Annotated in this window: 49 protein-coding genes, 1 tRNA gene and 2 pseudogenes (1 of these 52 only partly in view); 23 read left to right on the plus strand and 29 right to left on the minus strand. The window is 60.9% G+C overall.

Annotation, left to right across the window (positions count from 1 at the left end; genetic code table 11):
* Positions 1-15: 15 nt before the first annotated feature.
* From era to rpoZ, 8 genes are all read right to left on the minus strand, one after another.
* Complete coding sequence (gene era, locus QN222_RS13630; protein ID WP_283961713.1) at positions 16-945, minus strand: GTPase Era; 930 nt, start codon at positions 943-945, stop codon at positions 16-18.
* A gap of 8 nt (positions 946-953) precedes the next feature.
* Positions 954-1,670: a ribonuclease III gene (gene rnc / locus QN222_RS13635; RefSeq protein ID WP_283961750.1), complete on the minus strand. Its 717-nt coding sequence runs from the start codon at positions 1,668-1,670 to the stop codon at positions 954-956.
* Positions 1,670-2,413: a signal peptidase I gene (lepB, locus tag QN222_RS13640; protein ID WP_283961712.1), complete on the minus strand. Its 744-nt coding sequence runs from the start codon at positions 2,411-2,413 to the stop codon at positions 1,670-1,672. The genes rnc and lepB overlap by 1 nt, the downstream gene beginning before the upstream one ends.
* A 144-nt stretch (positions 2,414-2,557) precedes the next feature.
* Positions 2,558-2,977: a holo-ACP synthase gene (gene acpS / locus QN222_RS13645; RefSeq protein ID WP_283961711.1), complete on the minus strand. Its 420-nt coding sequence runs from the start codon at positions 2,975-2,977 to the stop codon at positions 2,558-2,560.
* Positions 2,974-3,531 (minus strand): DUF2062 domain-containing protein, encoded by a 558-nt coding sequence (locus QN222_RS13650; RefSeq protein ID WP_283961710.1) that lies wholly within the window; start codon positions 3,529-3,531, stop codon positions 2,974-2,976. The genes acpS and QN222_RS13650 overlap by 4 nt, the downstream gene beginning before the upstream one ends.
* A gap of 189 nt (positions 3,532-3,720) precedes the next feature.
* Positions 3,721-3,873, minus strand: coding sequence for a DUF3563 family protein (locus tag QN222_RS13655; protein ID WP_136504102.1), 153 nt, complete (start codon positions 3,871-3,873; stop codon positions 3,721-3,723).
* A 332-nt stretch (positions 3,874-4,205) separates the two neighbouring features.
* Positions 4,206-6,431 carry a bifunctional (p)ppGpp synthetase/guanosine-3',5'-bis(diphosphate) 3'-pyrophosphohydrolase gene (locus QN222_RS13660; protein WP_283961709.1) on the minus strand — a complete coding sequence of 742 codons (2,226 nt, stop codon included), beginning with the start codon at positions 6,429-6,431 and terminating at the stop codon, positions 4,206-4,208.
* A gap of 103 nt (positions 6,432-6,534) precedes the next feature.
* A complete protein-coding gene (rpoZ, locus tag QN222_RS13665) occupies positions 6,535-6,942 on the minus strand; it encodes a DNA-directed RNA polymerase subunit omega (protein ID WP_136504099.1) in 408 nt (135 codons plus the stop codon).
* Between the two features lie 469 nt (positions 6,943-7,411).
* Here rpoZ and QN222_RS13670 point away from each other — a divergent pair, with 469 nt between their 5' ends.
* Positions 7,412-7,990 carry an NYN domain-containing protein gene (locus tag QN222_RS13670; protein ID WP_180940553.1) on the plus strand — a complete coding sequence of 193 codons (579 nt, stop codon included), beginning with the start codon at positions 7,412-7,414 and terminating at the stop codon, positions 7,988-7,990.
* Between the two features lie 48 nt (positions 7,991-8,038).
* On the opposite strand, the gene smpB is transcribed toward QN222_RS13670, so the two are convergent.
* Positions 8,039-8,518, minus strand: a complete 480-nt coding sequence (gene smpB / locus QN222_RS13675) for an SsrA-binding protein SmpB (protein WP_136504097.1) — start codon at positions 8,516-8,518, stop codon at positions 8,039-8,041.
* Positions 8,518-9,402: a 4-hydroxy-tetrahydrodipicolinate synthase gene (gene dapA, locus QN222_RS13680; protein WP_283961708.1), complete on the minus strand. Its 885-nt coding sequence runs from the start codon at positions 9,400-9,402 to the stop codon at positions 8,518-8,520. The genes smpB and dapA overlap by 1 nt, the downstream gene beginning before the upstream one ends.
* Positions 9,403-9,699: 297 nt before the next feature.
* Here dapA and QN222_RS13685 point away from each other — a divergent pair, with 297 nt between their 5' ends.
* The 3 genes from QN222_RS13685 (at position 9,700) to QN222_RS13695 (ending at position 13,441) form a co-directional block, all read left to right on the plus strand.
* Positions 9,700-11,766 (plus strand): lytic transglycosylase domain-containing protein, encoded by a 2,067-nt coding sequence (locus QN222_RS13685; RefSeq protein WP_283961707.1) that lies wholly within the window; start codon positions 9,700-9,702, stop codon positions 11,764-11,766.
* Positions 11,767-11,924: 158 nt separating this feature from the next.
* Complete coding sequence (locus QN222_RS13690; RefSeq protein WP_283961706.1) at positions 11,925-12,425, plus strand: BA14K family protein; 501 nt, start codon at positions 11,925-11,927, stop codon at positions 12,423-12,425.
* Positions 12,426-12,568: 143 nt separating this feature from the next.
* On the plus strand, positions 12,569-13,441 hold the full coding sequence (locus QN222_RS13695) for an alpha/beta fold hydrolase (protein ID WP_336621027.1): 873 nt from the start codon (positions 12,569-12,571) through the stop codon (positions 13,439-13,441).
* A gap of 95 nt (positions 13,442-13,536) precedes the next feature.
* On the opposite strand, the gene QN222_RS13700 is transcribed toward QN222_RS13695, so the two are convergent.
* Positions 13,537-14,577: a porin gene (locus QN222_RS13700; RefSeq protein WP_283961704.1), complete on the minus strand. Its 1,041-nt coding sequence runs from the start codon at positions 14,575-14,577 to the stop codon at positions 13,537-13,539.
* 644 nt (positions 14,578-15,221) lie between these two features.
* Positions 15,222-15,311, minus strand: a tRNA-Ser gene (locus tag QN222_RS13705).
* Between the two features lie 253 nt (positions 15,312-15,564).
* Between QN222_RS13705 and QN222_RS13710 the strand changes: the two genes are divergently transcribed.
* From QN222_RS13710 to QN222_RS13720, 3 genes are all read left to right on the plus strand, one after another.
* Complete coding sequence (locus tag QN222_RS13710) at positions 15,565-15,921, plus strand: hypothetical protein (RefSeq protein ID WP_283961703.1); 357 nt, start codon at positions 15,565-15,567, stop codon at positions 15,919-15,921.
* 197 nt (positions 15,922-16,118) lie between these two features.
* Positions 16,119-16,544 (plus strand): PilZ domain-containing protein, encoded by a 426-nt coding sequence (locus tag QN222_RS13715; protein ID WP_283961702.1) that lies wholly within the window; start codon positions 16,119-16,121, stop codon positions 16,542-16,544.
* A 108-nt stretch (positions 16,545-16,652) separates the two neighbouring features.
* Positions 16,653-17,777 carry a pyridoxal phosphate-dependent aminotransferase gene (locus QN222_RS13720; protein ID WP_283961701.1) on the plus strand — a complete coding sequence of 375 codons (1,125 nt, stop codon included), beginning with the start codon at positions 16,653-16,655 and terminating at the stop codon, positions 17,775-17,777.
* 92 nt (positions 17,778-17,869) lie between these two features.
* Here QN222_RS13720 and QN222_RS13725 read toward each other — a convergent pair whose 3' ends face one another.
* Positions 17,870-18,136: a sel1 repeat family protein gene (locus QN222_RS13725; protein ID WP_136504089.1), complete on the minus strand. Its 267-nt coding sequence runs from the start codon at positions 18,134-18,136 to the stop codon at positions 17,870-17,872.
* Between the two features lie 671 nt (positions 18,137-18,807).
* On the opposite strand from QN222_RS13725, the gene QN222_RS13730 reads away from it, so the two are divergent.
* Entirely contained in the window at positions 18,808-19,149 is a 342-nt protein-coding gene (locus QN222_RS13730) for a DUF2147 domain-containing protein (RefSeq protein WP_283961700.1), read from the plus strand.
* Positions 19,150-19,175: 26 nt separating this feature from the next.
* Here the strand turns inward: QN222_RS13730 and QN222_RS13735 are convergent, their stop codons facing one another.
* Complete coding sequence (locus QN222_RS13735; protein ID WP_284005474.1) at positions 19,176-19,904, minus strand: glutathione S-transferase N-terminal domain-containing protein; 729 nt, start codon at positions 19,902-19,904, stop codon at positions 19,176-19,178.
* Between the two features lie 178 nt (positions 19,905-20,082).
* Here QN222_RS13735 and QN222_RS13740 point away from each other — a divergent pair, with 178 nt between their 5' ends.
* The 5 genes and pseudogenes from QN222_RS13740 to QN222_RS13760 all read left to right on the plus strand — a co-directional run bounded on the left by QN222_RS13740 (position 20,083) and on the right by QN222_RS13760 (position 22,764).
* Positions 20,083-20,256 carry a hypothetical protein gene (locus QN222_RS13740; RefSeq protein ID WP_136504085.1) on the plus strand — a complete coding sequence of 58 codons (174 nt, stop codon included), beginning with the start codon at positions 20,083-20,085 and terminating at the stop codon, positions 20,254-20,256.
* Between the two features lie 73 nt (positions 20,257-20,329).
* The gene (locus QN222_RS13745; RefSeq protein ID WP_283961699.1) at positions 20,330-20,503 is read left to right on the plus strand and encodes a hypothetical protein; all 174 of its coding nucleotides are present in this window, start codon (positions 20,330-20,332) and stop codon (positions 20,501-20,503) included.
* A gap of 173 nt (positions 20,504-20,676) precedes the next feature.
* Positions 20,677-20,814: pseudogene (locus QN222_RS13750) on the plus strand (hypothetical protein); the annotation flags it as partial.
* Positions 20,815-20,917: 103 nt separating this feature from the next.
* Positions 20,918-21,100 (plus strand): annotated as a pseudogene (locus QN222_RS13755) (hypothetical protein); the annotation flags it as partial.
* A gap of 161 nt (positions 21,101-21,261) precedes the next feature.
* On the plus strand, positions 21,262-22,764 hold the full coding sequence (locus QN222_RS13760) for an AMP nucleosidase (protein WP_283961698.1): 1,503 nt from the start codon (positions 21,262-21,264) through the stop codon (positions 22,762-22,764).
* Position 22,765: 1 nt separating this feature from the next.
* On the opposite strand, the gene QN222_RS13765 is transcribed toward QN222_RS13760, so the two are convergent.
* Positions 22,766-23,722: a lysylphosphatidylglycerol synthase domain-containing protein gene (locus QN222_RS13765; RefSeq protein WP_283961697.1), complete on the minus strand. Its 957-nt coding sequence runs from the start codon at positions 23,720-23,722 to the stop codon at positions 22,766-22,768.
* A 96-nt stretch (positions 23,723-23,818) separates the two neighbouring features.
* On the opposite strand from QN222_RS13765, the gene QN222_RS13770 reads away from it, so the two are divergent.
* Both QN222_RS13770 and QN222_RS13775 read left to right on the plus strand, forming a co-directional pair.
* On the plus strand, positions 23,819-24,838 hold the full coding sequence (locus tag QN222_RS13770) for a glycosyltransferase family 2 protein (protein ID WP_283961696.1): 1,020 nt from the start codon (positions 23,819-23,821) through the stop codon (positions 24,836-24,838).
* On the plus strand, positions 24,831-26,342 hold the full coding sequence (locus tag QN222_RS13775; RefSeq protein WP_283961695.1) for a glycosyltransferase family 39 protein: 1,512 nt from the start codon (positions 24,831-24,833) through the stop codon (positions 26,340-26,342). The genes QN222_RS13770 and QN222_RS13775 overlap by 8 nt, the downstream gene beginning before the upstream one ends.
* A gap of 122 nt (positions 26,343-26,464) precedes the next feature.
* Here QN222_RS13775 and QN222_RS13780 read toward each other — a convergent pair whose 3' ends face one another.
* Both QN222_RS13780 and QN222_RS13785 read right to left on the minus strand, forming a co-directional pair.
* Positions 26,465-27,364 (minus strand): diacylglycerol kinase family lipid kinase, encoded by a 900-nt coding sequence (locus tag QN222_RS13780; RefSeq protein WP_283961694.1) that lies wholly within the window; start codon positions 27,362-27,364, stop codon positions 26,465-26,467.
* 223 nt (positions 27,365-27,587) lie between these two features.
* On the minus strand, positions 27,588-28,061 hold the full coding sequence (locus QN222_RS13785) for an Lrp/AsnC family transcriptional regulator (RefSeq protein WP_283961693.1): 474 nt from the start codon (positions 28,059-28,061) through the stop codon (positions 27,588-27,590).
* A gap of 149 nt (positions 28,062-28,210) precedes the next feature.
* Between QN222_RS13785 and QN222_RS13790 the strand changes: the two genes are divergently transcribed.
* The gene (locus QN222_RS13790) at positions 28,211-29,122 is read left to right on the plus strand and encodes a DMT family transporter (RefSeq protein ID WP_283961692.1); all 912 of its coding nucleotides are present in this window, start codon (positions 28,211-28,213) and stop codon (positions 29,120-29,122) included.
* A gap of 159 nt (positions 29,123-29,281) precedes the next feature.
* On the opposite strand, the gene QN222_RS13795 is transcribed toward QN222_RS13790, so the two are convergent.
* The 3 genes from QN222_RS13795 to QN222_RS13805 all read right to left on the minus strand — a co-directional run bounded on the left by QN222_RS13795 (position 29,282) and on the right by QN222_RS13805 (position 33,714).
* Complete coding sequence (locus QN222_RS13795; protein ID WP_283961691.1) at positions 29,282-30,169, minus strand: proline/glycine betaine ABC transporter permease; 888 nt, start codon at positions 30,167-30,169, stop codon at positions 29,282-29,284.
* A gap of 115 nt (positions 30,170-30,284) precedes the next feature.
* On the minus strand, positions 30,285-31,283 hold the full coding sequence (locus QN222_RS13800) for an ABC transporter substrate-binding protein (protein WP_283961690.1): 999 nt from the start codon (positions 31,281-31,283) through the stop codon (positions 30,285-30,287).
* Between the two features lie 766 nt (positions 31,284-32,049).
* Complete coding sequence (locus QN222_RS13805; protein ID WP_283961689.1) at positions 32,050-33,714, minus strand: electron transfer flavoprotein-ubiquinone oxidoreductase; 1,665 nt, start codon at positions 33,712-33,714, stop codon at positions 32,050-32,052.
* 311 nt (positions 33,715-34,025) lie between these two features.
* Between QN222_RS13805 and QN222_RS13810 the strand changes: the two genes are divergently transcribed.
* From QN222_RS13810 to QN222_RS13830, 5 genes are all read left to right on the plus strand, one after another.
* The gene (locus tag QN222_RS13810; protein WP_283961688.1) at positions 34,026-35,318 is read left to right on the plus strand and encodes an Hsp70 family protein; all 1,293 of its coding nucleotides are present in this window, start codon (positions 34,026-34,028) and stop codon (positions 35,316-35,318) included.
* 40 nt (positions 35,319-35,358) lie between these two features.
* Positions 35,359-36,240 (plus strand): uracil-DNA glycosylase, encoded by an 882-nt coding sequence (locus tag QN222_RS13815; RefSeq protein WP_283961687.1) that lies wholly within the window; start codon positions 35,359-35,361, stop codon positions 36,238-36,240.
* 138 nt (positions 36,241-36,378) lie between these two features.
* On the plus strand, positions 36,379-36,558 hold the full coding sequence (locus tag QN222_RS13820; RefSeq protein WP_153442090.1) for a hypothetical protein: 180 nt from the start codon (positions 36,379-36,381) through the stop codon (positions 36,556-36,558).
* A 60-nt stretch (positions 36,559-36,618) separates the two neighbouring features.
* Positions 36,619-36,774 carry a hypothetical protein gene (locus tag QN222_RS13825; RefSeq protein ID WP_283961686.1) on the plus strand — a complete coding sequence of 52 codons (156 nt, stop codon included), beginning with the start codon at positions 36,619-36,621 and terminating at the stop codon, positions 36,772-36,774.
* 288 nt (positions 36,775-37,062) lie between these two features.
* Positions 37,063-38,355: an MFS transporter gene (locus tag QN222_RS13830; protein ID WP_283961685.1), complete on the plus strand. Its 1,293-nt coding sequence runs from the start codon at positions 37,063-37,065 to the stop codon at positions 38,353-38,355.
* Positions 38,356-38,475: 120 nt separating this feature from the next.
* Here the strand turns inward: QN222_RS13830 and QN222_RS13835 are convergent, their stop codons facing one another.
* On the minus strand, positions 38,476-39,414 hold the full coding sequence (locus tag QN222_RS13835) for a DMT family transporter (RefSeq protein WP_283961684.1): 939 nt from the start codon (positions 39,412-39,414) through the stop codon (positions 38,476-38,478).
* A 420-nt stretch (positions 39,415-39,834) separates the two neighbouring features.
* Between QN222_RS13835 and pepN the strand changes: the two genes are divergently transcribed.
* Positions 39,835-42,483 (plus strand): aminopeptidase N, encoded by a 2,649-nt coding sequence (gene pepN / locus QN222_RS13840; protein ID WP_283961683.1) that lies wholly within the window; start codon positions 39,835-39,837, stop codon positions 42,481-42,483.
* A gap of 623 nt (positions 42,484-43,106) precedes the next feature.
* Positions 43,107-45,440: a PAS domain-containing sensor histidine kinase gene (locus QN222_RS13845; RefSeq protein ID WP_283965865.1), complete on the plus strand. Its 2,334-nt coding sequence runs from the start codon at positions 43,107-43,109 to the stop codon at positions 45,438-45,440.
* Positions 45,441-45,503: 63 nt separating this feature from the next.
* On the opposite strand, the gene QN222_RS13850 is transcribed toward QN222_RS13845, so the two are convergent.
* The 8 genes from QN222_RS13850 to ccmI form a co-directional block, all read right to left on the minus strand.
* Complete coding sequence (locus QN222_RS13850) at positions 45,504-48,461, minus strand: bifunctional [glutamine synthetase] adenylyltransferase/[glutamine synthetase]-adenylyl-L-tyrosine phosphorylase (protein ID WP_283965864.1); 2,958 nt, start codon at positions 48,459-48,461, stop codon at positions 45,504-45,506.
* A 32-nt stretch (positions 48,462-48,493) separates the two neighbouring features.
* Complete coding sequence (locus QN222_RS13855; RefSeq protein WP_284005475.1) at positions 48,494-49,900, minus strand: HAMP domain-containing sensor histidine kinase; 1,407 nt, start codon at positions 49,898-49,900, stop codon at positions 48,494-48,496.
* Positions 49,897-50,595: a response regulator transcription factor gene (locus tag QN222_RS13860; RefSeq protein WP_283962649.1), complete on the minus strand. Its 699-nt coding sequence runs from the start codon at positions 50,593-50,595 to the stop codon at positions 49,897-49,899. The genes QN222_RS13855 and QN222_RS13860 overlap by 4 nt, the downstream gene beginning before the upstream one ends.
* A gap of 303 nt (positions 50,596-50,898) precedes the next feature.
* Positions 50,899-52,467 carry a Do family serine endopeptidase gene (locus tag QN222_RS13865; RefSeq protein WP_283962650.1) on the minus strand — a complete coding sequence of 523 codons (1,569 nt, stop codon included), beginning with the start codon at positions 52,465-52,467 and terminating at the stop codon, positions 50,899-50,901.
* A 344-nt stretch (positions 52,468-52,811) separates the two neighbouring features.
* Positions 52,812-53,267 carry a cytochrome c-type biogenesis protein CcmH gene (locus QN222_RS13870; RefSeq protein ID WP_283962651.1) on the minus strand — a complete coding sequence of 152 codons (456 nt, stop codon included), beginning with the start codon at positions 53,265-53,267 and terminating at the stop codon, positions 52,812-52,814.
* A complete protein-coding gene (locus tag QN222_RS13875; RefSeq protein ID WP_283962652.1) occupies positions 53,264-55,252 on the minus strand; it encodes a heme lyase CcmF/NrfE family subunit in 1,989 nt (662 codons plus the stop codon). Before QN222_RS13875 ends, QN222_RS13870 begins: the two co-directional genes overlap by 4 nt.
* Complete coding sequence (gene ccmE / locus QN222_RS13880) at positions 55,249-55,701, minus strand: cytochrome c maturation protein CcmE (RefSeq protein WP_283962653.1); 453 nt, start codon at positions 55,699-55,701, stop codon at positions 55,249-55,251. The genes QN222_RS13875 and ccmE overlap by 4 nt, the downstream gene beginning before the upstream one ends.
* Positions 55,698-56,791: the 3' portion of a c-type cytochrome biogenesis protein CcmI gene (ccmI, locus tag QN222_RS13885; RefSeq protein WP_283962654.1), read on the minus strand. The gene runs 52 nt beyond the window's last position; 1,094 of the gene's 1,146 nt are visible here — the last part of the coding sequence; its start codon lies beyond the right edge, outside the window; the stop codon is at positions 55,698-55,700. Before ccmI ends, ccmE begins: the two co-directional genes overlap by 4 nt.

Below are 56,791 nucleotides of genomic sequence, written 5' to 3' on the forward strand. Positions count from 1 at the left end.
CGCTGTAATCGGCAGTCATCGTGGGAATTCGAGCCCCATTTCGCGGAAGCGCTCCGGATCGTCGCCCCAGTTCTCGCGCACCTTTACGAACAGAAAAAGATGCACGGGTTGCTCGAGGATCTCCGAGATCTCCTTGCGCGCGGCCGTCGAGATCGCCTTGATCGCCTCCCCGCCCTTGCCGAGCGCGATCTTCTTCTGGCTCTCGCGCTCGACATAAATCACCTGCTCGATGCGCACGGACCCGTCCTTACGCTCCTCCCATTTCTCCGTTTCGACGTGGGAAGCATAGGGGAGTTCCTGATGCAGGCGAAGGAACAGTTTCTCGCGGGTGATCTCAGCGGCAAGCTGGCGCATCGGAAGATCCGAGATCTGATCCTCCGGGTAGTACCAGGGACCCTCCGGCAGTGCCTTCGCAAGATAGTCCATGACGTCGTCGCAGCCGGAGCCGGAAAGCGCCGAGATCATGAAAGTGCGCTCGAACTTGACCATCTCGTTTGCCGCAGCCGCAAGCTTCAGCAAATCCTCCGGGCGAACCTGATCGATCTTGTTGAGCACCAGGATCTTCGGCTGATGGACTTCCTTCAGGCCTTCGAGGATCGCCTCGGCGTCCCCCTTCAACCCGCGCTCGCTGTCGACCAGCAGCATGATCAGATCGGCATCCTTGGCGCCGCCCCAGGCAGTCGTCACCATGGCGCGGTCGAGCCTGCGCCGCGGCTTGAAGATACCGGGCGTATCCATGAAGACAATTTGCGCGTTGTCATGGATCGCGATGCCGCGCACGATGGCGCGCGTCGTCTGCACCTTGTGACTGACGATTGATACCTTCGCACCGACGAGGCGATTGACGAGCGTCGATTTACCGGCATTGGTGGCGCCGATCAGCGCCACGAAACCCGAGCGGGTCGGCGCGCCGGCGGCGGCCGTATCATGTTCCATATTTGTCATAGCTTCCGTCAAATTCCGGCAGATTTCTGCTGCCAAACGCCTTCACGCTCCAGCAATCGTGTCGCGGCCACCTGTTCGGCGCCGCGCTTGGAGCGATCGGTTCCCGTCTCCGGCTCCAGACCCGCAACCTCGACCGTCACGGTGAAGCGCGGCTCGTGATCGGGGCCGGAGCGATCATCCGTCCTATATTTCGGCGCAACACCAAATTTGGCGTGCGCCCATTCCTGCAATTCAGTCTTCGCGTCGCGACGGGCTCCGTCTGCGCTGGCCGCCCGAGCCGTCCAGTGGAGCAGCACGAAGCGGCGCGCCGCCTCCAAACCGCCATCGAGGTAGATTGCCGCGATCAGCGACTCTACCACATCGGCGCGCACATTCATCATGTGCTTGCCGGTGATCTTCTTCACGTCCGAACCGGTGCGGATGAACTCGTGCAGCGACAGATCGTCGGCGACCTTGGCGCAGCTTTCGGCGCTGACCAGTTGGTTCAGTCGGACGGAAAGCTCACCCTCGTTCGCGTCGCGAAAGGTCTGAAACAGCAATTCGGCGACGCACAGGCCGAGGACCCGATCCCCCAGGAATTCGAGACGCTGGTAGTTGCTGCCCTTGGCGTTGCGGGCACTGGAATGCGTCAGTGCCCGGTCCAGGCGTTCCTTCTCGGAGAACTGATAACCGATCACGGCCTCGAGTCTTGCCCGATCCTCCGCGCTCAGCGATCTCCCCTTCATCATTCGACGACCTTGAACAGGCGATCGTAACGCAGATTTGCCGGCCACTTCCAGACCTCGCGGAACGACGTATCGTTGCCGAGCGAGAAGAAGATCAGGCTCGCCCGGCCCACAAGGTTCTCCGCCGGTACGAAGCCAACGTCGAAGCGGCTGTCGGCGGAATTGTCGCGGTTGTCGCCCATCATGAAATAGTGGCCTTCGGGGACGATGAACTCACGCGTGTTGTCGCCGCGCGAATCCGGAAACTGATCGAGCGTGTCGTAGGAAACGCCGTTGTCCATTGTCTCGCGGTAGACCGGCACGTCGCCACCGGTATCGTACTGGTCGTCGGCGCGAAATGCGCCGGCCGGAACACGATCCACAGGCTTGTCGTTGACGTAGAGAATGCTGTTCCTCACCTGGATCCGGTCACCTGGAAGGCCGACGAGACGCTTGATGTAGTCGATGTCGGGATTCGGCGGAAAGCGGAAGACAACGATATCGCCGCGGTTGGGCTCGCTTGCGAAAATTCGCCCGCTGAAAAGATCAGGCGAGAACGGCAGCGAGTACTTCGAATAGCCGTAGGCGAACTTGTTCACGAAAATGTAATCGCCGACAAGCAGGGTCGGCATCATCGAACCCGAGGGGATGGTAAAGGGCTGGAAGAAGACTGTTCGGATGACGACCGCCAAAAGCAGCGCCTGGATGATGACCTTGACATTCTCCCAGAGGCCGCTCTGCTTCGTTTCTGTCTTTTCTGCCACGCTGCTGTCTTCCTTCATCCTGCGTCGGATGCCCGATATTGCGCTTCAGGCTCCGTGCTGCGCGTCGCCACGCAATTCGATCCTATATGTTGCCGGAACCGCGCGCTTCAAGCGACCGCCGGTCCGTCTTTTCTGCAGAATGCTCTAAACCGTTCCCTCAACCGGGGCAACGGGCAGCGCCTCGATAATCACGAAGGCTTGTGCGAGCGGGAAGTCGTCCGTGATCGTCAGGTGAATGGCGGCACGATGGCCTGCGGGTAGTATTTTCTGGAGCCGCTCGGCCGCGCCGCCGGTCAGTTGCATCGTCGGCTTCCCGCCCGGCATGTTGACGACGCCCATATCCTTCCAGAAAACCCCTTGAGCCAAGCCGGTGCCCAATGCTTTCGAACAGGCCTCCTTGGCGGCGAAACGCTTGGCATAAGACGCTGCGCGGTTCTTGCGGCCGTCCGATTTGGCGATCTCGATGTCCGTGAAGCAACGGCTGACGAAGCGCTCGCCGAAGCGTTCGAGCGAGTTCTCTATCCGGCGAATATCGATGAGATCGCTGCCGATGCCGATGATCATGATGATTGTTCGACCTGTTGGGAACGCGCGCGCCGGCGGCGCCTTTGGAAAAGGCGGGCCGCCTGGTACGCGAGCGGGTAGAAGACAAGCGCCCCGACGATGGCGAGTGGCAGTGACCCGATGAGCATCGGTTTGAATACCGGCCCCCAGAGTTCCGTGAGCTTCAGGCGTTCGACCATATCGCCGATCTCAGCGCCGCTGAAAGCAATACCATCCTGCGGCCCTGTCAGCACCGTGCCGATCTCGTAAGATGCCGTCAGGATGACTGGAATGGTGACCGGATTGGCGAGCGCCGTCGTGATCGCGGCCGCAACCAGATTGCCGGAGAAAATCGACGCAAGGGCGACGGCAAGAACGATGTGAAGGCCGAAGAACGGCGTAAACGACGATGCGGCGCCGGCCGCAACCCCGACCGCGATCGAGTGCGGAGACGACGACAGGCGCAGAATGCGCAGGGCAACGTAACGCAGCCCGCGCGAGAGGCCCTTGCGCGGCCACAGCAGCGCGCGAAGCCTTTCGGAAATCGTAACCGGTTTTCTGCGCCTGAATAACATTATGCCGTCATAATCGCGTCTCGAAGCAGCCGCGGGCGCGACTAAAGCGCCTCCGCTCCGTTGTGGGCCGCAAGATAGGCGTCATGTCCGCCACAGGCAAGTCACCGACGGCGCCGCAGGGATCTGCAACAGAGCTATTCGTTTGACGCATAGCTCGTCGCGCAGCCCGCCCTGCGGCTGGGCGGCAAATCAGAAGCTGTTGCGGAAAAGGCCACGATCGATCTGACGCTGGCGGTATTCCAGGTCGATACGGTCGACGGAACCGTTCAGATAGGCGGCCTCACGCTCTTGAACGGTCGGGATGTGCAGGGCACGGGTGAGTTTCTTCAACTGCTTGAACATGGCAAACCTCTTCGTTTACCTCCCGAGCAGAAGATAGTTTGGCGACCATCGCCCCACCAGCGCCAGGATGAGGCGGCAGCCATGCAGACGACGCATGACAAGTGATCTTTCGCCCCCTCCCTGCCCATTCCGCGGGCAGATGCACAGAAAACATGTCGTTCCGAATGCGGCATCGAGGGTGGCCTGATCCAGGCGCGACTCAATGACACGAACCGCCAACCATCGCGGTTGAAAAATGCCGATGGTTGATGGACGTCTCCTACAGCACCGCGCCTCTTATCGAACGCGCAAAGGATGCTGTAGCGCTTTGAATTGTTGCAGGCTTTACGTGGCTATTCGAACAGCCGCTTGACCATGGAAATGCTCGGCAACTCCTTGAGCTGGGTGATCAGATGGTTCAACTGACGCAGATCCCAGACTTCCAGGTCGAATTGCAGTTCGCTGAAATCCGCCGCAACACGTCCCATCGAGAGCGAACGGATGTTGACGTCGGTCGTCGCGATCGCTTGGGCGATCTCCGCCAGAGTGCCGGGTTCGTTCAGCGCACTGACCGCGATCCTGGCTATGAACCGGCTGTTGTTCGCCTCGTCGAGATCCCAGCGCACATCGATCCAGCGCTCCGGTTCGTCATCGAACTTTTGCAGGATCGGCGACTGGATCGGATAGATGGTAATCCCCTTGTCGCTGTCCATGATGCCGACGATGCGGTCGCCCGGAACGGCACCGGCCGGACTAAAGTGCACCTCGGCATTGCCGGAAAGGCCGCGGATCGGCAATGCTTCCGGCCCTTCGGCCTGTTGCTCTGCGACCGTCTCTTTCGTGCGGCCGGGCAGCTTGAAGACCATTCCTGCGGCGCTGCGCATATTGAACCAGCCGTCGTCTGCGCTGGGCTTGACCGTGACGCGCTCGTCCTGATGATCAGGGAAAACCGCACGCAGGACGTCGAGCGAGGACAGCTCGCCCCGTCCGACCGCGGCGATTGCGTCCTCGACCTCTTTCTGCCCGAGCCTGTGCAAGGCCGGCTTCAGCGCCTCCCGCGAAAAATTCTTGCTTGCGCGTTCGAAGGTTCGCTCCAGAATGCGGTAGCCGAGACCGGCATATTGCTTGCGGACGGCCGCTCGGGTCGCGCGACGGATCGCAGCGCGCGCCTTGCCGGTGACCACGATTTCCTCCCAGGCGGGCGGCGGCACCTGAATGCCGGAGCGGATGATCTCGACCTCGTCACCGTTGTTGAGGCGTGTGACCAGCGGCATGATGCGGCCGTTGATCTTGGCGCCGACGCAGGTATCGCCGATATTCGTATGCACGGCGTAGGCGAAGTCGATCGGCGTGGCGCCGCGCGGCAGTGCGATCAACTGCCCCTTGGGGGTGAAACAGAAGACCTGATCCTGGAACAGTTCCAGTTTCGTGTGCTCCAGGAACTCCTCGGGATTGTCGCCTTCGGCCAACGATTCGATCGTGCGGCGAAGCCAGGAATAAGCGTTCGACGTCGGTGACCGCGGCGCATCCGTCGCCACGGCGTCGCGATCCTTATAGAGCGCGTGCGCTGCGATGCCGTATTCGGCGATATCGTGCATGCGTTTCGTGCGGATCTGCAGCTCGATGCGCTGGCGCGACGGGCCGATGATCGTCGTGTGCAGCGATTGGTAGTCGTTCTGCTTCGGCGTCGAAATATAGTCCTTGAAGCGACCCGGGACGACACGCCAGCGTGTGTGCACGATGCCGAGTGCCCGGTAGCACGAAGGGATATCATCGACGATGATGCGGAAGCCCCAGACATCCGACAGCTGCTCGAAGGAAAGCGATTTCGACTGCATCTTGCGAAAGACCGAATAGGGCTTCTTCTGGCGTCCCTTGACCAGCGCCTCCTTCAGGCCCTCGGCCTGCAGCAGTTCGCTCAACTCCTCCTCGATCTTCTTGATGAGGCCTTCGTTGCGCTCGGACAGTTCCTGCAGCCGCCTGGTGACGGTTTCGTAGGCCTCCGGGTTGATATGGCGGAAAGCGAGGTTCTCGAGCTCCTCGCGCATGTCCTGCATGCCCATGCGTCCGGCCAGCGGCGCGTAGATGTCCATCGTCTCTTCGGAGATGCGTGCGCGCTTCTCCGGCGACATGTGGTCAAGCGTGCGCATGTTGTGCAGGCGGTCGGCGAGCTTGACGAGCAGAACGCGGACGTCGTCCGAGATGGCAAGCAAAAGCTTGCGAAGGTTTTCTGCCTGTTTCGCCTTCTTGGTGACGAGATCGAGCTTCTTGATCTTCGTCAGCCCCTCGACCAGCGCACCGATGTCCTCACCGAAGAGATCGTCGATCTCCTGCCGCGTCGCGGTCGTGTCCTCGATCGTATCGTGCAGCAGCGCAACCGCGATCGTGGACTCGTCCAGGTGCATTTCCGTAAGGATGGCCGCCACTTCGAGGGGATGGGAGATGTAAGGGTCGCCGCTTGCCCGTTTCTGCTGGCCGTGCTTCTGCATGGCATAGACGTAAGCCTTGTTCAGCAGGGCTTCATTGACGTCGGGCTTGTATTTCTGCACGCGCTCAACGAGCTCGTATTGGCGCATCATCCGCTGGCGGCTCCGTGGGAAAAGGCAAACAAAAAAGTGCGCCAATCATAGGAGTGGCGCACTGCTTTGAAAACACGTTGGAACAAACGTTCCGGAACGGATCTTAGTAGTCGTCGCTCTTTTCCGGGGGCACAAGACCTTCGATGCCCGCAAGCAGTTCCTCTTCGGACATGCGGTCGAAGGTCAGCGCTTCCGGCTGATCTTCCTCTTCCGCCGCGTCCGCGAACGCGGCCGCCGCTTCCGGCTGGGTCAGCGAAGCCGGATCGGGCTCGGGCTCGTCCACCTCGACATGCTTCTGCAGCGAGTGGATGAGGTCTTCCTTCAGATCGCCGGGCGAAAGGGTCTCGTCGGCGATCTCGCGCAACGCGACGACGGGGTTCTTGTCGTTGTCGCGGTCAACGGTGATCGCAGCGCCCTGCGAAATCAGGCGTGCGCGGTGGCTGGCGAGCAAAACAAGTTCGAAACGGTTGTCGACTTTGTCAATGCAGTCTTCGACGGTGACGCGGGCCATAGCCTGTCCTTTGCAACTCAAGGCGCGGCGGCGTTGCCGCTGCACGGATTAAACGACACGAGACCGGAACAGCCGTCATTTGACAGCCTCATCGGCTCCGATTTCTGGAATTAGCCGCCCGGATACAATCAAAACGGCATAAGTTCAAGTTTTTCCTGCATTCGGTGCTCACATCGACCAATGACACATGGTAGAATATAGTGTCTTGCGGGCCGCAAGTATGGGCCACACATGGTGATTGCCTTGCACAATGCAATGGTCGAAAGTGCAGCAGCAATCGGAAATTGAAGTGTGGACGAACTGCAGCAACTGCTAAAACTAGCTATATGCGCCGTGCGCTGCTTGGATTAATGCGTGGTATAACCTACATTATTTGCAATATCAGCAATTATTAATGTAATCCACCTATTTTCTGCGCACCCTCCCCCGGGAGGTCGAAGCTGCGCCGGGCATGGAAAAGGAAATTACGATGTTCGATCCCCGCGAGAAAATCGCACTTTTCATAGACGGCGCCAATCTCTACGCCGCATCGAAAAGTCTCGGTTTCGACATCGACTATCGCAAGCTGCTGAAAGCATTCCAAAAACGCGGGTATCTGCTCAGGGCCTACTATTACACCGCGCTTATCGAAGATCAGGAATATTCGTCGATCCGTCCATTGATCGACTGGCTGGACTACAATGGCTACAAGGTCATCACCAAGCCGGCCAAGGAATTCACGGACTCGCTCGGACGACGCAAGATCAAGGGCAACATGGATATCGAGCTGGCGATCGACGCCATGGAGCAATCCGAGACAGTCGACCATCTCGTCATCTTCTCGGGCGACGGCGACTTCACCACGCTCGTCGAAGCGCTGCAACGCAAGGGCCGCAAGGTCTCGGTGGTCTCGACCATGTCGACCCAGCCGCCGATGATCGCCGACGATCTGCGTCGCCAGGCGGATCACTTCATCGACCTCGTGACGCTTAGAAGCGAAATCGGCCGGGAACCCTCGGAACGCACACCGCGTGCCGTCGAGCCAGTGGCGGACGACGTCGAACTTTAAGATCAGGAGTTCATGCGAGGCAGCGCGAGCGCCCCCTCACCGGCTGGATCAGCCGCGCTCCTTGAGGAGCCGGTTCTTCTGCCGGTTCCAATCGCGTTCCTTGGAAGTCTCGCGCTTATCGTGCAGTTTCTTGCCCTTGCCGAGCGCAAGTTCCAGCTTGGCCCGCCCGCGATCATTGAAATAAATCCGCAACGGAATCAGCGACATGCCTTCGCGGTTGACGGCACCCTGCAGCCGGTTCACTTCCCGCTTCGACAGCAGCAACTTGCGACGCCGGCGCGTTTCGTGGTTGAAGCGGTTGGCCTGCAAATACTCCGGCAGGTAGGAGTTGATCAGCCAGATCTCGCCGCCTTCGTCGGTCGCGTAGGATTCGGAGATGTTGGCCTTTCCTTCGCGCAACGACTTGACCTCCGTGCCGGTCAGGACAAGACCGGCTTCGTAAGTATCGACGATCTCGTAGTTGAAGCGGGCCTTGCGGTTCTCCGCCACGACTTTCTTGACCGTGCGCTGGCTGCCTTTGGGGGCCATCAGTTCATCAATCCCGCATGCCTAAGCGCGGCATCGATCGCCGCTTCGGTACCCGGCTCAAGCGTCGCCAAGAGCGGCGAACGAACGGCACGGCTCATCCGCCCCAGGCGATGCAGTGCGTATTTTGCGCCGCAGAGGCCAGGCTCCATGAATATAGCCTTGTGGAGCGGCATCAGTTTGTCCTGGTACTTGAGCGCTTTGGCGTATTCACCGGCAAGCGTCGCCTCCTGGAATTCCGCACAGAGGCGCGGCGCTACATTCGCGGTAACGGAGATGCAGCCGACACCACCATGCGCATTGAAACCAAGAGCTGTCGCATCCTCCCCGGAGAGTTGTACGAACTCCTTGCCGCAGGCCATACGCTGCTCGGAGACACGCTCGATCCTGCCGGTCGCATCCTTGACGCCGATGATCGTCGGATAGGCATTTGCCAACGCGGCCATTGTCTCGACGCCCATGTCGACGACTGAGCGACCGGGAATGTTGTAGATTACGATCGGTAGCTTCACGCTTTCGGCGATTGCTCCATAGTGAGCAAAGAGACCCTTCTGCGTGGGCTTGTTGTAATAGGGCGTCACTACCAGGAGGGCGTCAGCGCCCGCCTTTTCGGCATGCTGCGCAAGCTCGATCGCTTCGGTCGTATTGTTGGAGCCGGCACCGGCAATGACGGGCACGCGTCCGGCCGCCGCTTCGACACAGAGTTCGACGACCTTCTTGTGTTCGTCGTGGGACAAGGTCGGCGACTCCCCGGTCGTGCCCACCGGCACCAGCCCGTGGCTGCCCTCTTTTATCTGCCATTCCACATGCGCGACGAAACTATCCGCGTCCACCGAGCCGGTGGCGGTGAACGGTGTTACGAGTGCGGGAATGGAACCCTTGAACATGCACAACTCCTGACGGCCGCAAGGAGCAGGAAACTCCCACGCTTTGGCCGCAATCGACGGTTAAAAAACTGCCGCACCATAATCATGTGACGTGGTTGCGGCAAGCGTCGTGAAGACGCATTTCATGTCGGTTTTCACCCAAGCGATAGCGCGAGAGGCGGTTCGGCCAGCTCGAAGCGATGCTGGAACGGGCCCCCGTGGAAATACCGCACCCATGATTTGCGGCCATCGACAAATGCAGCTAACTTTTCGGCAGGCGATCCGGCGGAGAATGAACGGGGACACACGGGGCTCTTGATGCGCGGACCACTCCTTCTGCCCGTCGCCGCCATGGTCGGCGCCGTGATGCTGTCTGCCTCGGTTCTGGCGAGCGAGGCGCGGGCACCGGTACCGGCGAACAAGCCAGGCTCAGCCGGCAAAGCGGGACGGGTCGCGGCCAAGGACCACACCAGCGCAATACCCGCGGCCGTCACGCCGATCGACGCAGACTTGAAAGCAGGCCTCGACGCGCTTTCCAGTCGCCAACCCGCCAAAGCAATCGCCGTTCGCGACGGGATGCCCTCTGGAACACTGGAGCGCCACATCCTCACCTGGGCCATCGTCGTTTCTGGGCAAAAGGGCATTCCATCCTACGAAATCGCCGAGGCACAGCGGGAGCTTCAAGGCTGGCCCGGCTTGAAGTCGCTGCGGGCGCATTCGGAAAGGGCGCTCTATCGCGAAAATCCGCCTGCATCAGATGTGATCGCCGCCTTCGGCGCGACCGAGCCCGAAACGGCGGAGGGCGCCATCATCCTCGCCCGGGCACTCGCGGCCGAAGGACAAAAGGCAACAGCGGCGACGCATCTGCGCGGCATCTGGTTGAAAGACGCGCTCGATAAGGACACCGAAACGAAGATCCTCGCGGAATTTTCCAGTCTCCTGACGACCGCCGACCACGAGCGCCGTATGGAGATGCTTCTCTACCGCAGCCGCGTCGAGCAGGCGGGACGCTTCAGCGATCTTGGCAAGGCGCAATCGCTTTATCGGGCTTGGGCTGCCGTTATCCGTGGCAACGGCAACGCGGCATCGCTGATCGAGACAGTCGATTCGTCGTGGCGTGACAGCCCCGCCTTTCTGTTTGTCCGCATCGAGCATCTGCGCAAGCAGGAGAAATACCAGGAGGCCGCCAAGCTCCTCGCTAAAACGCCCAAGGATCGCGAAGCCCTGGTGAACCCGGGCGAATGGTGGACTGAGCAGCGGATCGTCAGCCGCGGGCTGCTCGACGCAGGGGATTTCCGCAGTGCCTACCGCATCGCCGCCAACCACGCGGCAACCGACGCGACCGACATTGTCGACGCGGAGTTCCATGCCGGCTGGTACGCGCTGCGAGGCTTGGAAGATCCGGCAACGGCGGCAGGACATTTCCGGAAGATCCTGGAGGCGTCGAGCCGGCCGATCTCGGCCTCACGCGCCTGGTACTGGCTGGGACGCGCCGCCGAGGCGGGCGGCCCCGGCGATTCGAGCGAATATTTTGGCAATGCGGCGCGCTACCCGGGCACGTTCTATGGGCAACTTGCCGCAGCCAGGCTCGACCGCCCGACGCTTGACGTAAGCTACCCCTCCCCGACGCAGGAGGATCGAACACGATTCGAACACCGCGAAGCTATCAGGGCCATTGCCCGGCTGGACGCCGCGGGCCACGGTTGGCGCGCGGACAGCCTTTATCGGTCGCTGGCGGAAGAATTGACCAGTCCCGGCGAGCTCGCGATGCTTACGGCGCGCGCGGAAAAGACGGGCGATCATCAGCTTTCGCTGCAAATTGGCAAAATCGCTTTCGCCCGAGGCATCGATGTCGCCGCGCTTGCCTTTCCCATCGGCGTCATCCCGTCCAGCGCCGATATCACGGGCGCCGGCAAGGCGCTTGCCTATGCGATTGCCCGGCAAGAAAGCGCCTTCAACCCGGCCGCCGTCTCCGCCGCCAATGCCCGCGGCCTGCTGCAACTTCTGCCGGGTACTGCCAAAGGCGTCGCAAGCCGCTTCGGCCTTGCCTATTCCAAGGATCGCCTGACGACCGACGCAGGCTACAACGCGACTCTCGGGGCGCACTATCTCGGCGAGCAGATCAGCAGCTTCGGCGGCTCCTACATACTGACATTCATCGCTTACAATGCCGGCCCTGGCCGCGTGCCGGAATGGCTCGAGCGTTATGGCGATCCACGCGGCAAGCCGATCGATGACGTCGTGGACTGGATCGAACGCATCCCCTTTCAGGAGACGCGCAACTATGTCCAGCGGGTGATGGAGAATTACCAGGTCTACAAGTCCCGTTTGGGAGAGCCCGCAGACATCGTCTCGGACTTGAGAACAGGGCGACAATTGCCCTGAGGTCAGATGACTTCCAGCGTTCAATCCCAAAGCCATCGTGAGGCAGGGCGCGACGATCAAATGATCGTGATTGCCCGCCGGAACATGGCACAAAATGCGAACTTAGCCATTTTCCTGTGAAAGGAATCGGTTTGTCCAGAAAGGAAATGGTGAAGCCAATGAAGACGTTAGCAATTGTCGCTCTGTCACTGGCGACGGCAATCAGCAGCGTTCCGCCCGCGGAAGCATTTCCTGTCATTCCGGTGGTGAAGCCGCAAGCCACGGACATTCAACGCGTGCAGTTTCCTTATGAGCGTGGCGAGGAACGGAAGGGCCGCGCGTGTAGTTTGCCGTATTGCGTATCTGGCCATCGGTACAACCGGCGCAGCTATCGCGACTATCGCCGCAGCTACTATCGCGATCGCTACCGTAACCGCTACCACCGCCGTTACTATCACGATGATGACGACAATGATTTCGGCGCGTTCATCGGCGGCCTGGCGACCGGCGCGATCGTCGGTGGCCTGTTGAGCCAGCCGAGATATTCCGGCCCGAGATACGGCGGCGGCAGCTCTCATACCCGCTGGTGCTATGCGCGCTATCGATCATATCGCGCCTGGGACAACACTTATCAGCCGTATGGCGGCCCCCGTCGCCAGTGCTATTCGCCTTACAGCTAACGCACCCAGCTCGGCAAGCCACGCCTCTTGAGGTGACAAGCCGTTCTGTCGGCACAAACCGTCGTGCCGGCCAAGCATCCGCCCACTTGCCGTTGCGAATCCAGACGTTACGATTTCACTCTTCTCGAGCGAACGGAGTAATGATGGATCGGAGTGATTTTAGCGAGCATCTCTTTCGGATACAGGACGGCTTGCAGCTCTATGCCAGATCCTACGGCGATCGGCGGTCCAGACATACCCCAGTCGTCTGCCTCCCCGGCCTTACTCGCAACAGTCGCGACTTCCACGAACTCGCGGGCTTTCTTGCCTCTCCGGCGGGAGGCGGGTTTTTCGTCCTCTCTCTTGATTCCCGTGGGCGCGGCGGCTCGGAGCGTGACCACGACAGGACTCGTTACACGATCGCGGTCGAAACCTCGGACCTCATTGCCGCCTGTGCCCATTTTGATATCGAGAGGTCGATCTTCATCGGCACGTCGCGCGGCGGCCTGATCCTGCATCACCTCATCGGCCTTGCCCCCGCCTTGATCGCAGGCGTCATTCTCAACGACATCGGTCCCGTCATCGAAATCGAGGGCCTGCTGCGAATCCGGGACTATCTCAACGCAGCGACAGCGCCCAAGGATTGGGCCGCCGCGCCTCGTTACTTGCGGTCCATGCACGGGAAAGATTTTCCAATTCTTGGCGAGCACGATTGGCAGGAGATGGCGAAGGCGATCTATCGCGACGAAGGCGGCGTCCCGGTCGCGGACTTCGATCCGGCGATCGCGGCACCATTGCAGACGCTCACGGTCGATACGTCACCGCCGGACCTTTGGCCGCAATTCGAAGCCTTCGCCGGCCTGCCGCTGATGGTCGTTCGTGGGGAGCGTTCCACGCTGCTATCGGAGGCCACGGTCGAGGAGATGAAGCGTCGGCATCCGAAGCTGATGGCCGTGACCGTGGTCGGACAGGGCCACGCACCGCTTCTACATCTCGATGGCCCGAGACAGGCTATAGCCGCCTTTCTGCAGCGGTAAACGTACGCAGAAGCCCCTCCCCGACCACGAACGCCCAAAACGAAAAAGCCCGGCTCGAAAGCCGGGCTTCCCTAACTGACCGAGGTCAGGTCAGATTAGAAGTCACGCTGCAGGCGGAGGAAGCCGAAGACTTCATCGTCGCCGTCATCCTGATCTTCGTACTGAACCGACAGACGGGTGGCGAGACCTTCGGTGATCTTGTAGTCAACCGTACCGCCAACGCGCCATGCGTCGTCGCTGCCGAAGTCGGTGAGCGAGCCTTCGGACAGGTTGCCGAAGTACTGAGCACCGGGGGTGATAGCGAGCCTGTCGTTAACGTTCCAACGGTAGGACGCTGCAACCGTCCACTCAGACCGTTCCCAGTAAGCGTTCGGGTTGGATGCCCAGATACCAGCGACCTGGAAGACGCCCGGGCCGAGGTCAGCCGAAAGCAGAGCACGGATCGCGCCTTCTTCGAGTTCGGTGTCGAAGCCGCCGAGCAGGTCGAAGCTTACGCCGCCGAGGGTGGCCGAAACGATACCGGCAACGCCGACGCCGTTGTCCTTGGTGGAGGTGCCTTCGAGTTCGTCGACCGAAACGCCGGCCTGGAAGGTGCCGCCGTCATAGAGGTAAGCGAGCGAGTTGAATTCGGTAAAGTTGCCGAGCGTGTCGGTTTCACCGTTCAGACCCTTATCCCACCAGCTGTAGAAGAAGCCGGCCTTGAAGCCGCCGAGTTGGATGTAGGCTTCGTCGACGTCGATGAAGCTGTCGCCAACGTCGGTGTCGTTGTCGGCGTTGAACTCAGCAGCGAAGAAGCCGGTGAGCGTGCCGTACTCGGTGTCGCTCTTGGCATCGAACGAGATGTAAGCGCGGGAGAACATATCCCAGTCCGACGTGGCCTGGTTGCCGAAGTCGTTACCATTGTAACGGCTGGTTACTTCATCACGGCCGAACGAGCCCTGTACGCGGATGAAGCCGCCGATCTTGAGGCAGGTTTCGGTGCCCGGGATGTAGAAGTAGCCCGTGCCGAAAGCGTCGCAGACGCGAACGTATTCCATGGGCTCCGGCTCGGCGGCGACGATTGCGTCGGCTGCCTGAGCGCCGGATACTGCTGCGAGAGCAGCAGCGGAGCCGAGAAGAAGGCTCTTGATGTTCATTTCTGACCTCCAGTCAAAAGTTTCAAACGGGTCTGGGTTTCTTTGCTGAAGGACAGCGTTCCCTGCCCCATCCCCAACGTTCAAGAAGTCGGACGATCAACCGCCCTTGCTTCCGGAGTTGAAAATACAAAACCGGATGGGGCACGCAACGACCAACTTGCCAGATCACCTCCTTTGCGCTGCCCTTCCCTGATCCCTGTTGCTGAAACGACACAAAATCGCCTCAGACCACCCGAGGAAATTAATAAAGGGTTAAGAAAATCCTTTAGCGACGGGGGGTTAGCATAAAGGACCAGCGGGCGTCCTGTTTCAGAAAGGGGCAGAAAATGGCCGAAAACGGGGGCAAAACCGGGCATCGACAGTCCCGCCTTGCTGTCTTCTCACAAACAAGGCGCCACCCAAACGGCCTCTGACGAAATGGCGACCGGGAGATTTTTGCCGATTCACAAGAGAATCAACGCACTGGATTCGCGAATCCTTCAGGCCTTCTGACTATCCCGGGAATCGAACGACTCGTCGCGAGCGGCAAACGAGGAGAAGGCAAGCATGTGGACAGGCGGGCATGATTTTGCAGGTGCGCAGAAAGCGCCTTCCGGTGTCGCGATCAAAGATCGGCGGACGCCTACAATAAAACAATCAAAAGATGGCGGAGAAGAAGGGATTCGAACCCTCGATACCGTTTCCGGTATACTCCCTTAGCAGGGGAGCGCCTTCGACCACTCGGCCACCTCTCCGTTAGCGCCTGACTAGTGTCACCGCGCCATCAATGCAAGATTTTTTTGTCGGATTTCAGGAAATCACACGATTTTCATCCGCTGGCTGCACGTCGGGCGGCCCCATTGTCGGCGATGTGCATCGCGGGCGGTGGGCACACGTCGCAAGGCCGAAGCAAGTCCACTTGCGGAAGATCACCAATACGCTGTCGAGCGCGGCGATTCCCGCCGAGCGTCGCAATGGATAGAAGAAACGGCATTTTCGGAGGCTGCGATGTCGATGATCATGCATGTCGCGCAAGCAAAGCCCGGCCAGTCCGCGGCCGTGTACCAGCATTATTTCATCGAGCGCCCGTGCCGCATCCTCGTCATCGGTAAGCAACTGAAGGCGAAGACCAAGTATCAATGCCTGCTCCGGCATATCTCGATTGGCGGCGCAATGCTCGACTTCAACGCCGCGATTATACTACCGAAGCACTTCTTTCTGGAGATCGACGGCTTCAAGGAGGAAATCGGCTGCGCCGAGGTCCATCGCAGCGGCACGGAGCTCGGCGTGCGTTTCAACATGCTGCTTGCCCAAGACTTTCTGCGCCGGCTGATCCGGTTGCAGTTTTCGAGTGGCGGGTTTTAGAAGCAACTGCGTCGACGCTCAAATAAAGCAAGCTCATTAGATTCTTATCGATTGCTTTCAAGGGATTGCAAGTTTCCCGCTGAATACTGATGAGAACGCCTTCCTGCCCATGCGCTTTGGGAGGCACCGGCAAATGACTTGCCCGGACTTCGTGGAATCACAATCGCTGCTTCATGCGGCGCTCCGGAGTATGACGCATGCTGCAGTCGACCATGTATTCGCTCGTCCCCTCGCCGTTTTACGAGCGTAAATACGAGCGCTTTTCGATCGGCCAGGCTGGCACGCTGATGTCGGTGCGACCGGCTCTCGGCGGCGTCTCGATACGCGCCTGCAAAATGATCGACATCTCGCGCGGCGGCGCGAGCTTTTCGGTGAGCACGACAATCGGGCTGTCGCAGCACTACTATCTCCACATCGTCGGTACGAGATTTAGAATCGGATGCGCCGAGGTCTACCGCAAGGGGGAGCGCATCGGCGTGCAATTCATCAAGACGATCGACGAGGCATTCCTCCACGAAATCGTGCGCCACGAGTTTTTCACCGGGCAAGACAAAAAGACGCATGCCAACCCTGCATCGGTTTCGCGTCGTCCCGCATCAGTCAACTGGGGCTTCGTCGAGTGACGCCCTGACGAGGCAGGCAGGCCGATCTTTTCCGCAAAATCGATTCCGATTCCTGCGCATATGCGATAAGTTCCGCGGCGTCTTGTTCCATGGGGTTCAGCTTCTCGCATGTCCGCATTTTCGCGCTTCACACCGCTTGTCCAATCTTTGCCAGCAACCATTCCCTTCGTCGGGCCCGAAGCGATCGAGCGCCAGCGCGGCCGCAAGGTTGCCGCGCGCATCGGTGCCAACGAAAGCGGCTTCGGCCCGGCAAATTCGGTGCGGCTTGCCATGCAGAAAGCCGCCGCAGAAACCTGGAAATATGCCGATCCTGAAAACTACGAACTGAAACAAGCCCTCGCCGGCCACATCGGAATCTCTCCCGCCAACATCGCGGTCGGCGAAGGCATCGACGGTTTGCTCGGCCAGATTGTTCGCCTGGTCATCGAGCCGGGCATGCCGGTGGTGACATCGTTCGGAGCCTATCCGACATTCAACTATCATGTCGCCGGGCACGGCGGGCGTCTGGTCACGGTCCCCTATGCTGACGATCGAGAAGACCTCGACGGGTTGCTTGCAGCGGCGAAGCGCGAGAATGCACCGCTCGTCTACTTCGCGAACCCTGACAACCCGATGGGAAGCTGGTGGCCGGCTGATCGAATCGTCGAATTCGCAAAAGCCCTGCCGGAAACGACGCTCCTCGTCCTCGATGAAGCCTACAGCGAAACGGCGCCGCCGGAATCGATACCGGCGATCGACAGCTTGGTCGACAAGCCGAACGTCATACGCACGCGCACTTTTTCCAAGGCCTATGGACTTGCCGGGTCGCGCGTCGGCTACGCGCTTTCAACACCCGGCACGGCCGCGGCGTTCGACAAGATCCGCAATCACTTCGGGATGAACCGTGTCGGCGTCGCCGCAGCGATTGCCGCCCTTGCCGACCAGCGCTATCTCGAGGAAGTCATCGCGAGAATAGCGGCGTCGCGTGACCGCATCTCTCGGATCGCGCGCGACAACGGGCTGCAGCCATTGCCATCAGCCACAAACTTCGTGGCCATCGACTGTGGACGGGATGCGACCTATGCGCGGGCGATCGTCGACCGGCTGATGAGCGACCATGGCGTTTTCATCCGGATGCCGGGTGTTGCCCCGCTCAATCGCTGCATTCGGGTCAGCACCGGACCGGAAGCTGAAATGGACCTGCTCGAAGCAGCCCTGCCCGCCGTTCTCAAGAGCCTGGCCGCCGGTAGCTGATACTGCGGTAGGCACCCTGTCAGACGCGCAAAAGGACACCGGCAGAATTCGCCAGGCTCCTGGGCGCTTGCAAGAAGTGCGAGCCCGCGTGTTCAGTGTACTGTCATCCACTCGCGTGCGGCACGCAGCGCGGCGGCAAGATCGGTCTTGCTCATCGTTGCCGCGAGGTCGGCGCGCAAGTCCGCGGCGCGGTCGGATCCCTTGATGGCAGCAATGTTCAGCCACTTGTGGGCGGCGACGAGATCCACCGGCCGGCCACGGCCCGTGGCATAGGCAAGGCCCATTTCACAAAGCGCGTCCGCGCGGTTTTCGCCACCCATGGCGGCGTCCGAAGCGATTTGCATATCAAAGCGTGCCATTGTCTTGTCCCTGTCTTGTTGGTTGATCCGGCTGAAGCGGCCCGCCCTCTTGGGCGGACCTTTGCTCCAGATCAGCATTTATTTCGTCCCTGTTCAGTCGCGCCTCTTGCGGGCTTTCCGAGAGTGCACCGTCTTTTGCAGTGTCGCTTTCGGCGGTTCGGCGAGTTGTTTCTACCCGCTCGTCTTATGGGTCTAAGTATGCCCAATGGCCTTCAACGCTCGCTTAAAATGCATGCTTAATTTGACGCAAACAAAGTTCAAACGCTTGGTAAACTTGAATTTTCATTAAGCATCGGATCGCCTGGAACAGAGCGCATTTGCATCAAAATTTACGAAATATTCAGCCGCGGATTTCAACCAATTGCTAACTACAAACAGCATCGACCGGCCGCGCATCGATTTTCATTTCCTGTCGCCCGCTCCGGGGGCCGAGCAAACCAGCGATCCGGCCGGGTGACGGATATTTACCTTTACGTGCGCGTAAGATACGTTCGCCCCTACAGCGCCGCGCATCTTATCCGACGCGCAAAGTCGCTGTCGCACTTTGAATTGCTGCATGTCATCGAGGTCGATTCATGCAGTAGGCGGCGGAAGACCGCTTGACATTGGGAGTTCCAGTCTGGCCGGCACGCGATATTGTGCCGGCCAGATTTCTTATCGGGAGGAATTGAATGATTCGCACATTGCTCATCACAACGGCCCTTGCCTGCAGCACCGTCGGCTCCGTCCTGGCCGCAGAACCGATCGTCGGCAACTGGAAAACTGCGAGTGGCGCCACTGCCGAAATCGCACCATGCGGCGGCGCTTACTGCATCACATTGAAAACCGGCAAGCACGCGGGCAAGCGGATCGGCAATCTGACCGGAACCGACGGCAGCTATAGCGGCGAAATCACCGATCCGGAAAGCGACAAGACCTATAGCGGTTCGGGCGCCGTCAACGGCAATTCGCTGAAGATGAAAGGCTGTGTGCTGAAGGTGCTTTGCAAATCGCAGACCTGGACGCGTCTGTAAGAGCCAGGCAATCGCGGGGGCACCGCTTAACGCGGTTGCCCCTTGTTTCTCGTTTCAACGGCACGCTGCCCAAACAGGACCTTCTGCGCCTCCTGGTCCTCGGCCAGGCTCTTCTGGCGGGCGCGCTCTTCCTTGCCCACTTCGATCGCCTTCTGAACGGCGGGCCGCGCAAGTACTGTCTCGAACCAGCGCTTCAGATGCGGGAAATCATTCAGATCCTGCCCCTGATTCTCGTGCGGGATCACCCAACCGATACAGGCCATGTCGGCAATCGAGTAGTCGCCAGCCAGGAACGGCCGGTTGGCGAGGCGCTTGTTCATCACGCCATAAAGACGGTTCGCCTCATTGGTATACCGATTGATCGCGTATTCGATTTTTTCGGGCGCATACTGGCGAAAATGATGGGCCTGTCCCGCCATGGGGCCGAGGCCGCCCATCTGCCAGAAGAGCCATTGATCGACGTCAACGCGGGATCGCTCGTCGGCAGGATAGAACTTCCCGTATTTACGACCGAGATATTGCAGGATCGCCCCCGACTCGAACACCGAGATCGGCTGGCCTCCCGGGCCATCGGGATCGATGATCGCCGGCATGCGGTTATTGGGTGCGATCTTCAGGAAATCCGGAGCGAACTGTTCGCCTCGCCCGATATTGATGTATTTGACCACGTAAGGAACCCCGAGTTCCTCCAGCATGATCGTGATCTTCCACCCGTTTGGGGTCGGCCAGTAATAAAGCTCGATCGGAGCAGTCATCCTGTTTCTCCTGAGGTTGCGAGAGTCAAGACGTAGGCATGCGTGCTGCCGGCGACAAGACTTCAGCGATTCACGAAGATGAACCGGAGATGAACGGACATCTCAGCAACAATTCAGTTTGGTTGTGAGAAAAGGCAATCAATCGATCTTAACGTGCCTCCAGCCAACGGACAGAACCATGGATATTCTCGCTCGGCGCCTCACCATCATCAGCGTTCTGATGGTTGTCTTCGCAATGACGCTCGCCGCCGCAGTCAGTGCCGATACGCAGCGCCGCCGCCAAAGCACCTATCTCGGCTCGCTGACCGATTGCACCGCCCACACGGCCCAATATTGCCAGGCCAAGCTCTAGATTCTTGAACCTACGCAATTCCGGACGGAAAAACGCTTCACGTTTGCTGGAATTGCTCCGAAGGAACCGAAAAATGGCCGCTCTCGCCACTTCCGCCATTCTCTCGCTCCGGGTCCTAATACTCACGAGCCTGCTGATGGCGCCGATCGGAGCGGTCGCCTACTCAAAGGCCGCGGGCCTCGGCATCGGCAAGACCGGTGCCGGCTTCGTCCTCTTCGTGACGCTCCAGCGCCAGGCGATGAGCTGAGGTCTGTACCGCCGCGCGCCTTAGACGCCCAAAGGACGCTGCGCACCTTGAGTTGCTGCACATTTTTGTCCTTAATCGGCGATGCTTAAAGGAAACATGCAGTAGGCTTGCGGTCCGTCTACCACTTGCGCATGGATTGAAATTCCGATCCTTTCCGCAGAAGGGATGGAACCATGCCCGCATACGCAATCTATCTCGCCGCCGCTCTTGCCGAAATCGCTGGTTGCTTTGCCTTCTGGGCCTGGCTCAAACTCGGCAAATCCATCTGGTGGCTTGTACCCGGCATGGGCTCGCTCGCGCTTTTTGCCTACAGCGCCGTGCGTCCTTTCAAACGCACATAGGTCGCTGTAGCACTTTGAATTGCTGCATGTTTTTATCCCTAAATCGACTCCGATTTAGGGAAACATGCAGTAGCTCCTGACGATGGTCGATTCGACTGCCGCGGGCCGCGCCTATGCTGCCTATGGCGGCGCCTATGTCGCCGCTTCGCTCGGCTGGCTGTGACTGGCAGAGGGTGTGCGCCCCGACCGCTGGGACATGACCGGCGTCGCGGTGACGCTCGCTGGCAGCGTGATCATTCTCGCCGGGCCGCGTTGATTCCGGCAGGCGAGAACGGAAAGACCGGACGAATCGCGATCCAATCGGCGTTCGATTCCAGATAGTTAAAGCAAGGTCGCGGCGGAAGATGGCTCTATAATTTTCGAGATCCCGCTCCATCTTGTCGTTTGCTTGTCAGAAGGCGCAGCCTATAATACGACATGGACAAACGAATCTCTTCAAACTCCGTTCTCTCCATCGCAACCCCTGAACCATTCGAGCCGCACCTCTTCGAAGATCCGGCCGAGGCCGTCGATTGCCTGGAGGCTCTTTACGAACGCAACACCCGGTTCCTCTGCGAGGCTTTCGAAGGCCTTGGAAAGAGCAATGCGCCGCTCACGCGGTTCCGTGCCTGCTATCCGCAAGTCAGCATCGAGACCAGCAGCTTCGGCCACGTCGATTCCAGGCTTTCCTTCGGATACGTCAGTGCACCCGGCGTCTACACGACGACAATCACCCGGCCAAAGCTCTTTCGCCACTATCTGAAGGAGCAGCTCGGGCACCTGATGCGCAACCACGGCGTGGGTGTCACTGTATCCGAATCGGCGACACCGATACCGTTGCATTTCGCCTTCGGCGAGGGCGCCCATGTCGAGGCGTCGGCCGCCGAGACCATCGACATTCCGCTACGCGACCTGTTCGACGCGCCCGACCTGACGACGACCGACGACGAGATCGCCAATGGGTCCTATGAGCCGGGCCCCGGCGAACCGTCGCCGCTTGCTCCGTTCACGGGGCAGCGCATCGATTATTCGCTGGCCCGCCTCAGCCACTACACGGCGAGCAGCCCGACGCATTTCCAGAACTTCGTGCTCTTCACGAACTATCAATTTTATGTCGACGAGTTCTGCACCTGGGCCCGCCAGCAGATGGCAGAGGGCGGCAACGGCTACACCGCTTTCGTCGAGCCCGGCAACATCGTGACACCCGCAGGCGCCGACAGGCCCGATGCCGACTCTACCCTCGCCCGCCTGCCTCAGATGCCGGCCTATCACCTGAAGAAGAAGGGGCACGGCGGCATCAGCTTGGTCAACATCGGTGTCGGCCCGTCCAACGCCAAGACGATCACCGACCATATCGCCGTGCTGCGCCCGCATGTCTGGCTGATGCTTGGTCATTGCGCCGGCCTTAGAAACAGCCAGCGCCTCGGCGACTATGTGCTGGCGCATGCCTATATGCGCGAGGACCACGTGCTCGACGATGATCTGCCGGTCTGGATCCCGCTGCCGGCGCTCGCGGAAGTGCAGGTTGCGTTGCAGGACGCCGTTGCCGAGGTTACCGGCTACAAAGGCTACGACCTCAAGCAGATCATGCGCACCGGCACGGTCGCGACGATCGACAACCGCAACTGGGAACTGCGTGACCAGCGCGGCCCGGTCAAACGCCTGTCGCAGGCGCGTGCAATCGCGCTCGACATGGAGTCCGCGACGATCGCGGCCAACGGCTTCCGCTTCCGCGTGCCTTACGGCACGCTACTTTGCGTGTCGGACAAGCCGCTGCACGGCGAATTGAAGCTGCCCGGCATGGCGACCGCCTTTTACCGGAGGCAGGTCAGCCAGCATCTGAAGATCGGCATCCTCGCATTGCAGAAGCTCGCGGCGATGCCGCCCGAGAAATTGCATTCGCGCAAGCTCAGAAGCTTCTACGAAACCTCGTTCCAGTAGATCATGATTTTCGCCGCAACAGGAGTGAGAGCATCGTGCCGGCGACAGCCGACACGATGACGAGCAGGTGCGCGTTGACGCTGGCCCGGCCGAGCAGCTCCAGGGCGGCGCGATCGCCGGGCGCTCCGAAGGAGATCGCTCCGGCAGCAATCGCAGCCGGATAGGTGCCGACCCCGGCCGGGGCATGAACCGGCAGGACAGAGGAGAGCTCGCCGCCAAGGGCACCGCCGAAGCAGGCGGCAAGCGGCGCTACCCCCATGATGGCAAGCACCCAGGCGAGGACCACGACCTTGACGCCCCAGTTCAGCATGGTCATCGCCCATGCGCGCAGGAAGCCCGGAACGTTGTCCGGTAGGCCCGCCTCAACTTCATCCAACACGGTCGTGAACTTCGCTGGCGCCATGCGCCGCAGAAAAGCGAGAACCTTTCCCTTCAGGAGGAAGAATGCGAGCGGCGAGATGAAAGCGAGTGTCCAGACCAGCCAGCCGACCCATGCATTGCTCCTCCCGATCACGAGGCCAATCGCGGCGACCGTCAGCAAGGCATGCAGATCGAGCAGCCGCATGACGAGAAGCGCCGACGTGCCGTGCACGAGCGGCACCCCGAATTCGGAGCGCATCAGCAGGGGAAAGCTTGTTTCACCTGCTCGAAACGGCAGCATGATGTTGAGCAGATTGTGGACCTGCGTGACACGGAACAGAGGAAGGAACCGGCCGGCGGTGTGTTCCGGGAAATAGTCGTAGATGCGAAAGCAGCGGATGAAGTAGGTGGAGATCAGCAAGCCGAGCGCGGCAAGCACCGACCAGATTCCGATTTCGCCCCACTGGCGCATCAGGGTCGACCAGCCCCAGACCCATTCGACAAAAATCGCGTAAGCCGCGATCGCGACCACGGCAATCAGCGCCATGCGGTTGCGTGCAAGCCACGATCGCCGACTGAACTGCCAGCCCGAATTCATCCGATACCGATTTCCTGTGCTGAACCACGCGATTCGACGTTGGTTATCACCGTTAACTGTGCAAGAAAACCTGCGACAGTACGCGGGAGATCATCCTTGAACCACACCGAAGAACCCATGACGGCTCTTGCCGACAAAATCGAGGCCATCGAGCTGTCCGTCGTCGTCCCCGTGTTCAACGAAGAGGACAGCGTGGGGCCGCTCGTCGCACGCATCCGCGACGCAATGGCCGCCTTCAGCCAGCCATGGGAACTGATCCTTGTGGATGACGGCAGTACCGACCGTACCCTTGCCAATGCCCGCGCCGAACTTTTTTGTCCGGACCTGAGGCTGAAGATCATCGAACTGCAGAAAAATTTCGGTCAGACCGCCGCCATGCAGGCCGGTATCGATGCCGCCTCCGGACGATTGATCGCGACGCTTGACGGCGACCTGCAGAATGACCCCGCCGACATTCCGCGCATGGTCGCGGCGATCGAAGAACGCCAACTGGACCTCCTCGTCGGATGGAGAAAAAACCGCCGGGACGGTCTGCTGCTCAGAAAAATTCCCTCGTGGTGCGCCAACCGGCTGATCGGCAAGATCACCGGAGTGAGGCTCCATGACTACGGTTGCAGCCTGAAGGTCTATCGCGCCTCGATCATCAAGCAAGTCAAACTGATGGGCGAAATGCACCGGTTCATTCCGGCCTGGGTTGCCGGCGTCGTGCCCAGCAGCCGGATCGGCGAGATGCCGGTCACGCATCACGCCCGCCACTTCGGCGCGTCAAAGTATGGCATCTCGCGCACGTTCCGTGTCATACTCGACCTTCTGGCCGTGCTCTTCTTCATGCGCTACAAGGCGCGCCCAGGCCACTTTTTCGGATCCATCGGGCTTGCTACCGGCGGTTTGAGCGCACTCATCCTCTTCTATCTGGCCATCGACAAATTCATTCTCGGCAACGATATCGGCAACCGCCCGATGCTGATGGTCGGGGTGATGCTGTTCCTGTCTTCGATCCAGCTCATCACCACCGGCATCCTTTCTGAAATGATGGCCCGCGCCTATTTCCGCGACGACGAGACGACAAGCTATATCGTGCGCCAGGTCTTCGAGCAGGAACAGGCCGATGCTTGATACGGTCAATCGTCGCCCCGACACGGTCTTCCTTGCCGTTTCGGGATATTTCCTGCTGTGCGTGCTGCTGCGTCTTTCGGTCTCCAATTCGCTCGAGATCGATGAGGCGGAGCAGGCTTTTCTGTCGCAGTTCCTGCAACTGGGCTACGGGCCACAGCCTCCATTTTACAACTGGCTGCAATACGGCTTGGGCCAATTGTTCGGCACGTCGCTTGTGGCCATGACGGTCCTCAAAAACGGGCTGCTCTTCCTTTGCTGTCTCTTTTATGGTCTCGCAGCGCGCCTCGTTCTTGCTGACAGGCGCCTTTCGGCGATCGCGATGCTCGGCGTCCTGACATTGCCGCCGGTCTTCCTGCTTGCGCAACGCGATCTCTCGCACACGGTCGCTGCGCTTTTCGCCGTTTCGCTTTTCCTCTACGGCTTCCTGCTGACACTCACGCGACCGAGCCTCTTTTCCTATCTGCTTACAGGCGCTGCAGTCGGGATCGGCGTGATCTCGAAGTACAACTTCGTCCTCGTGCCGGTCGCCGCGATCATTGCCGTGCTCCCTGAGCGGGACCTGCGCGCCCGCATCTTCGATTGGCGAGTGCTCGCAGCCATGGCGGTCGCCTGCCTCATCGCGCTGCCGCACGGTTACTGGGTGCTTCAGAATCTCGATTCCGCGTCGAGCGGAACTTTGAACGAGATGAAGGAACGCGAGGTGGAGGGGCGTCTCCTGCAAGCAACCCATGGGGTCGTCGCGCTCGCCTCGGCGATCATCGGAGGCAGCATCGTCACGCTGCTCCTGTTCGGACTCGTCTTTCGCGCGAAGATTGGAGCGGTCTGGCGGGCCGAAAGCCAATGGACCCGGATCCTCGGGCGCATGATTTTGCTGTGCCTCTTTGCAGTGCTGCTGATCGTTCTCGGCGTGAGTGCAACGCATGTTCGTGAGAAATGGCTCGTGCTGTTTCTCGTCCTGCTCCCGCTCTATCTCTGTCTCAAGATCGAGGCGGCGCAAATTGATTTGTCCGGCTATCTCGGACGGTTCTTGTTGCTGGTCGGGATCATGGCCGTTGGTGCGCTCGTGGTCGTTTCGGCCCGTGTCATCGTACGGCCTTGGTACGGCGACTATTCGAGGCTGAACATTCCTTACGAAGCATTTGTCGAAGCGATCGCTCAGACCGAAGGCAAACAGCCGGCACTCGTCCTGACGGGTGACAAGCAGTTGGCGGGCAATATCCGCACACAATTGCGCGATGCCTTTGTCGCCATCCCCCATCTTTCGAATGTGCCTGCGACCGATATGTCCAGACGACCCCTTCTGGTGGTCTGGCGGGGCGAGGAGAACAAGGCGCAGCAGCCTATTCCCGAGATTCTGAAGAACGCCTTGACGACGTTCGGTATCCCGGAAGCGGGGATGAATCCGCGCTCGGTGGCCCTACCCTATCTCTACGGCCACGATTCGCAACGATACGCGTTCAACTATATCTGGATCGGGGAACAAGACGCGGTCGCCGGCAGGTAAGCCTCTACGGCGCGGCCGCGTCTTATCAGACCCGAAGGACGCTCTAGCACTTTGAATTGGCGCATGTTTTATCCTTAAATCGGCTACGATTTAAGGGAACACACGGTAGTGAGGCGCTCATTTTATGGCGTGCCGACCAGCAGCTTCAGTTCGCCGGGATGAATGCGTAGCGCGACGTCCCGGCCCATCGGCAAAAGCTCGCCGTCGATGACACAATTGATCTTTCGGTCGACCTTCGGGAAATGCAGGTCGACCGCGATGGCGCTCATCTCCGTGATCAAAGGGCTCGCGCGGAACTTGCCGCGCAGGATAGCGAAGGCAAGCTTCGCGACGCCGGCAGGCTTCAGAGGCGGCGCGGTGTAGAAGCCGAGATGCCCGCTCGTCACGTCATCCGCATACATGAACGTGGAGTGGCCGAAATGGTTGTTCGAGACCGAAATCGCCGAAACATGCCGGCGTTCCCTGTGGCCGTCGGCATCGAACTCGATTTCAAAATCCGGTGGGTTGAAAACAACGCCGATCGCCGCGCGGGTGCTTGCACCAATCTTTCCAAGCCGCGAGGCGAAACGGTAGGACTTACGATACCGCACCAGACGGGCATGCAGGCCCATGGAAAATTGATGAACAAAGGCGCGGCCGTCGGCGCTGCCGATATCGCCATCGATGATTCTGCCATGAGCAAGAACCGCCGGCGCCTTCCAGATATCGAGCGGCAGCTTCAATGAGCGCGCGAAAAGGTTCATCGTTCCGGCCGGGATGACGCCGAGCGGCATGCGGTTCTTCCACGCGACTGCGGCAGCGGCCGAGATCGTGCCGTCGCCGCCGCCGGCAACGATCGCGTCAAGATCACCCCTCCGGCAGGTTCTCTCCAGCATATCCCGCATGTCGCCGGCCTCGACAACCGCGACTTCTATCTCATGTCCGGCAGCGCGAAAGACTTCTTCCACGGTCCTGCCATAGGCCTCCATGTCCGTCGTGCGGAACGTTCCCCCATCTCGATTGAAGATGGCTTTCACTTTCATGAAACGTCTTTTTCTCCATGACCTCGTCAAACCTGTCAGATCACAGATAAGCGCGGCGGTGGGCGTTTCCAGAGGCCCAAGCGGGAATCAGGTGCGTCCGTCTCCGGCACGGCGGTCGATCGGTCGTGCGAAGGCCTTGAGCGCCAGTCGATCGGTGCTGCAGAAGACGTGTTCGTCGCCCCATGCCTTCAGGGCCGTGATCACGGGTTCAGGCTCTCGCCCTTCATGGCAATGAGGGCAGCTTCAGCGGACCACCCGTCTTGATGGACCGGATCGCGAAGTTCGATCGGATATCGGTAACGCCCGGCAGGGCGAGCAGGGTTTCGGTCAAGAGCCTCTCATAGGCCGAGAGGTCCTCGACCACGACCTCCGCCAGGAAATCGGCGTTGCCGGAGATCAGAAAGCAGGAGACCACCTCCGGAACCGCCAGCAGCGATTCCTGCTGGCGGCGTGCGTTTTCCTGGCTGTGATGGCCAACCTTTATCTCGACGAAGACCGTCAAACCAAGACCGACTTCCTTGCGGTCGATATCGGCGCGATAGCCGCGCAGGACCCCTGATTTCTCAAGATTGCGAATACGCCTCAGGCAGGGCGATGGCGACAAGTTCACGCGCTCGGCAATCTCCACATTCGTCGCGCGCGCATCCTCCTGGAGGATCTTCAGGATGGCGATGTCGAATTTATCTAGTTTTGGCATAATTAATAATTATTCCGCGTGCAATTGGCATATCATTGCTCCATATATGCTGACTGAGGCACCGATAGCAAGGACATGCCCTCGCGCCTGGCGCTAGTGTCTTCCCGATCAAAAACCCTTCGCAAACCCATCGGGAAGGAACACGAAAAATGGTTGCGCTGACTCTCGATCGCGGCCCCGCCGCACCTGCCGCCGCCGGGTATGCCGGCGCATTCATCACCGTGATGATCTGGGCGACCTGGATTCTGGCCACGCGGCATACCGCCGCAACAGCGCTCGGAACGATCGACCTCGGCCTCATTCGCTACGGGATACCGGCACTCGTGCTTGCGCCTGTCTGGTTGAAGACAGGCCTCATGCCCAAATCGCTGCCGCTGGCGCTTCTTGCCATGATGGTGGCGGGTTCCGGCGCCGTATTCTTCCAGGTGGCCGCCTTCGCCATTCATGCAACGCCCGCTTCGTCCGTCGGCGTTCTGCTCGGCGGCTCAATGCCGCTCGCGACCGCGCTGATCGGCGTCGTGTTCTTCAGCGAGCGCCCCGATCGCATGCGTATCATCGGCTTTGGCGCCATCGTCACCGGCGTCATCATCCTGCTCGTCCGCAGCCTCGGCGCATCGGAGGGATCCACCTGGATGAGCTACGTGCTGCTACCTGCAGCCGCGACTCTCTGGGCAATCTATACCCACGCATTCCGACGCTCGGGCTTAAGCGCCGTGGAGGGCAGTGCGCTGATTGCGGTCTGGTCGTTTCTCATTCACCTCGCCCTGGCTTTCGTCTCCGGCACCACGCTCGCGAGCGTTCCGCTCGGCGAGGTCGGTCTTCAGGTCTTGAGTCAGGGCGTTCTTTCCGGCCTGGCGGCAACGCTTGCCTATGGCTTTGCGGTCCGTCGCCTCGGCGGCACGCAAGCGGCCGCCTTCACGGCTCTGACGCCGGTGCTCGCCATGTTCGGCGGCGCGGCCCTGCTCGGTGAAACGATCGGTTCGTTCGAGATCACGGCCGCGATCGTCACTTCGGCTGGCGTCGCCCTCTCGACCGGCATTCTCTCCCCGAGGCAGCCGTGATCGGCATAAGAAAAAACGACCCGGAAACGCTGGTTTCCGGGCCGGTCTTTTTTTGCTTCCTTTGGCTTTGCAGCGGCGTGCGTCTTCAGGACGCACAAAGGACGCTGCAAGTCTTCCCGTATCGGTCCGAAAATCGATTCCGATTTTCGGACCGATACGCTAACCGTGAACGATCTCGCGATGTCTCTGCAAGCGATGACCATAGGCCTGGCTGACCCGATCGAAGATGATCGCGATGCCGACGATGGCGAGGCCGTTGAAGATGCCGAGCGTGAAGTACTGATTGGCGATCGCCTTCAAAACCGGCTGGCCCAGCCCCTGAACACCGATCATCGAGGCAATCACGACCATGGCGAGCGCCATCATGATCGTCTGGTTGATGCCGGCCATGATCGTCGGCAAGGCGAGCGGCATCTGCACGTTCTTCAGCTTCTGCCAGCTTGACGAACCGAAGGCGTCCGCGGCCTCGAGCACGTCCTTGTCGACAAGCCGTATGCCGAGATTGGTAAGACGGATCATCGGCGGGATAGCATAAATGACGACGGCAATGAGGCCGGGAACCTTGCCGATGCCGAGCAGCATAACGACGGGGATGAGATAGACGAAGCTTGGCATCGTCTGCATCACGTCGAGCACCGGATTGACGACGTTCTGAACGCGATCGGAGCGCGACATGATGATGCCGATCGGTATGCCGATGGCGATCGACAGGACGGTACAGACGAAGATCATCGAGATCGTCTTCATCGTGTCGTCCCACATGTCGAAATAGCCGATGGCGAGAAGCGTGCCCACGCAACCAGCCACGATCTTCCAGTTGCGGCTGCCGAGCCAGGCAATCAGCGCGACCAGGATCAGGATGATCGGCCAGGGCGTCCGCGTCATGAAGCGTTCGGACTGGATCAGGAAGAACTGCAGCGGCTCGAAGAAAGACTCGATGCCGTCGCCATAGGCGCGCGTGAACGCCCGGAAACCTTCGTCGATCACTTTTTTCAGCTCTCGAAGCCGGTCATCGTCCATATGCGGAAATTTGGTCAGCCATTCCATTTTGATTCCCCTTCGCATTGCTCCACGCGGCATTTTTGTCTTGTTGTTTTCCGCCGCCGGTCATCAAACAAGAACGGCGCGCATGAAATGCGCGCCGCCCATTCGAATCAACAGATCAAAGCGCGGCCTTGATCTTCTCTGCCACTTCCGGAGAGACCCACTTGGTCCAGAGGTCCGGATTTTCCTCGAGGAAATGCTTGGCACCTTCTTCGCCGCTCGCCTGATTGTCCGTCATCCAGGCCATGAGCTTGTTAACCGTATCGTTCGTCCAGGCGCGGGTATTGAGGTACTCCATGGCCGGACCGGCACGATCGGCGAAGGCCTTTGTCACCAGCGTCTGGACCTTGTCCTTCGGCCAGTCGTTCTTCTTCGGATCCGGGCAATCCGCAACCGTGTTGCAGCGCTTCCATTCGGCCATGTCGTTCGGCACGCCATGGTCGAGTTTGACCATCTCGTACTTGCCGAGCAGCGCCGTCGGCGCCCAGTAATAGCCGACCCAGCCCTGCTTGCGCTCGTAGGCCTTGGCGATCGAACCGTCGAGGCCGGCGGCCGAGCCGGTGTCGACCAGCGTGAAGCCCGCGGCCTCCGCGCCATAGGCCTTATAGAGCTGCGTCGTCACGACCGTGCCGCCCCAGCCCTGCGGACCGTTGAAGACGGCGCCCTTGCTCTGATCCTCCGGATCGGGGAAAAGCTCCTTGTGCTTCAACACGTCGTCGATCGTCTTAATATCCGGATTGGCGTCGACGATGTATTTCGGTACCCACCAGCCCTGCACTGCGCCGTCCGACAGCGCGACCGCCGCGCCGACGAGCTTGCCTTCCTGAAGGCCGCGATTGACGACGTCCGGCAGAAGGTCGACCCAGCCTTCAGGCGCCACATCCGGCTCGCCCTTCTCGATCATCGAGGTAATCGTCGGCACCGTATCACCGACGACGAGCTCGGCGCTGCAGCCGTAGCCTTCGGTCAGGATGAACTTGTCCACGTTCGCCAGCACTTCGGCGCTCTGCCAGTTCATATTGGCGATCGTCACGTCGCCGCATTCTGCCGCCGATGCCGCACTGCCAAGGCCGAGAAGCCCGGCAGCAAGACAAGTCGTTGCAAGAAATTTCTTCATTTCGTTTCCCTCTGTTCTCGCGGTGTACGCATGGCGAACTGCCAGCCTCACCGCAGCGGCCGGCAGCGAACGGAACAAGGCCCCCTGCCCCAATCCGCCCGAATGGAAGCAACAGCTTACTGCATGTTTCCTTAAATCGGAGCCGATTTCAGGATAAAAACATGCAGCAATTCAAAGTGCTACAGCGATCTTCGTGCACCTGAAAAGACGCACGGCGCTGTAGGGCCGTCAATGCCTATTCGGATTGACGCCCTTAGCATTGCTACCGAGTCTTTCCGGCAAACACTTTTCCATTTGCGTCAGCAATTGCGCTGACTCCCGCGTCCCGGACACATAAAATTGATGGGCTTTCGGAAGGGACTGCTCGACGGCCGTTCTTCCTTCATGAAAAGACCCGATCATCCGTGGACGCGACATTGGCCTCAAAAGGTTCGAGCGGCTCGGCTGACGGCCCGCGCCATCGCCGGCGGCTGCATTGCGCGCTCAGCAGATCCAGCCCGCGCCGCTCGCGTCTCGCGAGTGGCGATGGCTCCACCTCCGAACATTGCATGTTCAGATAGACCGGCCCTTCGCCACGCTCTCTTCAGGCGGGGGTCCGGACGGGCCTGCCTCCGAACATTACATGTTCGGATAGACCGGCCCTTCGCCGCGCTCTCTTCCGGCGGGGGTCCGGACGGGCCTGCCTCCGAACATTACATGTTCGGATATACCGGCCCTTCGCCGCGCTCTCTTCCGGCGGGGGTCCGGACGGGCCTGCCTCCGAACATTACATGTTCGGATAGACCGGCCCTTCGCCCCCTTGTGGCGGCACCCAGTTGATGTTCTGGTTGGGGTCCTTGATGTCGCAGGTCTTGCAGTGCACGCAGTTCTGGGCGTTGATGACGAAGGTCGGCTTGCCGTCCTTTTCCACCCACTCGTAGACGGCGGCCGGACAGTAACGCGACGAGGGACCGGCATAAACGTCGTATTCCGAGCGCTTCTGCAGCTCGGGATCCTTCACCTGCAAGTGGATCGGCTGGTCTTCCTCGTGGTTGGTGTTCGACAGGAACACCGAGGACAGCCGATCGAAGGTCAACACCCCGTCCGGCTTCGGATAGTCGATCTTCTGGTGCTGCTCCGCCGGTTCGAGCGAGGCCGCATCGGACTTGCCGTGCCTCAGCGTGCCGAAGAAGGAAAAGCCGAGGAGCTGGTTGGTCCACATGTCGAAGCCGCCGAGCGCGACGCCGACCGCGGTGCCGAACCTCGACCACAGCGGCTTGACGTTCCTAACCCGCTTCAGGTCCTGGCCGATGGCGCTGTCGCGCCAGCCGTGTTCGATCTCGATCGGCTCGTCATTGGCGCGGCCGCTGGCAATCGCCTCGGCGAGTTTTTCCGCCGCCAGCATGCCCGACAGCACGGCGTTGTGGCTGCCCTTGATGCGCGGCACGTTGACGAAGCCGGCGGAACAGCCGATCAGCGCGCCGCCGGGGAAGGAAAGCTTCGGCACCGACTGGTAGCCACCCTCGGTGATCGCACGGGCGCCATAGGACAACCGCTTGGCCCCCTCGAAGGTGCCGCGGATCGCCGGGTGCGTCTTGAAGCGCTGGAACTCCTCGAACGGGTGGAGATAGGGGTTCTTGTAGTTGAGGTGCACGACGAAGCCGACGGCGACGAGGTTGTCCTCGAGGTGGTAGAGGAACGAACCGCCGCCGGTCTTCATGTCGAGCGGCCAGCCGAACGAATGCTGCACCAGGCCGGCTTTGTGGTTTTCCGGCTTGACCTCCCAGAGTTCCTTCAGGCCGATGCCGAATTTCGGCACGTCGCGGCCTTCACCGAGCTTGTATTTGGCGATCAGCTCCTTGGCGAGCGAGCCGCGCACGCCCTCGCCGATCAGCGTGTATTTGCCGAGGAGCGCCATGCCGCGGGCGAAGTTCGGCCCCGGCTCGCCGGAGCGCTCGATACCCATGTCGCCGGTGGCAACGCCGATCACCGCGCCCTCGTCGTTGTAAAGCACCTCGGTCGCGGCAAAGCCCGGATAGATCTCGACGCCGAGCGCCTCGGCATGCGTCGCCAGCCAGCGACAGACATTCCCGAGCGAGACGATGTAGTTGCCGTGATTGTTCATCAACGGCGGCATCAGGAAATTCGGCAGGCGGATCGAGCCGGCCGGGCCTAAGAACAGGAAATGATCGTCGGTGACCTCGGTCTTGAACGGATGGTCGGCCTCGTCGCGCCAGCCGGGCAGGAGCCGGTCGATGCCGATCGGGTCAACGACCGCGCCGGAGAGGATGTGGGCGCCGACTTCGGCGCCCTTTTCCAAAACGACGACCGAAAGCTCCGGATTGACCTGCTTCAGCCGGATCGCCGCGGCGAGCCCGGCCGGACCGGCGCCGACGATCACCACGTCGAATTCCATGCTCTCGCGTTCCGGCAGTTCCATCGCCTCGGTCATTCTCATGCTCTCCAGTGTCGCCGGTCTTCCGCCGGTTCTGTTCCCAAGCTAATCATCCCGTCATGGCAAATGCGGCCGGAATTGTCGAGCCGGGATGCGACAGACTATCTCCGCATTTGCGCATAACTTCATGAGTTTACCACACGCGGCCTACATTACTTTGACGTAAACGTAAATATCGCTGCGAATCTCGATAAACAAGACGGCTTGCTTTTGCCGCACCCGCATGCGAGGAGGCGCGCCCTTCCCTTCAGCGCAACGCCGGAAAACCGTTCACATTTTTCCGAACTGCTCGATATACGGAGAAAGTCATGGCATCCGCCCTCGGCCTCGATTTCGGCACAACCAATTCCGTGCTGGCATTGTCACAGGGCACATCGACGCGCTCCGTCGTTGTCGACAGCCCGGCGGGCAAATCGGACACAACGCGCACGGCACTCTCGTTCCTGAAGAGCGCAGAGCGCGGGCCATTGCAGATCGAAGCGGGACAGGCGGCAATCCGGGAATTCATCGATAATCCCGGCGAATGCCGCTTCCTTCAGTCGATCAAGACATTTGCCGCGAGTTCGTTGTTCCAGGGCACGCTGGTCTTTGCCAAGCGGCACGATTTCGAAGACCTCATGTACGCGTTCCTCGCGCGGTTGAGGGACTATGCGGGCAGCGACTGGAGCAGCGGGCTGAGACGGATCGTCGTCGGCCGTCCAGTGCAGTTTGCCGGCGCCAACCCGGACGAAAAGCTGGCTCTGGAACGCTACAATCGCGCCCTCGCGCGCTTCGACTTTCCGGAAATCCACTATGTCTACGAACCGGTCGCGGCCGCGTTCTATTTTGCACGGACCCTAGAGAGGGACGCGACGGTGCTCGTCGCCGATTTCGGCGGCGGCACGACCGACTACTCAATCATCCGCTTCGAGAGCGAGGGCGGCCGGCTGACGGCGACGCCGGTCGGGCATTCCGGCGTCGGCATCGCCGGCGATCATTTTGATTTCCGCATCATCGACAATATCGTCTCGCCGCTCATCGGAAAGGGGAGTCTGTTCAAGAGCTTCGACAAGCTGCTTGAAGTGCCGTCGAGCTACTACGCCAATTTCGGCCGCTGGAACCAGTTGTCGATCTTCAAGACGTTGAAGGACTTTTCGGAGCTGAAGAAACTGGTCCGGGCGAGCCTTGAGCCGGAAAAGCTCGAAGCTTTCGTGGATCTGATCGAGCATGACGAGGGCTATCCGCTCTACCAGGCGGTTTCAGCGACCAAGATGCGGCTGTCGCAGGCAGAGGAAACCGAGTTCTTCTTTGCGCCACTCGGCGAGCGGGCGCGCAGGATGGTTAAGCGCGCCGACTTCGAGACCTGGATCGCGCCTGACCTTGCCCGCATCGAACAGGCACTCGATGAGGTACTTGAAAAGACGGAGACGGCGCCGGCAACGATCGACAGGGTCTTTCTCACCGGCGGCACGTCCTTCGTACCGGCGGTAAGGCGGATCTTCGACAACCGTTTCGAGCGGTCAAAGATCGAAAGCGGTGGAGAACTGCTGTCGATCGCGCACGGGCTGGCATTGATCGGCGAGCGGCAGGACATCGCGACCTGGACGGCTGAAGCCGCCTGATGCCGCTGGACCGTTCCCGCCGATCTGCTAAATTCGCGTCATGATCCCGGCCAACGACCTTTCCCCTGCACAGCTTGCCGCCCTTCTCGCCTTCCATGCGGATGCAGGCGTCGAATGGCTGCTAGAGGACGAAGCCGTCGACCGGTTCGCAGAATTCGAGGCGATGAAGGCGAAGCGTGCGGAGGCGCGCAGCGCGCCGCAAAGCGGGCCAACAGGCGCCGTGCAAGGGCAAGGTGCAGGAGCGCAGCCAGCGGCCCAGTCCCGCAGTGCCGCTCCTGCGGCACCGGCAGCCTCCCCTCCGTCCGTTGCGATTCCCGACGAGCAAGCCATCAGGGAGGCCCGATTCGCCGCGGAAACAGCGCGCTCGCTGCCGGAACTGAGAACCGCAATGGAGTCCTTCAACCATTGCAACCTCAAGAACAGTGCCCGCAATCTCGTCTTCGCCGAGGGCGATCCCGCTTCCGGGATCATGATCGTCGGACCGATGCCCTATGCGGATGACGATCGCGATGGTCAGCCATTCGCCGGTAGGCTGGGTGAAATGCTCGAGCGCATGCTTTTCGGAATCGGCCTTGCCCGGCAGGATGTGCTGCTGACCAATGTCGTACCCTGGCGTCCGCCCGGAAATCGCGTGCCTTCCGGCCGCGAGGCGGATATCTGCCGACCCTTCATCGAGCGGCAAATCGCACTCGCCGAGCCCAGGCAATTGCTGCTTCTTGGGAACTTCACGGCTCGCTTCTTCTTCGGCGGTGCCGATACGATTCACCAATTGCGCGGGGAATGGCGCGAACTCTCCGCCGGCGGCCACCGCGTTCCGGCACTGGCCACGCTGCACCCCCAGGATCTCGTGACCGCGCCAGTCAACAAGCGTTTTGCCTGGCAGGATCTGCTGGTCTTCAAGGCGAAGATCAACGGCCAGTAAGTGGCGCGCCCAATTCATGAACAGATGGTGAAAAAAGCCATGCGAATTGCGCATGCCAGCGCCGCGTTTTAATGCATTGCAAAATCGATGCTGCATCGCAATATGGACATGTGGGAGGAATGGAAAAGGAAATGAACCATGACTGCCCGCTTTCGTCCGATCCACAGCAGCTTTGAGACGCTCCGCCATGCCGGCGCCGCGCTGCGGACGCCTTTCAACAATTTCGGCACGGCAGCCAACGAGCAGATGACCGCAATCGGTCTTACCCGGACCACGCGCCGCCCGGCACAGATCTACGCCGAATTCATCCAACGCTGATGATCGCGCGGGGCTGCGAGCCCCGCAATCCGCGTTCCCGGATCAGAAAAGGAAAAGATCATGTCCAGGCCGCTTGGCAGCATTCGGGCTCTGCTCGACACGATCTCCGACATCGGCACGGCAGTGCGTGCTTCGCGCGAATATAGCCGCCTGAGCACAATCAAGGACTCGCGGCGCGCTCACCGCGTCCCCGTCAGCCCGCTGCTGCCGAATTAATCCGCCTTCCTGCGTCTTTTCGCCATCGACTGTCGCAATCGACAGCGTCAAAAGACTCCGATAAAGCCACACTCATTCCGATCCGCGGAGTGAGCTGACGAACGTCCGATCGACCGCTCCTTCCAATGCCCCGGGCGTTTCTCCGCAACGGTTGAACACGACACCGGCAATGCCTACAGCGCCGCGCGTCCTATCGGACGCGCAAAGGACGCTGTAGCACCTTGAAATTGTTGCATATTTTTTCCTTAAATCGGGGAGGATCTAAGGAAACATGCAGTAGGAGCGCCAATGCCGGCTAGTCTTGCTTCCGTTTTCAGCCTGATGCTCTCCACCTTGCTGATGATGGTGGCCTTCGGGCTGCAAAGCTACGTCATTCCCGTGCGCTCGGTGGCCGAGAGCTGGTCGACGCTCACCGTCTCGATCTTCGCCACCGGCTACACGCTCGGCTTCACGCTTTCCTGCATCGTCACGCCAAGATTCGTGCTGCGCGTCGGGCATGTCCGCGTCTTCACCGCGCTGATCACGCTGCTCTCGATTGCCATCCTGATGTGCGGGCTCATCGTCGACTGGCGCGCCTGGATCGTCTTCCGGGCGATTTCCGGCTTCGCCATTTCCGGAAGCTATCTCGTCATCGAGAGTTGGCTCAACGAGCGTGTCACAAACGAAAACCGGGGCCTGCTCTTTTCGCTCTACCTCATCACGACGATGGTCGGGACCATCGGCGGCCAATATCTGGTGCCGCTCGGCGATCCCACCAACACCTCGCTGTTCATTCTCTGCGGCGTGCTGTTTTCCCTGGCGCTGCTGCCGACGGCGCTTTCCTCCTCGCCCATGCCGGCGCCGCCAGCACAGGCGAAGTTCGATATTCCGGGCCTGTTCCGCCGCTCGCCGGTCGCCGTCGTCGGCGGGATTCTCGCGGGCGCGCTTTCCGGCGCCTGGCTCAATCTCGGCGGCGTCTTCACCCAGAGGATCGGACTTTCAACCGCCGAGGGGGCCACGCTGCTTGCATCGCTGCTCACGGGCAGCGCGCTCTCGCAGATACCGATCGGCCGCGCCTCCGACCGGATGGACCGGCGCATCGTCATGGTCGCCTGCGGGATCGTCGGCGTCATCTCCTGCCTCGTCATGTCCATTTCAATCGGCCGCAGCCCGGCGATGCTCTATCTCGTTGCCGCCTGCATCGGCAGCGTGCTCTTTCCGATCTATGCGCTCAATGTCGCGCACGCCAACGACCTCGCCCGCCCGAACGAATACGTCGAGATCTCGTCGGGCCTGATGATCACCTATGGCATCGGCACCATCGTTGGACCGTTGATGGTCGGCCCGGTCATGGACCGCTTCGGCCCCGCGGCGCTGTTCATTGTCCTTGCCGTCTACTTCGCGTTTTACGGCGGCTATGCCGCCTGGCGCATTCTCAGGCGCGACCAGCACCAGGGACTAGTCGCCAAGACCGACTTCCAGGCAACCACAGTTCTGCCGACGCCTGGTCCCGACGTGACGAGTCCGATCGCCCAGCAGTCGGATGCCGATGCGCTCATCGGCGACGACACGGTTCCGATTTGGGAGAGGCAGCCGGAATAGGGCTGCTGGATGGGGAAAAGCGTGGGCGGTTTTCCGCCCGCATCCCGCCCTACCTTATTCGATCACGTTTATGAGTTTGGGTCGATTCGACCTAAATCATCGTGATCTGGCGAGCCATCGTCAGCCTTGTGGCGTGACATGCTTGCGGGCGCCCTTGCGCTCCAATCCCAGCTGATGCTCGCGAAAGATGATGAAGATGCCGGCGGAGACAACGATTGCCGTGCCCGCCAACATGATTCGCGTCGGTATGTCACCGAAGAGAAAATAGCCGACAGCAATGCCCAGTATGATCGACGTGTATTCGAACGGGGCGATCGTCGACATGTCGGCGTGACGGTAGCTTTCGGTCAGCAGGATCTGCGCGACGCCACCGCAGAAGCCGGCGACCATCAGTAGCAGAAAGGACGTCCACGACATTGCCGGCCAGCCGAAGGGCAGTGTCGCAAGTGAAAACACCGAGGCCGACAGGGAGAAGTAAAGCACGATCGTGTGCGTTCGCTCGAACTTCACGAGCTTGCGCACGAGCACCATCGCCATCGCTCCAAGCGCCGCAGAAGCCAACACGGCGGCCGCGCCAAGCGCCTCGGACGAGCCGAAATCGCCATTGCGGAACAGCGTCAGCCGAGGCCAGGTGATGATCAGCACCCCCGTAAGCCCGATGACAACCGCGGACCATCGATAGAGCCGCACGGTTTCCCGGAGAAAAACGGCGGCAAAGATGACGGCAAGCAGCGGCATGGCGTAGCCGATCGCGATCGCCTCCGGCAACGGCAGGTGGACAAGCCCATAGAAGCCACAGCTCATGGAAAGAATGCCGACAAAGCCGCGCGCCAGATGTCCGGTCAAGTTGTCGGTTCTGAATGCATCGCGCAATTTGCCGCGAAGGGCCAGGAAACCCAGGATCGGCACCATCGCAAAGGCGGAACGGTAGAAGGTGATTTGACCTGTAGCGATATCGTTGCCCGCGGCCTTGATGCAGGTGGACATGCAAACGAAGATGACGACGGAAAGTACCTTGAGCAGGATTCCCTTCATCGGGCTTTGGATGTCCGCATCCATTAAACGCACTTTTCAAATGCCGCTGGCCACGCGGGAAGAATGTCGGCCTGGGAAGACGCGGCAGAAGAGCCGCAGGAAGGTCACGCTCACTCTAGCGATGCCATGGCGGAATATGGATCAAAATTCTTGATGGAAAGCATTTTTTCTTGATGCGTCCGCCATGGCTGCCCAGGTTCTCCGAGATTTTTTAGCAAGCGCGAAAAAATCCTAGCCGATTTAGTTCTTGTTAGTGACGCTTCTATAAACCACTGATCGATAAGGGAATGGGAAGAATACCGGAGGCCGCAGCTTGCCCATCGGAGTGCGGCCGCCGGCATCACAATCATGTGGCAAAGCTTCGCTTCTCGCTCCTTGGGCTTTTCACCATCACAGGCGCCCTCTACAAATCGACTGTACACGAAGGCGCAAGCGAGACTGATCATGCGGACAAATACGGGCCAGACCATTCATCTGGAAGACTACCGGCCGACCGACTTCGTTCTTGAGAGAGTGGATCTGACCTTCGAGCTCGACCCGCGGGAAACAAAGGTCGAAGCGCGCCTCATTTTCCACCGGCGCGAGGGTGTGAGCCCGGCGGCGCCGCTGGTCCTGGACGGCGACGAATTGCGCATGACCGGCCTGCTGCTCGATCAGGTGGAAATATCGCCAACGCTCTTTGAGGCCACGGACGACACGTTGACGATCCACGGGCTGCCGGAGACGGCTCCTTTCGAGGTCACGGTAACCACCTTGCTCTCGCCCGAGACCAACACCAAGTTGATGGGCCTCTACCGCACCAACAACGTTTACTGCACCCAGTGCGAGGCGGAAGGTTTCCGCCGCATCACCTATTTCCCCGACCGCCCGGATGTGCTCGCCGTCTACACGGTCAACATCATCGCCGACAAGGCAACAGCACCACTGCTGCTCTCGAACGGCAACCACCTCGGCGGCGCCGACATGGGCGACGGCCGCCATTTTGCCGCCTGGTTCGATCCGCACCCGAAGCCGAGCTATCTTTTTGCGCTGGTCGCCGGCGACCTCGGCGTCGTGGAAGATACGTTTACCACGGCCTCCGGTCGTAAGGTCGCGCTCCGGATCTATGTCGAGCATGGCAAGGAGGCTGGCGCCTCCTACGCGATGGACGCATTGAAGCGTTCGATGAAGTGGGACGAGCAGGTTTTCAACCGCGAATACGACCTCGACATCTTCATGATCGTCGCGGTCTCCGACTTCAATATGGGCGCCATGGAGAACAAAGGGCTCAACGTCTTCAACGACAAGTACGTGCTCGCGGACCCGGAAACTGCGACGGACGCGGACTATGCCAATATCGAAGCGATCATCGCGCACGAATATTTCCACAACTGGACGGGCAACCGCATCACCTGCCGCGACTGGTTCCAGCTCTGCCTCAAGGAAGGCCTGACCGTCTACCGCGACCACGAGTTTTCAGCGGACATGCGTTCGCGCGCCGTCAAACGCATCGCCGAGGTGCGTCACCTCAAGTCGGAGCAGTTTCCGGAGGATGCCGGCCCCCTCGCCCATCCGGTCCGACCGACGAAATATCGTGAAATCAACAACTTCTACACGACAACCGTCTACGAGAAGGGCTCCGAGGTGACGCGGATGATCGCCACCATCCTCGGCCGCGACCTCTTCAAGAAAGGCATGGATCTCTATTTCGACCGCCACGATGGCCAGGCGGTGACGATCGAAGATTTCGTCGCCTGCTTCGAGGATGCCAGCGGGCGCAACCTCAAGCAATTTTCGCTCTGGTATCACCAAGCGGGAACACCGCTCGTCACAGCTTCCGGATCCTACGATGCGGAAAAGCAGACATTCTCGCTCTCGCTTGAGCAGACCGTGCCCCCGACGCCGGGGCAAAGCAGCAAGGAACCGATGCATATTCCGCTGCGGCACGGACTCTTGCTGGCGGATGGCAGCGAAGCGAAAGCCGCGACGGTTTCCGGCGCCGACATCACGGAAGATGTCATCCATCTGACCAGCCGCAAGCAGACGGTTTTGTTCACCGGCATTCCGTCGCGCCCCGTGCCCTCCTTGAACCGCGGGTTCTCGGCGCCGATCAACCTCCATATCGAACAGAGCGCCGAGGATCGCGCGCTGATCGCGCGCCACGAGATCGACCTCTTTGCCCGCTGGCAGGCGCTGAATGCCATTGCGCTCGACAATCTCGTTGCGGCGACCGCGCAGGTACGCAACGGCCAACCAGTTACCTGCGACATCGCCCTCGTGAACGGCCTGATTGCTGCGGCGGCGGATGATCGGCTGGAGCCGGCGTTCCGCTCGCAGGCCCTAGCGCTGCCGAGCGAATCCGACATCGCCCGCGAAATCGGCAGCGACAACGACCCGGATGCCATTCACGCCGGCCGTCAACAGATACTGGCCGGTGTCGCCGCAGCTGGACGGGATACGTTCACCCGACTGGCGGACGACATGGCATCGTCAGGCCTCTTCAGCCCGGACGCCACCAGTGCCGGTCGGCGGGCGTTGCGCAACAGCGCTCTTTCCTTCCTCGTCTATGGTGACACGGGCCCGGAAAGGGCGGCGGAGGCAGTCCGTGCTGCCAACAACATGACCGATCTCAGCCTCGCGCTGACCTTGCTTGCACATCGGTTCTCGGACGCGAACGAGACGGCCGAGGCGCTCGCTGCATTCAAGCAGCGCTTTGCGAGCAACGCCCTCGTCATCGACAAATGGTTTGCGATCCAGGCGACGATTCCCGGCTCCGAGACCCTCGATCGCGTCAAGACGCTGATGTCCGACCCGCTGTTCAACGGCAACAACCCAAACCGTGTCCGCTCGCTCGTCGGAACCTTCGCCTTCTCCAACCCGACCGGCTTCAATCGGGCCGATGGCGAAGGCTATCGCTTCCTCGCGCGGCAAATTCTCGACATCGATCCGCGCAATCCGCAGCTCGCGGCGCGCATTCTGACGTCGATGCGCTCCTGGCGTTCGCTGGAGGGAGTTCGCGCCGATCATGCCCGCAACGCGCTTACGGAGATCGCCGGCGCAGCCAACCTCTCCGCGGACGTCAGCGATATCGTCGATCGCATGCTGGAGGCCTGATAGCCCTCCCCTCATCGCAGCTCATGGCGGCTTTGGCTCGAATCGGGCCAACGCCGCCATGAACGATTCCAATGAATTAGAGCCTTTCATGGCTAAGTGGAAACATTCTGCCGGAGCAGATTTTCGTCAGGGCAGAGGCGATTGGCGAGCGTCGTACCCGCACGTACGGCCGAGGCGATCGCCTCTGATCCTGGCGGAAAGATGCCCGGCCCTTCGGGTTGGCTGAAGCGGGCGGCCTGCTTCCTCGGCCGGCTTGGCCGTATGCGTTGGCTACGACGCGCGCCAGCCGAGCAAACATTCCGCTCCGCTTGCGCCAACAGAATTCTTTCCACTTAGCCATGAAAGGCTCTAAAGCTCATCTCACAGGAACGACCGAAGCCGTGATGACAAATCGGCCTGTGATTTTCCAACGATGAGAATTGGTTAAGAAATCTTTACCATTCCCTCTGGACAAGGCGAATCGCCCTGTGATTCATTGAGTCAGATTCGGGCGAGCGGCGCGCCGAATCACTGAGGCAGCCAATCTTCGGCCAATGCTGGGGCGGCTGATGTCTCAGGCCTAGAGGATCAGGCGTCTTCGGCACATTCATTGGGAATGCGGGACGCTTTCGAGGATGACAAGATTGGGAAAGATGGCGGACGCGCGACGGGGAAGCGCAGCCGACGGGCGGTTGCGACTCAAGTTTCCAGGCCTTTCCAGCCTGGAACGGGAGTTCATTGAGCAGGCAAAGCTGTTTGCCGAGCCTGCATCGCAGCGGCTCGCGAGCGCCGAGCCCATTCTCAAACGCTCCATTCCCGTCCTGATCATCGCTTTCCTGATTATCGTGGCCATTTCCCGCATGTCAGGCATCATGGGCGAACACGCCCGGATGGAGGGCAGTTCCCGCCAGGCTGTCAACCTCGCGGCGGCTGCCGCCGCAGCCGCCTTCCAGGTTGATGGCGCGACACTTTTCGCCGACGGCCGGCGATGGGAGGCCGAACAGCGGCTCGGCGAATATCTTCCCGCGGGCACGCTCGACGGCGGCATGTTTCTGCTGACCGTCCGCAAGGACGGACGGATCTTCGCAAGCACGCCGGAGGGCGTTCACTTCATCGGACGCACGCTGGCATCGCTCGCTCCCGACCTCGCCACGCTGCAGTATTACGGTGAACGATCGAGCGTCGTGGAGACGTCAATCGGCGACGTCAACCACCTTGTTGCCTTGACACAGCTCCCCGAAGCCGCCGGCGTCATTCTGGCGGCAATACCGATCGCTGAACTCGAAACGGCGTGGCGCGACGAAGTTTCGCTCAATGTCACCCTGTTTGCAGGCATCTCGGCGATCCTGCTCGTCGTGCTCTATGCCTATTACATCCAGGCAAACCGCGCCCGCGATGCCGATGCCGTTTTCGCCGAATCGAACTTGCGCGTCGAAACCGCGCTCTCGCGCGGCCGCTGCGGCCTGTGGGATTTCGACCTCGCCAACCGGCGGCTGTTCTGGTCGCGGTCGATGTACGAGATGCTCGGCATGCGAGGCGACAGCAGCGTGCTGTCCTTCGGCGACGCTGCGCGGTTGATGCATCCGGAGGAGCGCGGCATTTACAGCGTGGCGCGGGCGATCGCCCGCGATAATGCGCGCCAGATCGACCAGGTGTTCCGGATGCGCCATGCCGACGGCCATTACGTGTGGCTGCGCGCGCGTGCCCAGGTCATTCGCACCGCCTCCGGCCGCACGCACCTGATCGGCATCGCCATGGACGTCACCGAGCAGCACCGCCTTGCCCAGCGCTATGCGGAAGCGGATCAGCGTCTGGCCGACGCCATCGAGTGCACCTCGGAGGCCTTCGTACTCTGGGACAAGCATGACCGCCTGGTCATGTGCAACACCCACTATCAACAGGCCTATCAATTGCCGGATCACGTGCTCGTGCCCGGCACTGAGCGGACAGTCGTCCATGCTGCCGCGGCACGGCCGGTCGTCGAGCGGCGGGTCGCCGATCCGGATCGCAGCAATCACTCGCAGACGAGTGAGGTGCAGCTCGCCGACGAGCGATGGCTCCAGATCAACGAACGCCGCACCCGCGATGGCGGTCTGGTTTCTGTCGGCACCGACATCACGCTGCTCAAGCGCCACCAGGTGCGCCTGCGCGAGTCCGAACGTCGGCTCATGGCAACGATCGGAGACCTTTCGGCATCACGCATCACGCTGGAACAGCAGAAGGCGGAGCTTTCGGTCGCCAATTCCAACTACCAGGCGGAAAAGGAGCGGGCAGAAGCCGCAAACCGGGCCAAGTCCGAGTTTCTGGCGAATATGTCGCATGAATTGCGCACACCGCTGAACGCCATTCTCGGCTTTTCGGAAATCCTGCAGAACCAGATGTTCGGTCCGCTCGGGTCGGAGAAATACCACGAATATTCGCGCGACATCTACGAAAGCGGCAAACACCTGCTCAACGTCATCAACGACATTCTCGACATGTCGAAGATCGAGGCAGGCCACATGCGCATCACGCGCGAGAAGATCGATCTGGCGCCGCTGATCGAAGAGACGCTTCGCTTCACCACCATTCCAGCCGAGCAGAAGAACATCCGCGTCGTTCAGCAGATTTCCTCGGGCCTCACCATGGTCGCCGACCGGCGCGCGATGAAGCAGGTACTGCTGAACCTGCTGTCAAACGCCGTCAAATTCACCAATGAAGGCGGCCGCATCTCCTTGAGAGCCCGCAAGGTCACCGGAGCGGTGACGCTGACGATCGCCGATTCCGGCATTGGCATCCCGAGAGACGCATTGCAGAAGATCGGCCAGCCCTTCGAGCAGGTGCAGAGCCAATACGCCAAGAGCAAGGGCGGTTCCGGCCTCGGGCTTGCGATTTCCCGCTCGCTGACGCGCCTTCACGGCGGAACGATGAAGATTCACTCCACCGAAAACGTCGGCACGATCATATCCGTGCGCATCCCCGATCGCGTCGGCGGCTGAGCCGCTGCCGCCTTCGTCGGCGCGGCTTCTCGCTCGAAGGCCCGGAGAGCGTTGCCCGGAAGATCACTGAGCGACAACGGATTGGAAAATCCCGCGAACCGCCTTGGAGAGGCTCCGGATATCCGCCTCGAGGTGCTTGAGATCCGGATAGTCGCCTGCCCCACAAACGAGATCGACCAGGCCGGCAGGGGCATCCTTCGGATCGAAGTCCCCGTCGATGCAGAGCCGCACGATCTGCGAGACTTCGGTGAAAAGCGTCAACGCGTCGACGGCCACCTCCAGATCATTGGCATTCATCATGGCCGCGCCCAGGCTCTTCAACGCCACAAGCGTGTGCGTACCCGCGGGCGGCGGCGTCACCCCTTTTGCCGGCGCGATCAGCGCAAGGTATTGCGCGACGAACTCGATATCGACGAGACCGCCGGGAATGAGTTTGAAATCCCAGATGTCATTCGGCGGCTTCTCCTTGTCGATCAGATCGCGCATCTCCTCGACATCCTCGCGGACTTTCCCGATGTCACGCTTCTCGGAAAGGACCTCGCCGAAAATCGCCTCCGCCTCGCCGATCAGGCTTTCATCGCCGCAGATGCACCTTGCCCGTGTCAGGGCTAGGTGTTCCCAGGTCCAGGCTTCGGCGCGCTGGTACTTGGCAAAGGCTGTGATGCGGGTTGCAACAGGCCCCTTGTTTCCCGACGGCCGCAAGCGCATGTCGACGTCGTAAAGGATGCCCTCGGCGGTCGGTGCCGAAAGCGCCGCGATCAGCCTCTGCGTCAGCCGGGTGAAATAGCGCACGTGATCGAGCGGCTTGGCGCCGTCGGACTGCCCCGCTTCGCCGTCATAGTCGTAGAGCAGGATAAGATCGACATCGGAGCCGGCCGTCAACTCGTGGCTGCCGAGCTTGCCCATGCCGACAACGGCGACCCGCCCCCCGGGGAAGCGCCCATGCGCCGCGCGGACTTCCTCCATCACCGCATCGAGCGCGGCAGCGATGATGAGGTCGGCGAGGTCGGTGAAGGCGCGCCCTGCCTGGATGCCGGAAATGGCACCTGTCAAAAGCCTGATGCCGATCAGAAAACGCTGTTCGGCAGCGATGATGCGCAGGCGGTCCAGCACCTCCTCGTAGTGACGGCCACCGGCAACGAAATTTGCGATTCTCGGTGCGAGATATTCCCGTGTCGGCAGTTCCGCGAGAAGCCCCGGATCCAGCATGCCGTCGAAGACATGAGGTCTTGCGGCGATGATGTCCGCCAGCCGGGGCGCTGACGACATGATGTTGACGATCAGCGACAGGAGCCTCGGATTGTTGCCGAGCAGCGAGAAAAGCTGGATGCCCGCCGGCAGGCCGGAGATGAAATGGTCGAACCGCAGCAATGCTTCGTCGGCGCGCCGGCTTTCGCCGAACACGCGCAGCAGTTCCGGCGTCAGCTCGGTCAATCGCTCGCGCGCCTCCACCGACTGCGTTGCCCGATAGCGCCCGTAGTGCCATGTGCGGATCGTCCGCGCGATGTCGGACGGGCGTTGGAAGCCAAGCTTCTTCAGGGTTTCCAGCGTGTCCGGATCGTCCTGTTGTCCAGTGAAGACCAGGTTTCCGGTCTCGGTCGAGAGCTTTGCCTCCTGCTCGAAAAGCTGCGCATAGCGCCGTTCGACGGTCCGCAACACACGCGACAGCTCCGTTGAGAAGGAAGCGGCATCCTCGAAACCGAGCATGTAGGCGATCCGCCTGAGCTCTGCCTCCGTCTCCGGCAGGACGTGCGTCTGTTCATCGCGCACCATCTGGATCCGGTGCTCGACATTACGCAGGAACCAATAGGCCTCGATAAGCTCGTCGGCGGTCGACTGATCGATCCACCCTGCCTCCACGAGGGCACGCAGCATCGGCTCCGTCGCGCGCAGCCGAAGTTCGGGCATGCGGCCGCCGGCGATCAATTGCTGGGTCTGGACGAAAAACTCGATCTCGCGGATGCCGCCGCGACCGAGCTTGATGTTGTGACCCTTGACGGCGATTTCGCCATGTCCTTTGTGCGCATGAATCTGCCGCTTGATCGAATGAATGTCGGCAATGGCCGCATAATCCAGGTATTTGCGGAAGACGAAGGGCGTCAGTTCCTTCACGAAGCGCTCGCCCGCCTCCAGATCGCCGGCAACCGGCCGTGCCTTGATGAAGGCGGCGCGCTCCCAGTTCTGTCCCCTGCTCTCGTAGTAGAGCATCGCCGCTTCGATCGAGATTGCGAGCGGCGTCGAACCCGGATCGGGGCGCAGGCGCAGGTCCGTGCGGAAGACATAGCCGTCGCCCGTCCGTTCCTGCAGGATACGAACCAGCCGCCTCAGCAGCCGCGCGAAGATATCCGAAGCGTCATCCCGGTCGACGATGATGCCGGACTGCGGATCATAAAAGATGACGAGGTCGATGTCCGAGGAATAGTTGAGTTCGCACGCGCCGAGCTTGCCCATCCCGAGAACGACGACCCCGGAGCCGTTGCTCGGCGCCGACGGATCCTTCAGTTTGAACTTGCCGCTTTCATGCGCGCCGAGGAGCAGATGATCGATCGCGGCGGCGACGGCGGCCGCCGCGAAATCGCTCAACCAGCGCGTGGTTTCCCGGCCGTCGAAAAGCCGCGACAGATCCGCCAGAGCGACGGCGAAGGCCATCTCGCGTTTTGCTTTGCGAAGTCTGGACATAATCTCAGCGTCCGGCAGTGCGGGCGCCGCTGGCTCGGGTCGCCACGCTGACCGGGCTGCCTCGATCCGGCGCTTCAGGAATTCAGATAAAGGCGTCGCGAGCAGATCTTCGAGGATTGCCGGATTGCTGCCCGTGTTATCCCGCAGAAACGGAGAGAGAGCGAGCGCCGAGACGATGAAGTCCTTGAGCGGCGTATTCGACGCCAGCAGATCCGCGATGCGAGCGTGCTCCTTGGCGACATCCTTCAAAACGGACAGAGCAGCCTTTGCATCCGCCTGGCTCGTCGGACGGATCGGAACCACCTCGATATCGGACAGACGCCGCTTATCCGTTTCCAGCATCGACACATCCTCCCTATCTCATGACCGGTCTATCAGGTCGCGCGAGCCGGGAAAACCATGCGAACCGTCAGTCCCTTGCCATCTTTCTCGTCCGGGTCAGTCGCACTGAGCGTGAGCGAGCCTCGGTGCATCTCCATCACGGCCTCGACGAGCGAGAGGCCAAGACCGGTCCCCGGTTTCGAGCGGCTTTCATCCAGACGAACAAAGCGCTTCAACACCTCGCGGTACATATCCTCCGGGATGCCGGGGCCGTGATCCGCGACCGTCAGCACCGCCTCATTCCCACTCTTCGTCATCGCCACCCGGATCAGAGGATTTGAAGCCCCCTCGGCATATTTGATCGCATTGTCCATCAGGTTTCCAAGCGCCTGACCGATCAGTTCGCGATTCCCCGAGACCACCACACCCGGCGGGACATCCGCTTCCAGTTTCAAGGCCTTGTCTTCGGCCGCGGGCTCGTAAAGCTCGACGCAATCGGCGACGATCTGGGAAAGATCGACATCGCTCATCTCGGCGACAGCGGAGCCCGCCTCGACCCGGGAGATCATCAAGAGCGCATTGAACGTGCGGATCAACTGGTCAGATTCGGCGATGATTTCCTCGAGCGCGCCACTCTGGCTGCCGTCCTCCCTGCTGGAGAGTGCGGCTTCGGCCTTGTTGCGCAGGCGCGTCAGCGGCGTCTTGAGATCGTGGGCGATGTTATCGGAAACCTGTCTCAGCCCTTCGTTCAACTTCTCGATCCGCCCGAGCATCGCGTTGAGCGATTCCGAAAGCCGATCGAACTCGTCGCCCGAGCCGCTCGTCGGCAGACGCTGCGAGAGATCACCCGCCATGATCTTCGTGCTGGCCTCGGACATGCGGTCGATGCGCTTCAGGGCGTTGCGACCGATGCCGAACCAGATGACGAGCGCACCAAGCCCCATCACACCCAGGGCAACCACCAGCGCCTGGCGCACGAGCACACGGAACTTCTCCGGCTCCTGAAGATCGTGGCCGACAAGAATCCTCAGCCCATTGTCGAGCAAAAGAACCTGGGCAAGCGCTACGTGGCTCTCCCCGCGGCTTTCGTCGGTGAACCGCCGGTAGTGGAACGGCTCCGACTTCCAGCCTTCGTCATCAAGCAGGCCCGGCTGCAGGCCAGCCACGTTGCCCGCGAGGATTTCTCCGCTCGGACCGGCGATCACATAGAGATTGGCGCCCGGCTGGCGTGCCCGTCGTTCGAGCGAGCGAAGCAGTCCGTTCATGCCGGCGCGCTCGTAGACGGCCTCGATCTGGCTCACTTCGGCGCTGATGGCGTCGCGTGTCTGCTGCTCGAGCAAGCGCTCGGACATGCCCGTCACGTAGAAGACGAGGAAGATCGCACAGAGGGAAAAGAGAATAAGATAAAGTGCCGAGAGCCTGACTGCCGTCGTTCTGAACAGAACCCTGAGTTTGCTCATGTCTCAGTCCGGTCGTCCTTGATCATGTAGCCGGCGCCACGAACCGTCCTCAGCAGCGGTATGTCGAAATCCTTTTCGATCTTCGAGCGCAGACGCGAGACGTGCACGTCAATGACATTGGTTTGCGGGTCGAAATGGTAATCCCATACGTTTTCAAGCAGCATCGTCCTCGTGACGACCTGGCCCGCATTCTTCATGAGGTATTCGAGCAGCCGGAATTCGCGCGGCTGCAACGGAATTTCCTTGCCCTGCCGTCGAACCGAGTGGGCAAGCCGGTCGAGTTCGAGGTCGCCGACGCGGTAAACCATATCCTGCTCTGGTGCGCCCTTGCGGCGGCCGAGTACCTCGACCCGTGCGAGAAGCTCGTTGAACGCGTAGGGCTTTGGAAGATAGTCGTCGCCACCGGCGCGCAGGCCCGTGACGCGGTCGTCCACTTGGCCGAGCGCCGAGAGAATGAGGACGGGCGTGTGGACATCCCGCCGCCTCAGTTCGGTGATCAGCGACAGGCCGTCACGAAGCGGAAGCATACGATCGACCACCAGCACGTCGTAGGCATTCTCGCTCGCCATGAACAACCCGCTTTCGCCGTCGCTGGCATGGTCGGAAACAATGCCGGCCTCGCGAAACGCTTTCGCGAGATAGGCCGCCGCCTCGAGGTCGTCTTCAACAATCAGAATCTTCATGCGCGTGACCATAGTCCCGGATCCCTATCTGTCTCAACCGGTTTCGGTTCCGACACCTCTAGAGCGCCGCGCGTCTTGTCAGACGCGCAAAGGACGCTGTAGCTCTTTGAATTGCTGCATGATTTCGACCCAGAGAAATCACGCAGCGGCGCCGCGGCAACCAACGCTTCGGCCCGAACGAAAAGCGCCGCGAATCACTCGGATGTCACGGCACAGTTGGATCATGGTGATTTGCGGATGTACCGACCATCACCGCGATCGGTCAGAATGGATTGGAGTGGGGCGACCCACTCCAATCCTCCGATGGCCGCGTTATCAGCCTTGGTCGATCGGAAGCGCGACAAAGCGGCTGCCGTCGTCGGTTTCGATCTGGAAGAGCGCCTTGGTCCGACCATCCTTCTTGGCGTTGTTGATCACCTTGAGGATGTCGTCCGCCGACTTCACGTCCTGATTGTTCACGGTGACGATCTTCTCACCTTCCTTCAGGCCGCGGTCGCCGGCGTCCGAGTCTGGATCGACGGAAGAAATCGTCACGCCAGTGCCGTCCTCGGAAGGCGTCACCGTCACGCCGAGATCAGCAAGCGCTTCATCACTGGCTGGCGGGCTCTGCTCGGACTGCTCATCCTTCGGCTGCACGGAGTCGTTGGCGTCGTTCGGCAGATTGCCGATTTCGAGCTTGACGCTTTGCGACTTGCCATCGCGCCACAGAGTTACGTCGGCAGAAGAACCCGGGCGCATTGCAGCGACCTTGCGGGCGAGATCGCGCGGATCCTTGATCGGCTCACCATTCAGTGCCGTCACCACATCACCCTTCTTGATCCCGGCCTTTTCGCCCGGAGAACCGGCCTGCGGTTCTACGACCAGAGCGCCGCTTGCCTCGGAGAGGCCGAGCGAATCGGCAATGTCCTTCGTCACCGGCTGGATCTGAACGCCAAGCCAACCGCGCGAGACGCTGCCGTCCTTCATGAGGTCGTTGACGACGTCCTTGGCGACGGATGCGGGGATCGCGAAGGCGATGCCGACATTGCCACCCGACGGGGCGAGGATCGCGGTGTTGATGCCGACAACCTCACCCGAAAGGTTGAACGTCGGGCCCCCGGAGTTGCCGCGGTTCACAGCGGCGTCGACCTGCAGGTAGTCGTCATAGGGGCCGGAGCCGATGTCGCGGCCGCGAGCCGAGACGATACCGGCCGTCACCGTTCCGCCGAGGCCAAACGGGTTACCGACTGCGACGACCCAATCGCCGACGCGCACCTTGCTGTCGTCCGCGAAGCTCACATAGGTGAACTTGCGCTTGTCGTCGACCTTGAGTACGGCAAGATCGGTGCGGCTGTCCTTACCGACCAGCTTGGCATCAAGTTCCGTTCCGTCATTCAGGATGACCGTGAAGGCGGAGCCATCGGAAACGACATGGTTGTTGGTTACGAGGTAACCATCTTCGGTGATGAAGAAGCCGGAGCCCTGGCCTCGCGGACGAAGGCGACCCTCGCCGTGCGGACCACGACGATCAGGGCGACGTTCGGCACGATCACCGCCACCATCGCCACGCGGGCCGCCGAACTCGCGGAAGAAGCGCTTCAGCGGATGATCATCGGGCAGATCTTCAAAGCCGCGGCCGCCGAAGTCGAAGCTGAAGTTGCTGGTTTCATCGTCGGAAGCGTTCACGCGCGACTGCACACGAACGGAAACGACAGCCGGCGAAACCGCATCGACGACATTCGCGAAGCTCGGAACCGAGGGGGCCTCTGCCTTCACGGCTTCGGCGAAGGACTGCGAAATCTGAGCCGGCAGGCCGCTGGTCAGCATGACTGCCGCGAGGCCGGCGACGGTGGAGGTTTTCAGAACCGTCTTCAGGGACGGACGCAGGGTTTTGATCTTGGACATGCGTTTTGCCTTCTCTCTTCCATGAAGCCCAGCGCCAATTGGCGGACGGCTTCGAAACCTTGACTACGAGCACCTTCCCAAACGGTATTTGGCGTCCGGGGAAGTGCCCGCCTGGCTGTGACTGGAGGAACAGCCGATAACGAAAGGTGTAACGGACCGGACCTTACTGAGTTCTGTCCGGCAGATGAATATTTGGTAATGTTCGCACGGAAGTGGAGAGGGATTATTCAGCGGCCGCGCGGAACGGCGCGATACTTCGTTTCGAATATGCGAAACCGTCTATGCGCCTTGACCCCATCGCTCGGCATCAAGACTCAGAGCCCGGGCAGCGCGGGAACGATGCTCTAGGACCTCAAGAGCTTGTCGAGCTCTTCCTTTTCCTTGTCGGAAAGCGGCGCGCCGGGCGTACCCGCGTTGCGTCGGCGCGCCGCGACAACGAGGGCAACTCCGCCGCAAAGAAGCAGGATGACCGGCATGCCCCAAAGGATCACGGTCTTTGCCTCGAAACGCGGTTTCAACAGCACGAATTCGCCATAGCGGGAAACGACATAGGCAATCACCGCTTCGTCCGTGTCGCCATTCGTCAACCGTTCGCGCACCAGCACCCGCAAATCCTTGGCGAGTTCGGCATTGGAGTCGTCGATCGACTGGTTCTGGCAGACCATGCAGCGAAGCTTGGCCGAGATCGCCCGCGCGCGCGCTTCGAGTACCGGATCGGCCAGCACTTCGTCCGGATTGACCGCCAAGGCGGGCAGCACGGAAGAGAAGCAAAGGAAAAGCGCGAGGAGCAAGCGGATCATTCGGCTGCCCCCAGGGCGAGCCGCGCGGCCCTCTTGGCGCGCGTCGGCGCGCCAACCCGCAAGCGGCGGTCACTGAGGGAGACAACACCGCCCGCCATCATGATCAGCGCTCCGCCCCAGATGCAAAGGATCAGCGGCTTCCACCAGACACGCACGACGATACCGCCGTCCGTCATCTGATCGCCGAGAGAAACATAGAGCTGGCTGAGGCCAAAGGTCCGAATTCCGGCCTCCGTCGTCGGCATCCGGCGCGCCGTATAGAGTCGCTTCGACGACCAGATTTCAGTGACCGCTACGCCGCCCCGGCTGACCGTGAAGTGCCCGGTCTCCTCGGTATAGTTCGGTCCGCGCCCTGGTCGCATGCCGTCGAAGCGCAGGCTGTAGCCGCCGGCCTCCACCATCATGCCCGGCTTCATCTCGACAACTGTCTCGGTCTCAAAGCCGGTGACGGCGACGATGCCGATCAACGTAACGCCGAGTCCCGTATGGGCGAGTGCTGTGCCGAAGGCGGAGCGCGGCAGGCCCGAAAGCCGCTTCCAGGCAACGCTGCCAGCCACTTTGCCGATCCCGGAACGCAACACCAGATCGGTCAGCGCGCCCACGATCAGATAGACGCCGAGCGCAATGCCGAGCAGAGCGAGTACGGGGCCACCATTCATTGCGTAGTAATAGACCGCAGCGACAGAGAGGCCGACCGCGGCCGCAACGACCAAGCGCTGGGCAGCACCCGTGAGGTCGCCGCGCTTCCAGGCAAGCAGCGGGCCGAACGGAACTGCGCAGAGCAGCGGCAGCATCAACAGGCCGAAGGTCATGTTGAAGAACGGTGCACCGACCGAGATCTTTTCCCCCGTCAGCGCTTCAAGCACCAGAGGATAGAGCGTGCCGGTAAGCACGGTCGCGGCCGCAGTCGTGAGAATGAGGTTGTTGAGAACGAGCGCGCCTTCGCGCGAGATCGGCGCAAAAAGCCCTCCGGACTTGAGGCGGGATGCCCGGAACGCGAAGAGCGAAAACGCGCCGCCAATAAAGACGACGAGAATAACGAGAATGAAGATCCCGCGTGTCGGATCCGTCGCAAAAGCATGCACCGACGTGAGCACGCCAGAACGGACGAGGAAGGTACCGAGCAGCGACAGCGAGAAGGTCATGATCGCCAGCAGCACGGTCCAGATCTTCAGCGCCTCGCGCTTTTCCATCACCAGCGCAGAGTGCAGCAGCGCCGTGCCCGCGAGCCACGGCATGAACGAGGCGTTTTCGACCGGGTCCCAGAACCACCAGCCGCCCCAGCCGAGCTCGTAATAGGCCCAGTAGGAGCCCATGGCGATGCCGGCGGTCAGGAAGGTCCAGGCGGCAAGCGTCCATGGACGCACCCAACGCGCCCATGCTGCGTCGATGCGACCCTCGATCAGTGCCGCGATCGCAAAGGAAAAACAGACGGAAAAACCCACATAGCCGAGGTAGAGCAAAGGCGGGTGGATGGCGAGGCCGACGTCCTGCAGCACGGGGTTCAGGTCCTTGCCCTCGCCCGGTGCCGGAATGAGGCGGGCAAAGGGATTGGACGTCAGCAGGATGAAGAGCGCAAACGCGGCCGCGATCCAGGCCTGTACGGCGAGCACGGTTGCCTTCAGCGTTTCCGGCAGGTTTCGGCCGAAAAGCGCCACGAGGGCAGAAAAGAAGACGAGGATCAACAGCCACAACAGCATCGATCCCTCGTGGTTCCCCCACACACCGGAAATCTTGTAGATCAAAGGCTTGAGCGAATGCGAATTCTCCCAGACGTTCCGTACGGAAAAGTCGGAGGTCACGTAAGCAAAGGTCAGCACCGCAAAGGAGAAGGCGACGAGCAAGGCGCAGACGAGCGCAGCGCTCGATGCGAGTTCCATCAGCGCTTTGTCACCGCGCCGCGCCCCGGCGATCGGCAAGATCGCCTGGACGAACGCCGTCGCGAGCGCCAGCACCAGGGCATAATGTCCGAGCTCGATGATCATTGAATGTTTTCCTTGCCGCCGAGCGCAACACCCTGGGCCTTCAGGCGGTCTGCAACGTCTTTCGGCATATAGGTTTCGTCGTGCTTGGCGAGCACCGTATCGGCGACGAACACGGGGCTGCCTGCAACAAACGCGCCCTCGGCCACCACACCCTGCCCCTCGCGAAAGAGATCGGGCAGGATGCCGGTATAGGTAACCGGTACCGTTCCGAGCGTATCGGTAACGTTGAAGGTTATGGTCTTGCCCTCGCCACGCTTGAGCGAACCGGTTTCGACGAGGCCGCCGAGGCGGATGCGCGTTCCCGGCGCAAGGGCGGCCTTTGCGAGATCGCCCGGAACATAGAAGTAGGCCACCGCCTGGCTGAAGGCGAACATCACCAGGAAGACGGCGGCGATCAAGAAGCTGACGCCACCGCCGATGATCGCCAACCGTTTCTGCTTGCGTGTCATTCTTGTTCTCCGTCCGCGTCGATGCCGAGTTCGCGGCCGAGAGCCAGCAATTGCTTCCCCTGATCCCCGGTGGCCGGGAAAGCCTTCAGCCCTTGCTGTAGAGCGTCGCGTGCCTTGTCTCTTTGATCAAGCACAACGTAGGAACGGACCAGCCGCATCCATCCTTCGAAGTTCGCGGGATCTTCCTTCAGTTTGCTCGCCAGGCTGTCGACCATGCCGCGGATCATGGCCTGGCGATCGCCGGCGTCCATCTGCGCGGCGGCCGCCATATCCTCGGATGTCGGGCTGGCGGGCATCGTGTTGCCCGCAGGCGCCTGACCGGCGGAGAGCTCCGCGATGTGCTGGTTCACCAATGGCAGCCAGGGCGCGTCGGCAGGAGAATTGCCGGCAAGCTTGCGGAACGCGGCGAGCGCATCCTGCTGTTTACCCTCCTGCTTGAGGCCGAGAGCCAGATAGAACTCCGAGCGCGGGTCGTTGGGGTCGAGGGCAAGCGATTTCTTCAAGGCTTCCTGCGCATCGGCCGTCACCAGGCCGCCGGACTGCACGATCAACGCTTCCGCATAACCGCCGAGTCTGGCAGGCGTCGACCCGAGCAGGCGGATCGCCTGGTCGTAGGCGGCAACAGCGTCCTCGACACGGCCGCTGCGCATGTAGATCGGCGCCAGCAGGTCCCAGCCCTGGCCATCGCCCGGATTGGCCGCGAGATGGTTCTCGGCCCGCGCAATCAAAATGTTGATATCGTCACCCGGATTGGCAAGTCTGGCTGCAAGCGGTTGCGCCGGCACGCCGGGACTGCCGGTGAGGAGATAGAGGCAAAGCCCCACAGCCGGAAGACAGGCAAGAACGAAGAACTGCGCAATGCGGTTCGAACGCAGGGATTTCGCACCACTCTCCTGGACGGGCACGTCCGCGGCACTCGCCGCAAGCAGCCGGCGCGCAATCTCGGCCCTGGCGAGTTCCGCGTCCTCGCCGCTGATCAGGCCGGACTTCTGGTCCCGCGTCACTTCCTCGAGCTGGTCGCGATAAACTTCGATGTCATGACTGTGGGGAGAGGAAAGCGGTGCCGCTGCCCGCATCAGCGGGAGAACGA

Origin of the sequence: Sinorhizobium sp. 6-70, assembly GCF_030124375.1 — a bacterium.
GTDB lineage: Bacteria > Pseudomonadota > Alphaproteobacteria > Rhizobiales > Rhizobiaceae > Sinorhizobium.

What these genes read in the sequence shown, in the direction of transcription:
- era (WP_283961713.1), bottom strand. Translation starts at nt 945, where the DNA reads ATGACAAATATGGAACATGATACGGCCGCCGCCGGCGCGCCGACCCGC.
- rnc (WP_283961750.1), bottom strand. Translation starts at nt 1,670, where the DNA reads ATGAAGGGGAGATCGCTGAGCGCGGAGGATCGGGCAAGACTCGAGGCC.
- acpS (WP_283961711.1), bottom strand. Translation starts at nt 2,977, where the DNA reads ATGATCATCGGCATCGGCAGCGATCTCATCGATATTCGCCGGATAGAG.
- QN222_RS13650 (WP_283961710.1), bottom strand. Translation starts at nt 3,531, where the DNA reads ATGTTATTCAGGCGCAGAAAACCGGTTACGATTTCCGAAAGGCTTCGC.
- QN222_RS13655 (WP_136504102.1), bottom strand. Translation starts at nt 3,873, where the DNA reads ATGTTCAAGCAGTTGAAGAAACTCACCCGTGCCCTGCACATCCCGACC.
- QN222_RS13660 (WP_283961709.1), bottom strand. Translation starts at nt 6,431, where the DNA reads ATGATGCGCCAATACGAGCTCGTTGAGCGCGTGCAGAAATACAAGCCC.
- rpoZ (WP_136504099.1), bottom strand. Translation starts at nt 6,942, where the DNA reads ATGGCCCGCGTCACCGTCGAAGACTGCATTGACAAAGTCGACAACCGT.
- QN222_RS13670 (WP_180940553.1), top strand. Translation starts at nt 7,412, where the DNA reads ATGTTCGATCCCCGCGAGAAAATCGCACTTTTCATAGACGGCGCCAAT.
- smpB (WP_136504097.1), bottom strand. Translation starts at nt 8,518, where the DNA reads ATGGCCCCCAAAGGCAGCCAGCGCACGGTCAAGAAAGTCGTGGCGGAG.
- dapA (WP_283961708.1), bottom strand. Translation starts at nt 9,402, where the DNA reads ATGTTCAAGGGTTCCATTCCCGCACTCGTAACACCGTTCACCGCCACC.
- QN222_RS13685 (WP_283961707.1), top strand. Translation starts at nt 9,700, where the DNA reads ATGCGCGGACCACTCCTTCTGCCCGTCGCCGCCATGGTCGGCGCCGTG.
- QN222_RS13690 (WP_283961706.1), top strand. Translation starts at nt 11,925, where the DNA reads ATGAAGACGTTAGCAATTGTCGCTCTGTCACTGGCGACGGCAATCAGC.
- QN222_RS13695 (WP_336621027.1), top strand. Translation starts at nt 12,569, where the DNA reads ATGGATCGGAGTGATTTTAGCGAGCATCTCTTTCGGATACAGGACGGC.
- QN222_RS13700 (WP_283961704.1), bottom strand. Translation starts at nt 14,577, where the DNA reads ATGAACATCAAGAGCCTTCTTCTCGGCTCCGCTGCTGCTCTCGCAGCA.
- QN222_RS13710 (WP_283961703.1), top strand. Translation starts at nt 15,565, where the DNA reads ATGTCGATGATCATGCATGTCGCGCAAGCAAAGCCCGGCCAGTCCGCG.
- QN222_RS13715 (WP_283961702.1), top strand. Translation starts at nt 16,119, where the DNA reads ATGCTGCAGTCGACCATGTATTCGCTCGTCCCCTCGCCGTTTTACGAG.
- QN222_RS13720 (WP_283961701.1), top strand. Translation starts at nt 16,653, where the DNA reads ATGTCCGCATTTTCGCGCTTCACACCGCTTGTCCAATCTTTGCCAGCA.
- QN222_RS13725 (WP_136504089.1), bottom strand. Translation starts at nt 18,136, where the DNA reads ATGGCACGCTTTGATATGCAAATCGCTTCGGACGCCGCCATGGGTGGC.
- QN222_RS13730 (WP_283961700.1), top strand. Translation starts at nt 18,808, where the DNA reads ATGATTCGCACATTGCTCATCACAACGGCCCTTGCCTGCAGCACCGTC.
- QN222_RS13735 (WP_284005474.1), bottom strand. Translation starts at nt 19,904, where the DNA reads ATGACTGCTCCGATCGAGCTTTATTACTGGCCGACCCCAAACGGGTGG.
- QN222_RS13740 (WP_136504085.1), top strand. Translation starts at nt 20,083, where the DNA reads ATGGATATTCTCGCTCGGCGCCTCACCATCATCAGCGTTCTGATGGTT.
- QN222_RS13745 (WP_283961699.1), top strand. Translation starts at nt 20,330, where the DNA reads ATGGCCGCTCTCGCCACTTCCGCCATTCTCTCGCTCCGGGTCCTAATA.
- QN222_RS13760 (WP_283961698.1), top strand. Translation starts at nt 21,262, where the DNA reads ATGGACAAACGAATCTCTTCAAACTCCGTTCTCTCCATCGCAACCCCT.
- QN222_RS13765 (WP_283961697.1), bottom strand. Translation starts at nt 23,722, where the DNA reads ATGAATTCGGGCTGGCAGTTCAGTCGGCGATCGTGGCTTGCACGCAAC.
- QN222_RS13775 (WP_283961695.1), top strand. Translation starts at nt 24,831, where the DNA reads ATGCTTGATACGGTCAATCGTCGCCCCGACACGGTCTTCCTTGCCGTT.
- QN222_RS13780 (WP_283961694.1), bottom strand. Translation starts at nt 27,364, where the DNA reads ATGAAAGTGAAAGCCATCTTCAATCGAGATGGGGGAACGTTCCGCACG.
- QN222_RS13785 (WP_283961693.1), bottom strand. Translation starts at nt 28,061, where the DNA reads ATGCCAAAACTAGATAAATTCGACATCGCCATCCTGAAGATCCTCCAG.
- QN222_RS13790 (WP_283961692.1), top strand. Translation starts at nt 28,211, where the DNA reads ATGGTTGCGCTGACTCTCGATCGCGGCCCCGCCGCACCTGCCGCCGCC.
- QN222_RS13795 (WP_283961691.1), bottom strand. Translation starts at nt 30,169, where the DNA reads ATGGAATGGCTGACCAAATTTCCGCATATGGACGATGACCGGCTTCGA.
- QN222_RS13800 (WP_283961690.1), bottom strand. Translation starts at nt 31,283, where the DNA reads ATGAAGAAATTTCTTGCAACGACTTGTCTTGCTGCCGGGCTTCTCGGC.
- QN222_RS13805 (WP_283961689.1), bottom strand. Translation starts at nt 33,714, where the DNA reads ATGACCGAGGCGATGGAACTGCCGGAACGCGAGAGCATGGAATTCGAC.
- QN222_RS13810 (WP_283961688.1), top strand. Translation starts at nt 34,026, where the DNA reads ATGGCATCCGCCCTCGGCCTCGATTTCGGCACAACCAATTCCGTGCTG.
- QN222_RS13815 (WP_283961687.1), top strand. Translation starts at nt 35,359, where the DNA reads ATGATCCCGGCCAACGACCTTTCCCCTGCACAGCTTGCCGCCCTTCTC.
- QN222_RS13820 (WP_153442090.1), top strand. Translation starts at nt 36,379, where the DNA reads ATGACTGCCCGCTTTCGTCCGATCCACAGCAGCTTTGAGACGCTCCGC.
- QN222_RS13825 (WP_283961686.1), top strand. Translation starts at nt 36,619, where the DNA reads ATGTCCAGGCCGCTTGGCAGCATTCGGGCTCTGCTCGACACGATCTCC.
- QN222_RS13830 (WP_283961685.1), top strand. Translation starts at nt 37,063, where the DNA reads ATGCCGGCTAGTCTTGCTTCCGTTTTCAGCCTGATGCTCTCCACCTTG.
- QN222_RS13835 (WP_283961684.1), bottom strand. Translation starts at nt 39,414, where the DNA reads ATGGATGCGGACATCCAAAGCCCGATGAAGGGAATCCTGCTCAAGGTA.
- pepN (WP_283961683.1), top strand. Translation starts at nt 39,835, where the DNA reads ATGCGGACAAATACGGGCCAGACCATTCATCTGGAAGACTACCGGCCG.
- QN222_RS13850 (WP_283965864.1), bottom strand. Translation starts at nt 48,461, where the DNA reads ATGCTGGAAACGGATAAGCGGCGTCTGTCCGATATCGAGGTGGTTCCG.
- QN222_RS13855 (WP_284005475.1), bottom strand. Translation starts at nt 49,900, where the DNA reads ATGAGCAAACTCAGGGTTCTGTTCAGAACGACGGCAGTCAGGCTCTCG.
- QN222_RS13860 (WP_283962649.1), bottom strand. Translation starts at nt 50,595, where the DNA reads ATGGTCACGCGCATGAAGATTCTGATTGTTGAAGACGACCTCGAGGCG.
- QN222_RS13865 (WP_283962650.1), bottom strand. Translation starts at nt 52,467, where the DNA reads ATGTCCAAGATCAAAACCCTGCGTCCGTCCCTGAAGACGGTTCTGAAA.
- QN222_RS13870 (WP_283962651.1), bottom strand. Translation starts at nt 53,267, where the DNA reads ATGATCCGCTTGCTCCTCGCGCTTTTCCTTTGCTTCTCTTCCGTGCTG.
- QN222_RS13875 (WP_283962652.1), bottom strand. Translation starts at nt 55,252, where the DNA reads ATGATCATCGAGCTCGGACATTATGCCCTGGTGCTGGCGCTCGCGACG.
- ccmE (WP_283962653.1), bottom strand. Translation starts at nt 55,701, where the DNA reads ATGACACGCAAGCAGAAACGGTTGGCGATCATCGGCGGTGGCGTCAGC.